This is a genomic window from Fischerella major NIES-592, assembly GCF_001904645.1.
GTDB lineage: Bacteria > Cyanobacteriota > Cyanobacteriia > Cyanobacteriales > Nostocaceae > Fischerella > Fischerella thermalis.
Map to the genome: position 1 here is coordinate 57,672 of NZ_MRCA01000010.1, position 57,671 is coordinate 115,342.

Here is a 57,671-nt window from a genome sequence, read left to right on the forward strand (position 1 = left end):
CTATCTGCACAGGCAGCAATTTCACTTCACAATGCCAAACTGTACAGCCAGTTGCGTGAAACTGAACAACAATTACGCGCCAGAGAGCATCGACTAAATCAGATTCTTGAGGCGATACCGATAGGAGTGACAGTACACAATACCACTGGTGAATTCATTTACAGCAATCTGAAGGCACAGCAGTTACTGGGGATCACCGCTCCACTAGAAGTCACAACAGAGCAACTATCACAGGTTTTTCAAGTTTATCAAGCTGGAAGTGATCAGCTCTACCCCACTGAACAACTGCCCATCGTGCGTGCTTTTGCAGGTGAATCTGTCAAAATTGATGATCTGGAGTTGCGTCAAACTGATAAAACTGTGCCTTTGGAGGTTTTGACAACTCCCATTTTTGATGAGACAGGCACAGTCATTTATGCGATCGCAGCTTTTACTGATATTACCGAACGCAAACAAGCACAGAAACTCTTAGCCAACTATCATCAAACTCTAGAAGCTCAAATTGCCGAACGCACAGAAAAACTACAGCATTTGTTTAACTTTGCCCCGGATGGATACCTAGTTACAGATGCACAAGGCAGAATCTTAGAAGCAAACCATGCGATCGCAACGCTACTTTCTGTAGAATCGGGATTTTTAACTGGCAAACTCTTAGTTAGTTTTATTCCAGCATCTGCTCGGCGAGCATTTCGTACGCAATTAAATCATTTATCCTCACTCCCAGATAAACAAACCTGGGAACTCAGCCTGCAACCCCGTCAGGGTGAGCCTTTTCCTGTTGAAATTACAGTTGCTCCTGTGCGTGATGCCCAAAAACTCATTGCTCTACGTTGGCTGATTCGAGATATTACTGAACGCAAACAAGCCGAAACAACCCTACGCGAAAGTGAAGAGCGATTTCGCGAAATAGCAGAAAATATCAATCAACTTTTCTTTGTCTGGTCTGCGGATTCTCAACAGTTTCTTTATATTAGTCCTGGGTATGAAAAGATTTACGGACTAACTTGTGAGAGCCTTTATCAAAATCCCAGATCCTGGCTAGAGGTGGTACATCCAGATGATCGCCCATCAGTATTGCAGTCTCTCGCTCAACAGTATCAAGGCAAACATGCTCAGCGAGAATATCGGATTATGAAATCGGATGGTACAATTCGCTGGATGTTTGCCGAAGTGTTTCCCATTTTTGATCAAGCAGGAAACCTCGTACGCTACATCGGATTAACAGAAGATATCACTGAGCGTAAACGTGCTGAAGAAGCTTTGCGTCAACGGAAACAAGAATTTCGGGCATTAGTGGAAAATGCCCCAGATGTGATTTCTCGAGTTGATCGAGAATATCGCTTCCGCTATATCAATTCTCGTGTTGAACTAGAAACAGGCATTCCGCCAGCACAGTGGATTGGTAAGACTGAGTTAGAAATGGGTTTCCCCCAAACCATTGTCAACCCATGGCACGCAGCCTTAGAGCATGTGTTTGAGACGGGACAGGAGCAGATTTATGAAACTGAGTTTCCCTGTCCTAAAGGAATAAGTTATTGGCTTTGTCGTCTGGTTCCAGAATTGGCTGAGGATGGTTCCGTTGCAACAGTTCTGAGCATTGGGCGAAATATTACTGACCGCAAACGGGTAGAGGAAGCGCTGCGAGAAAGTGAACAGTTTTTACGCAGTATCTATGAAGGCATTGCCGCTGGGGTGTTTATCGTTGATGTGCTAGAAGATGGCAGCTTTCGCTATGTTGGCATTAACCCCGCCTACGAGCGTATGTCTGGACTGTTATCAGAGGAAGTGGCAGGCAAAACCCCCGAACAAGTATTTTCACCAGAAGATGCACGGGCTGTTACTACTCGTTATCGTGCCTGCATCATAGCTAGAGAACGAATCACTTATGAAGAGCGTCTAGTATTTAAAGGCAAAGAAACCTGGTGGATTACGAACCTGAGTCCGTTGCAAAACAAGGATGGGCAAATTTATCGTTTGATTGGCAGTTGCTTCAACATTACCAGGCGGAAAAAACTGGAGCAGTCTTTGCAATTACAAGCAGAACAGGAACGCCTACTCACTACCATTACTCAGCACATTCGTCAATCACTCGACCTGGAACAAATTTTGAAAACTACAGTAGTCGAAGTCCAGCAAACTCTCCACACTGATCGCGTATTGATCTTCCGCTTAAATCAAGATGGTTCGGGACAGATAATCGAGGAAGCCGTGGTTCCAGAGTATCCCATGACATATCAAATGCGCTGGGTCGATGAATGTTTCCCTGATGACTGTTATGAGTACTATCGCCAAGGAAACCCTCGCATTTTACCAGATGTGGCCAAGGATGAGTGGGGGGCGTGTCTGGTTGAGTTTATGCAGCAAATTGGGGTGAAATCCAAAGTGGTTGCCCCCATTATCCAAACCTTGGAAGATTCTTCAACCAAAGTTTGGGGATTGCTCATAGTTCACACCTGCTCCCACTACCGCCAGTGGCAAGCATCTGAGGCAGAGTTTTTACAGCAAATCAGCAACCAGTTAGCGATCGCCATTCATCAAGCCAACCTGTATCAGCAGTTACAAATTGAACTAGCTGAACGCAAACAGATGCAATTAGTGTTGCAGGAACGCCAAGCAATATTGCAGGCGATCGGGGACAATTTGCCCAGAGGATTCATTTTCCAAATTGTTCATGTTCCAGATCAGGGAGTTTACTTCTCCTATATTAGTGCTGGAATTGAAGACCTGATTGGGCTGAAGCCAGAAGCAATTATCCAGGATGCTAATGTTCTCAGGAGCTTAATCTATGAAGAAGACAAACCTGTCCGCCAAAAGTTAGGCCTGAAATCTCTCAAAACGCTGTGTATTTTTGAGATGCAGATGCGGTTTCGCACCTTACAAGGAAACATTATCTGGTTAGATGTGCGCTCAACGCCCCGACGCTTGCGGGATGGTCGGACAATTTGGGATGGCGTAGGTATAGACATCACTGATATCAAACAGGCTGAAGATGCATTGCGCCAGAGCGAAGAGCAATTCCGTAGGGCGTTTGATGCTGCACCCATCGGCATGGCATTAGTTTCACCACAGGGACAATTTCTCAAGGTGAATCATTCCCTGTGTGAAATTGCTGGATACACTGAAGCAGAAATGCTTACTCTCACGTTGAAGGATGTCATCCATACCGATGATCTCGAGGCTAGTTTAGAAGCTATGCAACAGATGTTGGCGAATGACATTCGTGTCTATCAGGTGGAGAAACGATATCTGCACAAGCAAGGAGATGTGATCCATATTCTGTTGAATGTGTCGCTTGTCAAAGATCAACACAGACAACCGCTCTATTTTATTGTTCAAATTCAAGATATTAGCGATCGCTACAAAGTTGATCGCATGAAAAATGAATTTATTTCGATTGTGAGTCACGAACTCCGCACGCCATTAACTGCTATTCGCGGTTCTCTGGGAATTTTAGAAACGGGTATCTTTGATCATGAACCCGAACAAGCGAAAGAAATGCTGCAAATAGCTTTTAATAACAGCGATCGCCTTGTGCGTTTGGTGAACGACATCCTCGATCTCGAACGACTAGAGTCTGGCAAAACCCAACTTGTAATGGAAACATGCGAAATCGCTGATCTGGTACAGCAAGCAATTGAGACAGTGCAGGCGATCGCCAAAGAAGCCGGGGTGGAAATTTCCGTGATGATTGCAAATATGCAAATTTGGGCAGCACCCGATGCGATCATCCAAACATTGATCAATTTGTTAAGTAACGCTATCAAGTTCTCACCTGCGGGTGGTAGAGTTTGGATAAGTACAGAGTTGGTGAGTGAAGAAAGACACGGGGGACAAGCAGGACAAGAAAGTAATCTTTCTCCCCTGTCCCCCTTGGATCCCCAATCCCCCCAATCTCCCAGTATCCTATTTAAAGTCCGCGACCAAGGACGTGGCATTCCTCCAGAAAAGCTCGAAAGCATTTTTGGACGCTTTCAGCAAGTTGATGCATCTGATTCTCGTCAAAAAGGGGGAACTGGGCTAGGATTATCCATCTGCAAGAGCATTGTTGAGCAACACGGTGGACTTATTTGGGTAGAGAGTGTGCTGGGACAAGGAAGTACGTTTTATTTCACATTGCCCCTCAGGAGGAGAGAGGCATGATCAAACGCGTTCTAATTGTAGACGACGAAAAAGATATTCGTAGAGTCGTTCAAGTCTCCCTGGAAAAATTTGCAGGCTGGAAAGCCTTCCTGGCTGAGTCAGGTGAGGAAGGATTACTCAAAGCCAAAACTGAACAACCCCTCGACGCTATTCTCCTAGATGTGTCAATGCCAGATATGGATGGATTTCAGGTTTATGCTCGCCTTCGTTCGGATGTAGCGACGCAATCCATTCCAGTTATACTGCTTACAGCTAAGGTGTTACCCAGCGATCGCCAACGCTTTGCCAAGATGGGAGTTGCTGGTGTGATCACCAAACCGTTTGACCCCATGACAGTTTGGAATCAGGTAAATACTATTTTGGGCTGGTAAGTTGAGAAAGCAAAAGCAGATAATCATGCGATAATAATAATCAACTGGTTTTAGAAATTGCTTACAAGTGTCTTAGTTTTTGGCTTTATTCTTCTGTGTAAATTAATTCAACCCTAGAAAAGCCCAGTGACAGAGTTTAATTCATCTTCAAAATCCCCCCTTGGGTTTGCTATTGAGCGACCCAAGGTAAATTCAGTCATGTCTGGTAAGCTCATTTTACTCATCGATCACGAAGCTTCTGTCCGAGTGATTTTGCAAGTTTGTTTAAGTCGCCTTGGTGGCTGGGATGTGCTGTCAGTTTCCTCGCTCAGTCAAGGGCTGGAAGTTTTGATGCTTAAAGAAGCATTATTGATCAGAAGACCCGATGCTATTCTTCTAGATATGCCAATGCTCGCAACAGATGGTCTTGGGGTTATTCAAGAATTTAGAAACCATCCACTTATCCAACCAATTCCAATTGTTTTGATTACCGCAAAAGCCAGCTGGTTTTCACCTCAAGAGCTTAAACAGATGAGAATTGTCGGGGCGATCGCCAAGCCTTTCAACCCAATGAAACTGCCCAAACAAATTACTGACATACTTAATTGGGAATTATAACTAAGTTAAAGCCTACCTAAGGTAACTTGCTCTTACGAGCGTCTACACTACAAACCTATCAAAATTAGTGTGTTGAACTACTAATAATAAAAAACTTAAGTCAAACCTTAAAATGAAGATATTCACTAGTAAATATTGTGATAACAGGCAATAATTTCTTGAGAAGCAAAATGCTATTGCTTAGTAAACTCTGAACCTAAAATTACTGTGAAGTAGAATTTATTGGACAAAATGACAGATTGACGTTATGACAAATTGGCGCTAGGATTAATGCTTTCATAAGGAAAACCCCAGTGGCACTGGGGCTGGCTTGAACGTTTCCTATGTCACTATAGTCACATAGTGGCTATTCCGAAACAGTGAATCTCACCCATCAAATTGGGTAAAAGTTAACCCCGGTCGCATCGGGGTTAATTCTGGGCTGGCGCTGCAAATAGTTACGGCCAGAGGATATAGCAGTATCTAGCAGCAAAAACATGAGGTGTATCAGATGTTTTTTTGTCATTTTTACACAAATTCTCAACATGAAAAAATGACAAGTCATGGCATATGGTTCACCCTTACTACTATATTTCGTGGCAATAGGCAGTCCTGCAACAGGCAATAGAGCAACAGGCAATAGAAAAGAAAGCTCTTTAAGGTGTAGCTAGCTTCGCAACAATGAAATAGGAATCCAATATCTGTAGTAATCTCATCTGATTCCTCGACAAGGAGAGACAAGGAAGAAATTTTTCACAGAAAGTCGGCAGGCAAATTTGACTCCAATCAATTAGTGATATCAAATTTAAGAAAGATTGCGACAGATGTAAAATTCAAATTTTCTTCAATAGAGCTTTCGCAATCAAAAATCCACAATTCACAAGATTATCAAAATTTGATGCTAAACAATAGATGATAAAATCGAAGTCTGTTGATTTACAATCATGAGTTATTTGATTGTAGTAACCTTAAATTTGTTAGATATGTTTTATTATTTATCTCTTATATATTCCTTATAAATTGCTTATTTTTACAAGCTAAACTAACACAGACAATACACATAAATTATGAAACTTGTTCTCTCAGATCTGTTAATGAAGGAGTTTCATGGAATAAAAATTTAAATTTGATAAATAACAGGAATTTACAAAATGATTGCGAAAGATGTTTTACAAAAGCTATATCCGGAGATGCTGTCAACATATTTTGTGTTTTAGATTTTTAATTGTAGATTGTTTTCAATCCAAAATCTAAAATTGACAAACCCAGAATCCAAAATTCTATATCTTAATTATTGTCCTGATTAATTAGTAATTTTTCTTTTGTCATTTAGCTTATGTAGATAAGGATATTTCCTGAATTCTCAGGTTTTCATAAATATGAGGAATAGAATTAATAACTTGTCACGTACAATATTATTTCTGCTCATACTATTGCTTTATTTACCATTTGTTTGACTCGATAATTATAACCAAGCTTCAAATATACGCCTTTCATGAGATCAACATTTTGAAGTACCATGCCTTATCAACAAACAGTTGCCAGACCCCTGTTAAAGCATTTATCTATAAAAGCAAAGCATGATAAATCGCATATGCAATTTATCCATGCAAGCAAAGTAATTGTGGTGACGATCATTTTTGTTCCCGCTAGATTACATCATCAAACAAGCAAGCAACAATCACTTAAACAGTTGCATTACCACCTTCGACAACGACAGCACCCTTGGGGTATAGAAAGCATCGGTCTGAATATCTCTTTAAAGCAATTGCACTAGCCAGAAAACCAACGGAGTGCAGAGATGAACATTTTGAAAACACAGTCATACAATAGGACAGATCTTATGGAAAATCCTATTAGCCTAATCATTGCTTGTTTTAGAGACCAAAAAGAAGCTGCTGAAGTACTTGAGGAGCTAAAGCTACTTAAAAAAGAAAAAACTATCGGCCTTTGGAATGCAGCAGTTATTACTAAGAATCAAAACGGTAAGCTGTCTCTGAAAGAGATAGCCCAAACAGTAGGAATTAAAAGTGATGCGGGTATTTGTGGCATTTTAGGTGCCATTATCGGCATTGTTGCAGGTGGGCCAATTGCAGGCATTGTGTTAGATACCGCACCCCGTGCTTTTAGTGGAAAAGTGATCAATTTGGGGTTTGACAACCGAGAACTTAGAGAAATTGGGGACTCTATGGTTCCTGGTAGTTCTGCCATCGTAGCCATTATTGAAAATAAGTGGGTTGAAGAACTAGTTTACACCCTGACAAAAGTAGGAACCGAAATCATTCGTCAGCAGCCCAAGGATACAGTAGCCGACGCGATCGCTTTTGATGGTTGTTTTGAGGATACAAACAAAATAAGTACAAAAGTTGCTTTGTAAAAACTAGAACAACACCCAAATCTGTGTTGACCAGAGCGAGGTTCTTGGCAACTTTTGGTGATGATGAAAGGTTACGCGCCTTAAGGCAGAGGGCAGAGGGCAGAAGGCAGAAGGCAGAAGGCAGAAGAGAGAAAGGAATAAGTAGTAAGTTCAACTCAAACAGTTTTTGGGTGCTGTGGTTACCGTTATTCCAGCAACTGAGAAGGTAATCATGATTGATAAGGGTTGAGAAGGCTCAGACCTTGGTCGCTACGTTGGCGACGTTCGGTAAAAGTTGAGCTACGCAAGTAATTATATACGGTATTTTTAGCAACTCCCAGGGATTGAGCGATTGCTTGCACTGATAAGCCAATAGACCGTAAGCTCCAAACTTGCTCATGGATGTCCCTCCGTCTGGCCTGTGCCTTGGCGGATTGGACTTTTCTTTTTAAAGATGTGTTTTGGGGAAACCTTGGCACAACTGGGCAGGAATTAGCCTCAGCAATTAGGGAAAGGTTGTGTGCTGTTTCCACCTCTTTTAGCACTTTAGTATCAGTACTAAAGACTTGTTTTTCCATTTCTTTAAGTACTTCGGCGTGAATACTAAAGACTTGCTTAAGGGTTTGAGATAAGTTCTGCAATAAGTGAAAATGGTCTGCAACTTGAATGGCTTCTGGCGCTCCTTGGCGAATACCACTTTCATAAGTTTTTGACCGATCTCGTGAGACGATTTTGATACCAGGATGAGCTTTTAACCATTCTGCTAAGGTTTCAGCTTTTGCGTCTTTGAGTAGAGCGATTTAAAAAATATATCTTCGCCTTTGTCAATATCTATAACCTATTACACAAAATTAGTTGATCGCACCAGTAGTAAAAGTTAGTAGAAAATTGCTATGAGCTACACTAGGAGACTCAGGCGTTTGAGTCCGTTTTCACGGACTTGGGCTATGAGGGTTGAACTTGAGTTCAAGGCGCACTCAGGGCGAGGTGCAACTCAGGTGAGTAGAGGTTTAATCATGTATTATTTTTGTTATTATTTTTAATATTTCTTTAGATATGTTTATATTATGCCTACAGTAAGAGGCAAATAACACCAAAGTAAGAGCAAATATAAAATAAAAATCGTTTTCTTTTGGAAGAACCTAATTTTTGCAGTCTCTTCTTATAAAATGACACATTTAATAAATCTCTTGTTGTATGAGTTATTTGTTTCTGGAAGAAAATTTGAATAAAAAGCAAATTCTTGTTGTCGACGATGTCATCGATAATTCTTTGCTACTGGCAACAATCCTAGAGTCTGAAGGCTATCAAGTTGACATTGCTTCTAGTGGATATACAGCAATTGCTAAAATTGAAGCCAATCCACCAAGCTTAGTATTGTTGGATTTAATGATGCCTGAATTAGATGGTTACGAGGTCGCCAAATGGATTCGACAAAACCAGCCTTTTGTTGCAATTGTGATCGTGACTGCCTATGACGAATTACCAACATTCGATCAGCAGCAATTACAGATAGATGGATTTCTTCACAAACCCATCAATATTGATGAATTATTGATGCAAGTGCAGGCTATTCTAGAAAAATAATGAAGGGGAAAATTACAATAGAAACTATCTTACTAAAAATTAGTCAGATAGTTTCTGATTTAAGTTATTGGTAATGCATGAATACCACAGGGACAATCCGCAACTTTCTTCCTAACTCAGATAATTGAAACTTGCGCTGAAGTGATCGCGGTAAATCTTCAAAAGAAATAGGTACAAAACCAAACCGGTGATAAAATTCAGCCAGACGCTGACCTAGACACTCCAGGTATAGCGGTTGAGTAGCAGCATGGATTAAATGCTGAGTCAGAACACTGCCCAAATTGCGATCGCGCCAATTTGGTTTAACCACTAAACTACCAAGTTCTTGTGCGCCGGAAAATTTACGTAGTTGTCCACAAGCGACTATTTGTTGATCATATTCAATTACCCAGAATTGTTGCCACTTTAATTGTGTAGGGTCAAGTTTAGCTGACAGCACCAACCACCGAATTGACCAGATGTCAGCTGGTGTTGCTTTGCGGAGAATACAATCACTTGGCAAAGATAAATCATCTTTTTTCATCACAAAATTCGGCGCAAGTAAAAGCAAATTCGCGTTACACTTTTAATAATTAGTAGTAAATTTTTTATTGCTCATCTTGGCTATACCAATTTTAAAAAGGATTGTGACCGATGAAATGACATCAATCCAAAATCTTGTTAGAGTATTAGCTAGCAATTCAAAGAGTGAACAAGTATGTGAAAAAAATAAATATTTAGTAGAAGTTACTGTTTGAAATTTACAGACTTATAAAAGTTTATATTAACCATTCCGTTGAGCGTTCCCCTAAATCTAAAGGAATACTGACAGCTTTTCCAAGTCGTGGACGTTCCCGTGTTCCTTGAATAAATTCTTGTACCTGTGCTGTTCCACCTAAGTAATTCAAATAGTTTGCAATACTATCCAAATGCTCTTGGTACTCAGCCTCACTTAAGGGAAAAGAAGCTTGTTCTAAATATTTCCACATGACTTGCAAAAATATTTTACCTTGAGTGCGGCGCAGTTGAACATCATAAGAGCGCCCCCACTTTTCTAGCAGCAGTTGACGTAATTCTTGTCCTGTCATGACCGTTCTCAATTATATTTTACATTTAGTTATGATGTTAAGTTCAGTTACTCAAGTATGATAAGAATATAAAGAAATGTAATGCTACAAGAAAAGATGCTAGAAATATCTTAAAAAGAAAAACTGGCGTCTTTGTGGGCATGGTCATCAAAACATAGGCATGAGTCTCTCGATAATTAGAACTCAAGTCAAAATTGTTTACAAAATACACCAAGAACGCATAAATTATGGCTCAATTTTCCGAATCAATGGACGTACCCGATATGGGGCGACGCCAGTTCATGAATCTTCTGACTTTTGGAACCGTGACCGGAGTTGCCGCAGGGGTATTATTTCCCGTTGTCAAGTATTTTATACCGCCTGCTAGTGGTGGTGCTGGCGGTGGTACAACTGCCAAAGATGAATTAGGTAAAGATGTCAGTGTCAGCAAGTTTCTAGAAAGCCATAATGTGGGCGATCGCGTTCTAGTGCAGGGACTAAAAGGCGACCCTACTTATATTGTGGTAGAAAGCAAAGAAGCAATTGGTGATTACGGAATTAATGCGGTTTGCACCCACTTGGGTTGTGTTGTACCCTGGAACGCTGCTGAGAACAAATTCAAGTGTCCCTGTCATGGTTCTCAATATGATGCAACTGGTAAAGTTGTCCGGGGACCTGCACCGCTATCTTTGGCTTTGTCTCACGCCTCTACACAAGAAGACAAAATTGTCCTCACTCCTTGGACAGAAACTGACTTCCGGACAGGCGAAGAACCTTGGTGGGTCTAAATTTCAGTGAACAGTAAACAGTTAGTGAATAAGCAAACCTGATAACTAATAACTGACAACTGTTAACTGATAACAAATCTCCTGTATTATTTGACGTTGCTCCTAGAAACTAGTCCTTAAGAGATGAGAAAAGCCTTGACACCAGCGAGACTAACTCGTAGTGCTAGAGTAATTACCAAAACATTGCTCATTGCGATCGCTACTTTGACATTTTTCTTCACTAGCGATCTAGCCCTTCCTCAATCTGCCGCTGCTTATCCATTTTGGGCCCAGCAAACCTATCCCGAAACACCCCGCGAACCAACAGGACGGATCGTATGCGCTAACTGCCACCTAGCAGCTAAGCCAGCGGAAGTAGAAGTTCCCCAATCAGTTCTGCCTGACACAGTATTTAAAGCGGTAGTAAAAATTCCCTACGACACCAGCGTTCAACAAGTAGGTGCTGACGGTTCTAAAGTTGGTTTGAATGTCGGTGCTGTGTTAATGCTCCCAGAAGGCTTCAAGATTGCTCCCGAGGATCGCATTCCTGAAGAATTAAAACAAGAAGTAGGCGATGTTTACTTCCAGCCATATAAAGAGGGACAAGATAACGTCCTCCTTGTCGGACCCATCCCTGGCGAACAGTACCAAGAAATCGTTTTCCCAGTTCTTTCTCCTGATCCCGCCAGCGACAAGAACATTCACTTCGGTAAATATGCAGTTCACTTGGGTGCTAACCGGGGACGCGGACAACTTTATCCCACTGGCGAAAAGAGCAACAATACTGTTTACACAGCTTCCGCTACTGGCACAATTACCAAAATTACCAAAGAGGAAGATGAGTATGGTAGCGTTAAGTATCAAGTCAGCATTCAAACTGACTCTGGCGAAACAGTTGTCGACACAATTCCAGCTGGCCCTGAATTGATTGTCTCTGAAGGACAAGCAGTCAAAAATGGCGATGCTTTGACCAATAATCCTAACGTTGGTGGCTTTGGTCAAGATGACACAGAAATCGTACTGCAAGATCCCAACAGAGTTAAATGGATGATTGCATTTGTTTGCTTGGTAATGTTAGCTCAAATCATGCTGATTCTGAAGAAGAAGCAAGTTGAAAAAGTCCAAGCGGCTGAAATGAATTTCTAAATTTTGATTAGAATTATCAAGTTAGGACAGGCAATGTGCCTGTCTTTTTTTATGTTAAATTTGTTATATTATAATATTTGTTATAATAAAATAGGATTATACCAATTTAAAATATGATTGCAACAAATATATTTACAGAACCTATACCAGATAAAGTTTTCCAATCTAAAATCTAAAATCCAAAATCAAAAATGGAATTACTTACATGGCTGACAAAATTTATCCCATAGCTCATGCCAAGATAGGTACTCAAGACGGATTTCGTCTACCCCGCGCATTTTCTAGAGACTACCCTCATTTAGTTAATACTTCTGGTTATATTGAAGTATTATCTGACAATACATTCTTAATAAGATTAGATACGAAAGAAAAAGAGAATGCCGATGAAACGGAATCATTAATGTTGAGCTTATTTCTCGACTTTCTCATGAAAGATGCGATGAAAAATCCTGAAAAACTTGTTTCTTATACAAAAGAAATGAGTGATGAAATGGATGATTTATTAGCTGACGTAGAGTTGGATTAATGAGTTCATTCACTTGTCATGGATGGACAATCTTTTTTTACCCATTGTTTAATGAACAATGGGTAGAATTGTCTCATCGGGTTCGTATTTTAAAAACTAAGTTAACTAAAGAAGAATTTATTAAACATCCAGATGCCAAGCTATTAAAAGCATTAGATATTGGTATCAAAGAAAAAATACCCCAAGATCCTTTTGCTTCCTATTTTGTTTTACAAAAACCTTTACAAAAATATGGTCGTCTCAAAAAGATGGGACTACCTGAAAGATATAGATTGTTCTTTAGAGCATTTAAAGAACAAAAAATTATTGTGATTCTTTGGCTAGGATTTCCACGAAAGGAAGGGGATAAAAAGGATTGTTATCAAGTTTTTTCCAAAAAAGTAATGAATGGAGGTTTACCTGAAAGTATTCATGAGTTGCTAGCTGAGTGTCAGAAAGAAGATTTTCAAGCAGAACAAGAAGATATAACGAATGATTCATAAAGATACTGCTGAACATTACATATGGGGTAACAATTGTCATGGCGATCGCATTGTAGCCAGCTAGCCTATTCATTTACACATATCACAACTCGCTGCACAGGCTGCTTGAGTGTGGAATACCCTATCTTTTTTTCGGTATCCACACCATTAATTAATTTTCAAGCTTCTGTTACATTAATTTACATAGAGAAACAAAAATTAAACAAAGGAGCTAAATATTATGATGGCTATCTTGATTGGATTATTCGTTGTCGGTTGGGTAGCAGCTTCCTTACTGGGTTCTATGGCTTACTTCCTGGGAGAACAAAGAAAGCCTATCCACGAACGTAACTGGCGTTCTGAGTCTTTTGAAAAACTGGCTAAATCCATTACTGGTAAGGATATAGACTACAGCGATCGCACTCCTGCCTATGGGATGGATGCCTATGCCAGCAACGTACTTCCCAACTAAAGTGCAGACATTGGGTTTCTTTCACAAAAATGTGGTTTGTTTGAGAGTATGTAAATACCCCCAGTTGTTCAACTGGGGGTTTTGTTTTTGAGTTACTCAGTAATAACTTGAAACCTGATAACTGATAACTGATAACTGATAACTGATCACTGTTCCCTGCTTGCAGTCTCAACCGTTAATACCTGCGGTGGTGTTGCATCAGGTGGATAGAGGAAATCTACTTGTACTAATCTCTTGTCACCAGGCTTCATGTTCAACACTACTAAAGGTTCCCCAGCCTGACCGCGCTTTTGCACCAAATGCACAAACTGAGTTTGCTGTTTACCTTGATCATCTTTGTAGCCTAAGCGGACTGTTCCACGGAAAAACACTTGTTTTGCTGGTGTACTCAAAAAGCGTAACCCTGGTTTGACTAACTGGTCTTCTTTCAGGGGTGTCTGCATAGATATAGTTACTTTTTGTGGTGTCTGCGTGTTGTTAGACAACGGGAACTTCAGGCTGTATTGTATGCCGTAATTGCCATGAGCTAGATAGGCGGTGTCAGGATAGCGTACTAGCATGGGTGCGCTTTGAATTTGACCAGTCCCCAAAGTTCCACCAGGGACAGTACTCAATGCATAAGAATAAGCTTGACCAGGCTGAGGAATAGTTAGATATTTGGATTTAGGACTATCTGTAATAAAAGCCCGCCAAAAAGAACCGTTTGCTACACCTGCAACACGTCCATAGACTATAGGTTTGTCACTTTTTTCTAAAGGAGTAGGAGTTTTATCTCGCGGTCCGGCTAAATTAGCATTATTAAGTAAATTTTGCCATTCCTCTAAAGTCGGTGGGCGATCGCTACCATCAGGGTTGGTTTTTGCAAACATTGCTAAACTAGCTGCGTAGACAGTACCACTACTATGCAGTCGCACCAAAGCAGATCGACCATTTAAAGGTGGGGTGAGTCCCTTGACAGGAATTGGTGCATTCAACAGCATCTGACTTTGTCCTGGTGGAATCACAATTTGGGCAGGAAATATCTTTTGGCGACGTCCGCGTAAGACATCATTCATCACGCGATCGCCTGGTCCAGCAAAAACATTGCCCAAAAGATTTTTACTCAAGGATGGCAATTCTACAAAGGGTGCATCTGGCTGACTTAAATAAGTTGCCCCTTGAAACACATTAATCTTTACTGGTTGTTTACCTGGGTTATGTAGGATTATGCCTAGATACAGCGATCGCAAGTCATTTGGGGTGGGTGCTTCCGCAACATGATGGGCGAAAATATCAAATCTTCCTTTAAAAGGATAGTTGAGATGTGCTGTTGGAACTTTCTTGTCTTCACCAGGAAAGGTAGAAAGGAGAATTCCCTCAGTCAGAACTTTTTCTGGACTATTGCTATTAAAGGTTGGTATTCGATCCAGTTTTCCTGGCAAAGGACGTACTTGTTGAGTTTGTACTACTTCTTCTGGTGGTGATGGTGGCAGAGGAATTGTTTGAGCGATGGGAAGAATTAGTAAGATTGGCAACATATACCTAGAGAAATTTTTCCACAAACAGACGCAAAAAATATTATCAAAGTGCCACTCTGTGAATAATTAATAAAAAATCAGCAACTATTGAGGAAGATTTTTCTTTAGTCAAAATAGAAACGTGGATAAAGATGCAAACTCTTAATTGGAAATGTCAGGGGTAATCTAGTACTGAATAATATAGAGCTGCAACAGGCAAATTTGCCGTAGTTATGGCTAATATCAATATTCTCTGTCTTTACCACCAATTGATCTAAATTCAACGTTGTATGCAACACAGTTTCAGCAAAATTAGCATTGGATTCCACGCTTAATTGCCTCTGCTTTTCGGTCATGCTACAGCAGTTCATCCCATCCGGCCAGAGTTCTGCAATTTTTTCCAGTACTTGATTTCTGGCAAGTTGCACATCCACAGGTAACAATCGCCAAGAAAGTTAAATCATGAGAGAACTAATGAAGTTTAGCCAGTTCAATCAATAAATCATCAGAGGAATTTGACTGTTGATCAGGTAGCCCAGTTTCAAAATAAATTAATAGCAACCTTCTCTTCATAGGGAATATTATTTAAAATAGAAATACCCTCCATAATAAATTGACAGGGAGCAAGTTAATGGCGGTTATAGCAGTCGTGGACTACGACATGGGAAATTTACACTCAGTCTGTAAAGGTTTAGAAAAAGCTGGGGCAACTCCTAAAGTGACAGATTCTGCAAAGGAATTAGAAAAAGCAGATGCGATAGTATTACCGGGAGTAGGTGCATTTGACCCGGCAGTACAACATTTAAGATCGCGGAATTTAGAAGCACCCATCAAAGCAGCGATCGCATCTGGCAAACCCTTTTTAGGTATTTGTTTAGGGCTGCAAATTTTGTTTGATTCCAGTGAAGAAGGCTGTGAACCAGGACTAGGAATTATCAAAGGAAAAGTACGCCGCTTCCGTCCAGAACCAGGGATTACTATTCCCCATATGGGTTGGAATCAACTCGAATTGACTCAACCAAAATGTCTTTTATGGGAATATTTAGCGCCTCAACCTTGGGTATATTTTGTCCATTCTTATTATGTTGACCCCGCTGAACCTCAAGTCCGCGCTGCTAACGTCACTCACGGTAGTCAAACAGTGACAGCCGCTATTGCCCACGAAAACTTAATGGCTGTCCAGTTTCACCCCGAAAAATCTTCTAATATCGGATTGCAAATTCTGTCTAATTTTGTTGCCCAAGTCCGCGATCGCGAAGAAATTGCTGCTTAAAATCAAGTTAATTTTTGTAAACTTCTCTCATTATTTCACCTGTTTTACTCACTCCACCATCCACACCGAGAATGATGGAAAAATTCTGCTCAAAAGTGGTGGATAGTTATTTCATGCAACAGTAATTAGTTAATATTTTATGTGAACCACTTTTTGCGATGATAAAGTTAGAGCGAAAGTGAGTTTGTAATTTAAGTCTGCGTTAATTTCGACCCCAAGCTCATGGCTCTGAGAATTTACGGTAATCGCCCGTTAAAAACATTACCAGGTAAAGATACTAGACCTACAAGTGCGCGGGTGAGAGAAGCCATATTTAATATTTGGCAGGGAACAATAGAAGGATGTCGCTGGCTAGATTTGTGTGCCGGTACAGGTTCGATGGGTGCGGAAGCATTGTGTAGAGGAGCAAAAAGTGCGATCGCGATCGAACAATCCAGTCGTGCCTGTGCAATCATCCAACAAAACTGGCAACAAGTAGCCAAAGATGAACAGGAATGGAAAGTGCTGCGTGGTGATGTAGTGCAATGGTTACCAAAACTCGCTGGACAGCAGTTTGATCGAATTTACTTCGATCCGCCTTATGCTAGTCAAGTTTACCAGCCAGGATTAGAAGCGATCGCATCATACCAGTTATTAGATGCTGATGGGGAAATAGCAATAGAACACAGTCTTCAAAATCATACACCCCTCGTAATTCCCGGTTTAGAAATTTGTCGTCAAAAAATTTACGGAAACACGGCCATTACTTTCTACAGAACAACAGAAACAGAAGATTGATAAGAAGACGTGGGAGAACAAGGACACAGACAATTAAAAAATTTTAATTTTTTGTTTTTAATTGTGTCTCCCCATCACCCCAACATCCTATTTCCCCAATAATTAACAGTTATCAGTTTCACAAGTGGGTATCATATACCTGATAACTATTCACTGTTCACTGAATTTAACCTCCCAACTGATTGGGACGTTTATATTGCTGGTAGGCTTTATAAAATAGTCCAGCCAGAGTTACGAAGATGAGACCCAGAACAATGCCATCTAGTAGGGGTTCAACCACTTGAAATCTCCTTGTTGCAGTTGTTAAAGATTTATGTCCTTTTCCCAATCTTACCAAATTTGGCATCAGTCCCATGTCTGATGATGGTTTTAGGCAACAACAGAACACAGAAAATATAGATTTGTGCTTGCAAACACAATCAAAGAAATTTTAAGCTATGTGTATGAAATGAAAAACATTTGTACACCTAACTTTGACAGCAAAAAAATTTGGATAACCAAATTACCCAACCTAAAATCATGATTCAGCGCATCGCTTTGATGGCTCTGGCAATTTTGCTAGCGCTTGTCTTGGGGATTTTTGCTGTTCGCATAGTCAGAGCTTCCGACCCCTATGTCAAGACAGTTTTATCCCTGACTGGCGATCCGATACAAGGACATGCCATCTTTCAAATCAACTGTGCTGGTTGTCATGGTTGGGAAGCAGATGGTCGTGTCGGTCCCAGTTTACAAGGAGTCTCCAAGCGCAAATCACCCTATGGTCTAATTCATCAAGTGATCAGTGGCGACACTCCTCCTATGCCAAAATTCCAGCCTAGTGCCAAAGAAATGGCAGACCTGCTTAGTTATTTGGAAACGCTGTAGTTTAGTTGGTGGTTGATGGTTGGTTGTTGCTGGTTTATGATTCCAAACAACAAACAACTAACAACTAACAACCAAGATCAATGACCATTGAAGTAGACTACCGCTTTCCTGCGAGTGTAGATCCCCATAAACAAGCCAAAATAATCGCGGCGGAGCAAACAGTCGGAACTTGGGATGCACGTTTTGCCCATAGAGAAGCAGCTTTGCGATCGCACTTAGCAGAAGTAGTCTCAGTCCAAACCGAAACCGAAACAGGTCACAGCCTTGCCACTATTCACTTTCCCAAAGCTTTGCCCCAGAAAGTTTGCCACCAGGTTCACTGCATCGGTCTGTGAGAAAGTGGGGTTTTTCGGATGACCTCTAATGTGAATCAATCATAGACCACCACAACACCAACGCATCACCCATCCGTGTGTATCCGTGTGCATCTGTGTTCGATAATTCTAAAATATAGCCCTTGGCGATCAAATCCAGTGGAGAAAAAACGAACACCGATGAACACCGATGAACACCGATGAGAAGCACCATACCACCACATCCGTGTGCATCTGTGTGCATCTGTGTTCGATAATTCTAAAATATAGCCCTTGGCGGTCAAATCCAGTGGAGAAAAAACGAACACCGATGAACACCGATGAACACCGATGAGAAGCACCATACCACCACATCCGTGTGCATCTGTGTGCATCTGTGTTCGATAATTCTAAAATATAGCCCTTGGCGGTCAAATCCAGTGGAGAAAAAACGAATACCGATGAACACCGATGAAGCCATAACCTTTAATTACATCAGTGACTGTGCGATCGCCTTGGTTAATCACTACAGCCATTGTATAAATTACACCAGGAACTACCCAGTCTTAACCAAATTAAGTTAACTTTAATTTTTTGGTAGTCTTTTTCATTTCTTGCCATTTTTTTTGCAGTCTCTGCACATCATGAGTATGACCACCATAACGCCAACTAACATAGGCTTGGGAGATTTCCTCTATCACCTCAGCCGTTGCTGTCGCATGATGTTGGTATAAAATTGTCGCATACTCTAGCGGTGTTTGGGCTGGGTGTTTCACTAAACCTTGTTCACTTGTCCAGCGCAACATTTGCTGATATAGACGTTCCATTGGTGGTAATTTCCTCAAAGCGTAGTGGTAGCGCCACTCCCGCCATCTATCCCAGCCTAACCAACTTAAGAAAGCTACTGTTGTGGCAAAAATTAAGCCAGTGAAAACACCCAGCCATCCTTGGTAAAATAGCGACAAAAACCAAGAAAAAGCTTTGCTAGCCCAGGTGAATATAGCCCCAAATAAATAATTCAGCAAACCTGTTACGGGAGAGGGTAGCCAGCCTGCAACCCAATTCCAAAATTGACGCAAAGTGTTGAAAGTCTGCTCATCTTCTATTGAAGGAGGAATTAGGGGGTGGTTGGGAATCGGGTCAAACGCAAACCAGCCATATTTAGGAAAATACACCTCTGTCATTGCATAGGCGTCGGTGTTGCGGACGATGTACATCCCCGTAAAAGGATTAAACTCTCCCGGCGCAAACCCCGCTACCAAGCGTGCGGGAATGCCAATCGAACGTAGCATTACCGTCAAGACTGTAGAGAAATGGTCTGGATAGCCGCCTTTATGTTTGAATAAAAAAGCTTCTACTAAATCTTCGTTTTCACTCAAATAAGGTAAATCGAGGGGATTTTCCGGGACTTTATAGTTTTGTTTGAGATACTGAGCTAGATAAAGAGCTTTTTCGTAAGTAGAGTCTAGTGATTTATTTGACTGTGCGACTCTCTGTTGGTTGTAGTTAGCTAGAATATCTTCCGTAAGTTTACGTACTTTGGCGGCAGTTTCTGGCGGAACTTGCAGATAGTAATTTTTAATACTTTGTGGATATTTATTGGAAGTTTTGCCTAACAAAGTCCGATCGCGATAGGGTACTTGGGAAATAACTGTGTAGGTCATGCCTTCTGATAATCCTACAGGCGATCGCAATCCGTCTTCTTGATCCACAGCCAGCATCGGTGTCGGGAAGTAAATCTCTTTGGGAAATGCCATTGCTGGAATCAGGTTTGGCAAATCAGACACCACTGTGTAAGTCTGGATAATTTCTTTAATTTGAGCTGCACTGATTGGCGGGTCAAGAAAAATTTGGTAAGACCAAGGCGATCGCTGTAAGCGTTTGACTTGATCATTGCGGGAAACTTCCCAGCCTTTACCTGTGTAGCGGTCAAAAGCCAACACTCGCCAGAAACCTGCTGCTTGCGATCGCACCCGCATGACTATTTTGGGTGTCATCTCTCCCCGCAGGTTTTGGTTGATTTGGCTATTAAAACCATAATAAAAGCTATTATCTACTTTCCCCGGTTGACCGGTTTGGCTGCTGCTAGTACCACTGCTACCATTAGCTTGATTGTTAGGATTACCTTGGCGGACATAGCCAGGGTTAATAATGTTACGTCCTGTAAATTCGCCTTTGATTTCAATTGGGGAGCTGACCGGAAACATCCGCAATTGATATCCTGGTAAGCGGGGTAAAAGGGCAAATATTACCAGCCCTAGCCCCACTATCATCACAAAATTAAATATTAAAAATTTTAAATTAAAAACAGAGGAATTCCCCTGTGTAGGGGAATTCCTCAAAATTTGTTCATTTTGAGTATTTAATTGCTCCAATCCAAGTCGGGAACGGTAATCTACTACTAAAGTGGGCAGGGCGATCGCTAAAAATAACAGTAATATTGGCGCAAATGCTAGAGTTTGACTCAGTGTTGCTGCCACACCCAGCAGAATCAATCCAATGAGAATTGAGTAACTCAAGTCTTTCCGACGAGGGAGATCAAAGCAATGCAGTACCTGAAGTTGGATTAATAATTCTGCTAAAGCCAGTCGTGTATCGTTCAATTCTCCTAACAATCGCCCTAGGAAAGCACCTAGTGCTACTAACATTCCTATGGCAATACAGAATTTAACTGGGATATTGCGATCGCGGCGACGATAATAACTCCAAATTGCACCTAATATCGACAGTGGTACTGCCCAGAAACTAGACCAAGCTTCAGCAGCAATATCCGTCGCTACAATGCCCACAATTACCAACGCTAGCACTAGCACCCGCAAGGTAATTGAATCTTCCACTTCTGCTGTTACAGGGGACTGGAGCATATTTTGCCGCCAGTCATGGCCCAAAGGTAGACGCCAAAGCCAATTCATCCTGGAAAAGTTAAACATTTCGATCTAAAAAGCAGCGGATGGGTACAAAAGCAAAGCGATAATAGTAGACGCTACTGACGCAAAACGAGCGAGGTCAACTTTTACCTCTCTCGTATTCAAATCTCCTCACTGTAGCTGCCTGTAGACGCCCTAATAACCGCTTTTTAAAAAATGGGAACTCTTGCAAAACCAGGATGATATTCATTTCATAACAAAGGCTATTATCAAGTTTCAGTGCTAGCGATCGCTAACTATTGAGTTATTTTGTGGGAATAATTACAAACAACAAAGGCTGCTGGTCTATTTCTTTCAACTCAACCATTAAGGTATAAGCCTCATCTAGTTGAGTACAGCATGATTCCACACTCAAACAACCTGGGCTAGAAGACTCTGCCCTTGCTTGGGAACCACTACCTTGAAGTTTGACAACCCCTTTCGAGGGTAAATCTCCTCGAATCAGCAATTTCGGCACTGGGCCTTGAGATTGGTATTCTACTCTCAAATTGAGAACACCCACACTAGTTAGCCATTGCCTTTCTAACACTGGGTTTGTACTAGAAATTGGCAATGTCAAGCTTTCTAACAGTTGTTGAGCTGCTAGCAACGACACCAGCATCTGTTGCTGTGGTTGTAAATCTGAATAATCGCTATCCAGATTCGGCATAGGATTTAGGGTATCTCCATACCGGAGGTTGGCTCTTAGCTGGATTGTCCCTGCTAAGTCGTTTAAGAGTTGAGATTCATTAGGGAAAAAGCTTTCCACTGCTTGGACTAATTTTGCCCCTAATGGTAAAGAAGATGTTATCAGTGCTTGACATCTGTCAAGCAATTGCCGGAAAATATTCTCCGGCAGAAGTGTCGGTAAATTCAGTTTGGACTGGTGGGCCACCCACGCCCAGCTAGGAACTAGCTCCATCACTGGTTCATCCACATACTCGGGATAATCTAGTATTTGTGTTTCCCAAGGAAATAGCGGAGGCTGGTCTTCAACTTCGACTTTTAACCGACGTTTAAGTACGGCTTGGAAACGTTCTTGCACAGTTGGAATTTCTCCCAATAAAGATGTTTGGGGCTTCCATCCCTCTTGTTCGCCACTGGTAAATTCTGTGGTTGTTAGCAAAGGTTTGTCTGCCCCGTTGATGTCCTTACATTTAACTTGCCTATACTTTCTGGAACTGACAGGATCTGTCAATAACCAAGAGAGTAAATTTTTTTGTAAGGTTTCTGAGTCACTATTCATGAGTAGAAGCACTTGATCCGGACACTAGGGAGTTACGAATCTCCCAGGCTTGTTCAAGAATTTTAAACCAACGCTTCTGAAGTTGTGCCATTGATAAACCCAAAGTTTTAGCTATTTTTTCATCGGTTTGTCCCTGCTGCTTCAGTTCTAATAAAGAGCGTTGCTTTTCGTCAAGCTTTTCGGTATAAGCTTGCCATTGTTGAGGAGTTAAACCTAAGTTAGTTTGCAAATCCGCTTCTAACCACTCGTGAACTAACTCCCAACGATGCAACAAAGCAAACCGAATTAAATGATACTTGAATCGTTGCTGCAAGTAATCCCTCTGACGGGGGGTTAAGCCCAAAATTGACTCGATTTCTTGAGCGGATAAATCTTGGAGGCGCAAAGCAAAGTAATCAGCACAATCAGTTTGTTGGCGTTCTTCTAAATAATTCATTAATTCCGTAACGACGACTGATCGCAGGGTATCTTCTTGGGGCTCTGGCTCAGTCTGTGTAGCCATTGCGCTTCGCAATTGTTGTACTGCTGGATCTTCCCAAGAACCTTCGGCTTCACCACTACCTTCCGCTGCTTGTTCTATATCTACACAAGTTTCTGGAGGTTGCTGTTGCGAGAAAGTTTGCGCCCGTAGGATGATCAATTGTTGCTGACGTCCTGGAAGGGGAATGCGTCGCTTGCCGTAGCGTTCCGTAAATGCCATGTACTCTGCTAATTCCAGCAGTGTACGTGGACGGTAAGTTGGTTCTAACTGATTTTCTCGCCGGAAAGCGTTTAAAGCCTCCAAGTAAAAACTTTGGAGAAAATCTTCAATAACAGTTAGTCGTCCTTGATAACTCAATTGCCTTTGTGGCGGATTGATGTAGCGGTAGATGATCGCACTCAAGGTACTATGTAATTCAACCCTGCCGCGATTTGAACCCAATTGGTAGTATCTCAGGCACTGTTGCAGGCGATGCTTGGCTAGGGTCATTGCCGAATTTTCTACAGAACCGGAAGCCTGAATACGTTTACTTTCATTGCAAATCCGGTAGACCTCGGCAGCAATTCGCATTGCTACGTCACGGCAATTCTGGTCGCAAGCTTTAGTTGACTGCTGAAGTTCTTGGAAAAGGAATGGAAATATCGCCTCCACGCCGATAGAAAATTCTCCCTGAATAGTTGTGGTTGCGGCTAATTTCATAAGTTTCGTGTCTAAACTGACCCTAACAAACTTGTTGACAACCTGTATGACTGCGGGTATTGGGAGGGGTTTTACGTATAAGCTAAACCCAAGGCAGTTTTGCCTTGAGAATGCGGCTGATTTTATGATTCCCGATTTTTGTTTGATTGTTTGCACAGCCCTTGAAGTTATAGCCAATACTCGATAAGCCGTTTACAGGTAATTATGGACTTAAAAGCACAAATCCAATCGCTGATTGATAATGCACCCCAAGATGGTATAACACCGACACTGGTTGCAGCAATTGCCCCCGCCCTTAGTGCGATCGCTCATAAGTTAAGCCATTCCCAATACTATATTCTCCAAAACTTGGATGAGGAATGGGTCTTAACTACATTAAGCAAACGTGGAAATCCACAAGAAGAAAAGCAGGTAATTTATGCTTTTCCTACCTTACAGGATATTCCTAGATCTTATAGTGCTGGGCTTGACCCTCAAGTAATAGCTGCCCCCATACCTGTCACCCATATATTGTTCCAGCTACTGGCACTAGAACCCGTAGATAGTATAGTCTTTTTTGACACGGCTAGCACCAACACAAATGGAATTGAAGTCAAACGAACTGATTTGCAGCATTTAGTCCAACAGCAGCTGCAACAAAACCAACCAAAGAATCAAGTTCCACCAGATATTGCTTGAGGGGACTAGAAATTTCAGATTTTGGATTTTAGATTGAAATCCAAAATCTAAAATCCAAAATACTTTCTAATCCCCGATCCCTAATAAAGCCGACTCAATACATAGTCAGCTATTTGAATCAATGCTTGACGCGATTCTGAGGGCACAAGCACCCCAAGTTGTTCAACTGCCAACTTCGCATGGTGAGCAGCTAAATCTCTTGCCCGTTGGATACCTTGGCTATCATGAATCAGCGCTAATGCTTGCTCTAAATCACCTTCTTGAGCAAATTCTCTTTCAATCAGTACTTCCAAGTAAGGTTTTTCTTCCAAAGCAAATAATACTGGCGCAGTCAAATTACCACTTTTGAGATCCGAACCAGCTGGTTTACCGAGAGTATCTGTTGAACTAGTGAAATCTAAAATGTCATCGACAATCTGAAATGCTAAACCCAGATTTCGACCATAGTGATAAAAATGTTCGGCAGTTTCTTTTGATACTTCACTAATAACTCCGGCGGCTTTGGAACTGTTAGCGATCAGAGATGCTGTTTTGTAGTAGCTTTTTTTGAGATAGGTTTCTAGAGAAATATTGGTATCAAAGCGATTCAACCCTTGCTGAATCTCTCCAGCGGCCAAATCCATGATCACCTCTGATAGCAGCTTTACTACTTCTAAATTGTCTAAGTTTGCTAGATACCAAGAAGACTGAGCAAAGAGAAAATCCCCTGCTAGGACGGCTATACGATTGCCAAACAGACTATGAACTGTGGGTACACCACGCCGCATTTCTGATTCGTCAACAACATCGTCATGTACCAAGCTCGCTGTGTGAATCATTTCCGTGATTTCAGCTAAGCGGCGATGACGTGGTGTAATGTCTGTATCGAGCATGACTGCTCGCGATATCAGTAGAACAATGGCTGGTCTGATGCGTTTTCCCCCAGCTCCGAATAGATGTTCGGCTGCTGCATAAAGGATGGGATGACGATTCCCAACTAGCTGTTTGAGGTTATCTGCTAGTATTTGCAGGTCTGCTTCCACAGGGGAAAATAGGGAGGTAGCTGGGGTCATGGATTGGCGGACTTTGGCTTAGGTTACGAAAGTTTACATATCCTATACTCATTTTAAGATAACCCAGAATTAGCGCAAAGGTTTTCTCAGGAAGTTCCTAATTTTGGGGACAATAAAATAAAATATACTTGTACTAGTTTCAGAAAAATCAACATTTTATTGATAAATTTAATACAGTTACAGTTGCGTATATATTCACTAAATACGGTAAACACGTAACTTCTTAACAAAAAATTTATCTCTACTCTATAAAATCTTTAAGTAAATGCGAAAAAAACTACAAAACACTACTGAGAAATCGCCTATAAACTATTACACATAAATTATTTCTCATATAAAGAAAAAATTCTGAAATCTTTTGTGCAATAGTTTAGAAAATTTTTGAATAAGCGTAAAACTTACCTGAAAAAGTCAGGGCTATTGTGTTACGCTAAAATCTAGGGATTTTAAAATTTTCAGATGTTCACCACAGCAAGGTAAATAGCCTTTAGGTAAATTTGCTTAATATGTTGTGAATGAACACGAAATAATCGCAGGTCAAGCCAAAAAATTCATTTTTGTGCTTACACCTGTGATAGGCGAACCTCTGGGTTAGGAGCTGTGGATTTCCTTTAGAGGAAGCAGAGTGGTTTACACATCTTCGACGCTGTTTTTGTGTCGGCGTCGCTCCTAGCAATTTAAGGTACGCATTCAATACAGCAGACTGGGTAGACTGCTGAAACAGTAGTTAAATTTCTCTTAGATTATTTAACTGCTGTGGTAAGTATGGTCTGCGAAAAAATCGTAAGAAACACAATCTATTAATTCGGAAGGACAAAAGTTCTCCCGCTAGTCCCGTATGTAATATCTAAGCCGCCAGTAATTTGTGTGGCTCAATTCTTGCTAATTTTACTCAATTTATATTTCTTTGGCAAAGGCACTGGTAGGAAAAATGATTTATGGGAAGATGCCTATGATGATCTTCATATTAGCTTCTGGATACTTGTTCACCATCTACTTGCTATTGGCACTAGCAAAGCGAACAGGCAATAAAACAACATCTAACAATACTGCTTTAACTCATACAGGAAATTATACACAGGAGGTATCGGTAACACCAAATGTCACTGAAGCCAGTAGTGTACGTTAGTTAATGGTCAATTGTCAATTGTCATTGGTCATTTGTTCTTTGTAATGAGTACTAATTATTAATCTATGCCCAATGACTAATGACCAATGGCTAATTACTAGAAACTACTGTATTAGATAAGCATACGACCTCGGCCATAGGAGTAAAACCTAACCATTGCGCGGATGACTCAGCGAATTGTCGCGGACAACCACTAACAATAAAGCGGGTTGGCAAAGCTGGATAGGTATTTTTAAGACCTAGTAAGTCTAACTCTTTTGCACAGGTAGCTACTACATGTACAGCCGGATCAATCAGTTTCACAGAAGTTGAAAGAAGCGATCGCAATACTGGTGCTAGGTGGGGATAATGGGTACAGCCATAAACAAGAGTATCTATTTGCTGTTGTACTAAAGGCTCTAAATAGGAACGTGCCACTTCAACTGTGTAGGGATCATGAATGCGATTTTGCTCGATTAGCGGTACAAATTCCGGGCAACTAACCTGCCAAACCTGGACATCGGGATTTATTTCAATAATAGCACGCTTGTAAGCATTGCTCTTAGCAGTTGCGGGAGTAGCAATTACACCTATGCGCTTTCCTTGCTGCACTGCTGCCCTTGCCCCTGGTAGAATTAGCCCTAGAATTGGCATAGGAAATTCCTCGCGTACGATCTCTAGTGCCAAGGCAGAACTCGTGTTGCAAGCCATAATCACCATTTTCACCTGTTGCTGTTGCATCCAGGTGAGTATTTCTCGGACAAACTGGAGAATTTCTGCTTGAGAACGAATCCCATAGGGAAGTCTAGCTGTATCGCCAAAATAAATAATTGATTCATTTGGGAGTTGGCGATAGAGTTGTCGCAGTACCGTCAGTCCACCCACACCACTATCAAAAATACCAATTGGCGCACGCTGGGGTTCTTGGGAGAAATCGTATAGATTGCCTTCAAACTGAGAAGATGAAATCACAGGCAGAATTTGATGTCAGTATTGCGATATTTTAAGATACAGGATTTTGTAACGATTTGTTCATGGTTGATTGTTGGTAGTGGTTAGCTACAACACCCAAACAACAATTAACAAACAACAAACAACAATTAACTACACTTCTATCTTTGTTGTAAGTATTGGAGTATACCACTAGCAATTCCTTCTGCCATCCGATTTTGATATTCAGGGTTTCCTAGTCTGGGGTTGTCTTCGCGACCAGTCATATAACCTGTTTCCACTAAAATTGAGGGCATGGAGCTTTTTCTCAGGACGTAAAATCTGGCCTTTCTGACACCCCGGTTTTTGAGAGTACTAATCTTGCTAAGAATAGAATTGTGAACTACTTGGGCCAAGCGGTAGCCACTGTCGTAATAGTAAGTTTCTAGACCATTTACATCCGGGCGCTGATCCACGGAATTGGCGTGAATGCTAACAAATAAAGTAGCATTAGCCCGCTCTGCGATATCTACTCTTCCCTGTAATTCGACAAAATAGTCAGAATCACGTGTTAAAACTGCTTGATAGCCATTTTGTTCCAAAATAGCAGCTACTCTTCTCCCAATAGGCAGAACTACATCTTTTTCTAACAGCCCGCCTAATCCTGGCGCACCGGAATCTTTACCACCGTGTCCAGGATCAACGACTATTACTACTCGTCCTCTAGGTGCTGGACGTGGTGGTTGTGTCTTTGGTAGACCGTCGGAATTATTGGCGTTTGGTACTGGTAATGGTTGTGGATCTGCTTGTGGTAGGGGAGGTAACACAACAGAAGCACGATTGCGTTGTAGTTCTACAGAGACAAATTGATCACCAATTTGGTTAACAGGCCCAATTTGCACTCCAGAAGCGGGTTGGACGTAAACAACAACTGTATTAGAGTCTTGTTGTTGCAAGCGCACCCGGAGGATGGGACTGTTTGCATCCATGACTGGGCCCTTGACAGGTGTAGACAACTTGGCATTGGGAATAGTGATGCGGAACAAACCAGAGGATCTATCCCAACCACCACTTGCGGTTAAATTGCGATCGCCTTTGATAATTAATTGTCTGCCAGTAGCACTCAGTTCCACAGCTTGAATTGTGGCCGCATCATTGGTAACGATGGGCGAAGGGCTGGGATTATTAGCTAAATTTCCTCCTGGTAATCTCGTTACACCACTATTAGGTAAAACCACCAAACCACCAATCGCACTGGTACTTGCCCGCCAATCAGGACTGCTCTTATTTACTCGCATTGTCATCCGGACTGTGGGTGGTGTAGTTGCCAGTTGCGTGAATTGGATACTGCCAACACCGTAGCGATTCACATTTACATTCTGCTGTACCAAATTTGGTGATAAAGTAGCGCCAGTAATATCAATATCAACTGTGCTTTTGTCTTGACTACGATTTACCTTTACTTGGGGACGACTACCACTAGTGCGAACAAAAAATCCATCTCCTGTGATTCTCAAACTTTCTATTTGTGTGGTACTAGTATTGGCACTAACTAGTGTTCCTTTATTTGCAGGAGGAGTATTAGAATTTTCTGGAGTTACCACACTATAGATATTTCTAGGAGTGGTAGCAACTTCCTGTCGTTTGGGCTGTGGTAATTGCACCTGCCAGCGATTAGCCGTCACTCCTTCAAATTTTACTTGTTGGGGGTCGAGAGTATAACCGGGATTCAGTTCGACTACTACCCTTGTGGTTTGGGGGTCAAACTGACCGATACGAATGGCACGAATTGCACCACCAACCGACTGGACAAGCTGTGGACGCCCAAATTTAATCCCGGGTAAATCAATTACTAAGCGTGTGGGATTAAAAACAAGTTGGGCTGTGGGTTGGACAGCACCATCAGTATTAAGTTCTAATCGATTTTGATTGGCATCAAAACGCCAAGATTGTAAATTCGCTGCATTCGCAGGCGACGATAACAGGCAGATACTTAAAAAAGTAGTAGGTATCAACCAGTGGTGTAGTTTCACAATTTTTCTCCTGATTGGCTTTTTAGGGGAGATGTAATTTATCAAGTGTTGGCTAAGCCTCAAATCCTCACACCGTTATCACCCAAGTCTTAGCTTATACATTTGATGTATCGGTTTGTACTATATAGACAAAGATACTTTATAAATTTACAGCTAATGGCGTCAAAATCTAGTCAAATCCTCTGTGTTTTCGCTGCTGTGAACACAGTAAAAACTGTCTATGAATAGCAGCAAATTACACTAATATATAGATAACCCAAATTAACTACTGTTGTTAGTTTTGGTCAACAATATGGTTGGCAGCAAAAAATTTTTGTATTGTGTAGTTTCTGGTAACTTATACATTCAGCCTGAGAGTAAAACTGGAAAATACCATAGTTTAATTGCTGAAAAAATCTTGCCGCTTCAGCATAAATACGGTAATAGCTACGGTAATCATTTAAAGTATATTGTGATCTGATTATCTGCGCTGAAGATACTGGAGAATACCACGCGCGATCGCCTCTGCCATTTGATTGCGATAAGATGCACTTTTTAACTTAGCCATATCTTCCCGACCAGTCATATAACCTGTTTCTACTAATATTGAGGGCATAGAACTTTTCCGGAGAACATAAAATCTAGCTTTTCGCACTCCTCTGTCTCTAACGTTCACACTTTGCAGAATACTCCTATGCACTATACGCGCCAGACTTAAACCAGTATCGTAATAATACGTCTCCAAACCACTGACATCCGGACGACCTGCACCTGCTGAATTTGCGTGAATGCTGACAAATACATCCGCATTCACACGTTCAGCCATTTGTACTCTCGCTGGAAGGGTGACAAAGTAGTCAGAACTCCTTGTTAATACAACTTGTACGCCATTTTTTTGTAAAACCTCTGCTATTTTTTTACTGATAGGTAGAATAATATCCTTTTCTCTAGCTCCTCCAATACCAACAGCCCCTGGGTCTCTACCACCATGTCCTGGATCTATAAGAACTACCACTTTTCCCTTGACGGGACGTAAGGGTGGGGGTTGATTTGGATTGGGAATTTCTGACAAAGGTTGCGGGTTCGGTCTTGGTAAAGGAGGTAAAACCACAGACGGTGGTGTTACTCCATTTGATAATCGATTTGATGATCGGCGTAACTCTAGGGCTAAAAGCCGACCGCCTGGTTTGTTAAGTTCGCCAATTTGTACCCCTGCTGCGGGTTGGACAAAGACAACGACTGTACGGGGGTCTTGCTGTTGTAGGCGTACCCGTAAAATTGGGCTAGTAGCATTTAATTCTGGCCCTTTGACATCGGAAGCTAGGCGTGCATTGGGAATAGTGATGCGGAACAATGTAGAGGCTCTATCCCAACCAGCATTACCAGATAAAGATTGATCACTTTTAATGAGTAATTGAGTGCCATTACCAGCCAATTCTATAGATTCAATTGTGGCTAGTGAATCATTATCATTGTCAGAGTTACGGAGTATTGATGGTTGTTGGTTATCGCCAAAAGAAATACTAGAATTATTACCCCTGGGCAATTTACTCAGCACAGCATTGGGTAAAATTACCAAACCATTCCCACCACTAACTGTTGCTCGCCAGTCGGGACTATTTCTGTTCACCTGCATTGTCAACCGGACTGTGGGTGGTGTGGTTTCTAGTTGGGAGAGTTGGATATTGTTGACACCATAGCGATTAATTGGTAAGTTCCGCTGTTGGAGATTTGCTGAGACAGTAGCGTTGGAGATATCCATGTAAATGTTTGTGCGATCGCTACTGCGTCTTACCTTCACCTCTGGTTTTCTACCACTGGTGCGCACAAAAAAGCCATCTCCTGTGACGCGTAAACTTTCAATTTGAGTTGCACCTACTGCGGTTTGAACTACCGTCTCCCTATTATTGGATGAGTTACGAGATTCCGTTTTGACCACACTGTAAAGATTTCTGTTGAGTGAGTTAGTTTCCTCACGTTTTGGTTTGGGTAATTGCACCCGCCAACGATTGGCACTTATCCCCTCAAATTTCACCTTCTGGGGGTCAAGGGTATAACCAGGAGTCATTTCAACTACTACCCTGGTCGTTTGGGGGTCAAACTGACCGATACGGATAGCACGAATCGCACCACCAACTGACTGGACAAGTTGTGGACGCCCAAATTTAATCCCGGGTAAATCAATTACTAAGCGTGTGGGATTAAAAACAAGTTGGGCTGTGGGTTGGACAGCACCATCAGTGTTGATTTCTAACCGATTTTGATTGCTATCAAAACGCCAAGATTCTAGATTCGCTGCATCAGCAGGCGACGATAAAAGAGAGGAGATACTTAAGACAGTACTAGGTATCAACCAGTGTAGTTTCACAGTGCTTTCTCCTGAGTCGCATTTTATGAGAGCGGTTAATCTGTAGAGGTGTTAGTCAATCCAACAGATGGTTACTGCCAATATTTGGCTTGGATGAGTAATTTCAATAGCAAGCAGCTACTAGCTATACGATTAAAGAAGTTGCTAGAAAAGAGAAATTTCTTTTTGCATAAGGTTTGAATCATTGGAGTTTTATGTATAATTTTGCTCACCTACTTGTTTCATTTGTATAGTTGGTGTCACTACTAAAAAACGTGATTTTGAACTTAGATAAACTGGCAAATAATGGCGTAAGATTTTAGCATGTTACTTACTCTTACCGTGCGTTGGTGACAGTAATATTTCATCTGCAAAGCTCAAATTAAATCAACAAAATAAATGGATAAAATTAACAATAGCAGTCAATCACAACGATATACACTTGCGTTGCACAAAGATTTTTTGAATTTTTCGGTTTTTGGCAGTTGATGCACCTTCCCTATAAGGAAGCCGAACTAACAGAAATAATTGCTAGGGACTGTATAAAAGTCAAAAGCCTTCTTTTGTGAGAGTTCCTTATCTTGTCATTTGGTAGGTTGATTTCTCCTATCAGTACTGGCTACAAAAAATCAGCCTTTCTTAATTGATGACTCAAGACTAGTAGGTGATACTTTTGTCCTTTGTACAACACCAAATGCCTCAAATGACTTAATGATAAATGATCATCTCACAATTTAATATGCAATTTAAATGCATGGCTATTTAGTAATTAAGAAAAGCTCCTCAAAAGCATAACTAGGAGTGACGGGTAGTGCAACATAGAAGTTTCCTCTCTTCATGAAATCTTCTCAATAACACGGCACGTCGCCCGGTAATAAGTAATGGGTAATAGGAAAGAACTTGTTCTAAATTTTCCAATTACCAATTACCGGACAATCTCCGCTACCCGTGCATTGGGCGAATCCCCGTATATTTATGTCGGGGAGTGTCCCTCAATTAGCTTCTTGAGAATTTGGATTGGCTTCTAGGCTTTCACTATTAGAGGAATTTATTGCTAATGAAGTTCCAGAAGAACCATCTAGAAGTAATTCATTGGACTCTGGTGAAACCAATGTTGGTTCTGGAAAAACGAACCTTAACAAAGGAGGGGCTAAAAAGGTTGTGATAATCACCATCATGATAATTGCTGCCTCCAGTGGTTTCGAGAGAATATTAATACTCGAACCAATACCCAGAAACACCAATCCGACTTCGCCCCGAGGAATCATTCCCACACCAATTGCCAAGCGATTGATTTGAGGTTGACCAAACACACTAAAACCTGTGACAAGTTTACCGAGAATGGCAATTAAGATCAGGAAACAAGCCATAACTAGACCTTCTCGGTTGGTAGGAACTGCTGGGTTTAGCACACTCAAGTCAGTTTTTGCTCCTACAGTTACAAAGAAAATCGGCACTAGCATATCAGCAATAGGAACGATTTGCTTTTGGAGTTCTTTACGTTTATCTGTCTCTTCCAAAACCAAACCGGCTGCAAAAGCCCCCAGAATTGCTTCTAGCTGGATGACGGCGGCAATATATGCCATCACAAAAGCAAAAATGAATGCTGGTATGACCAGTTCGCCGCGTGTTTTGAGCTTATCAACGATCGCCACAAAAGTTTTGTTAAAAAGGTTACCAAGAGCGATCGCACCCAAAAGAAAACCACTAGCACTGATAATTAAATAAACGACTTTGCCGACATCAACAGCACCGTCTTTGGCAAGGCTGGCCACCACAGCCAGAACAATAATTCCCAGTACGTCATCTATGACAGCCGCACCCAGAATAATCTGCCCCTCTTTAGAATTGAGACGCCCTAACTCTGACAAAACTTTGGAAGTAATACCAATACTAGTGGCAGTTAGTGCCGCCCCAGCAAAAATTGCTGGAACAGCAGGGATACCAAACAAAATCATCAAACCCGCCGTACCAGCAGCAAAGGGTACAGCCACCCCTACTATTGCCACAATAGTAGCTTGAATACCCACTGCCATTAAGTCTTTGAGGTTTGACTCCAGACCAATTTCAAACAGTAGGATAATTACACCCAGTTCTGCTAAAACAGAAATTACCTCTGATTGAGCAACAAACACACTCTCTGCGGCATCAGGATTCAAGCCAGCAGTGGTTTTCAGAAAGGAGATAATTAAAGAACTAGAACTATCTGCGCCTGTTTCTGGGAATACCAAAAAATGCAGAACAGATATACCTACTACTACACCACCTACAAGTTCGCCTAATACCGGTGGTAAACCGAAGCGATTGGATAATTCTCCACCAAGTTTACTAGCAAAGTAGACTACTACCAAACTCAGCAGCACTGCTGCCACTACTAGGGAACTATCAGCGGTTTCACCCGTAGTTGCGAGTAAGGGTAACGATGAGTTGATTGCACTTAGAAACTGCATTGATTCTGTGGAAATCATTCTTTACTAATGTATATGTTGTTAGTTGTTAGTTGCTCGTTATTTGGAGAATCGACCATCAACTATCAACCTGCAACGCCGGAAATTTTAGGTTTGAAACGTACGATCGCACCTTTTATCTGAAATCCCCAATTAAGTCTTGGTAGTTGATTTTTAGTGTTTCACACACCAAACAACAAACAACTATCAACTAACAACACACATAATAAATATGCGACGAATAGGAGAGCATATGCGAGATATCATGGTCGCAATGGCTCAAAATCCAGAAGTTCTTAAAGATCACTTTGGTCTAGCGTAAGTCCTGGCAATAACTTGTTACAATCATTAAGGCAATTTTTGCCAAAGTTTTGATACACTTGGGAGAATTTACCTGCGGGAAGGCACTCTTAGGGTGTCTAAATATCCTTGTGCAGTTCGATAATTCTCAACATGTCTTTTCAACATAAAATTGCGAGTATATATACTGATGGTGCTTGCATCGGTAATCCTGGCCCTGGTGGTTGGGGTGTTGTCGTCTACTTTGATGATGGTTCGGTGCATGAAATGGGTGGTGCTGCTGCTGAAACCACGAATAACAAAATGGAAATGCAAGCGGCGATCGCAGCTTTATCTTTGCTCAAAGCATCAGGACAAACTCAACCTATCACTCTCTATAGTGACAGTGAGTACCTGATTAACTGTGTAACTAAATGGATCAAAACCTGGAAAAGAAAAGGCTGGAAAAAGGCGGATGGTAGTCCTGTTCTAAACAGAGACTTGCTAGAACAACTTGAGCAACTCAACAGCCGTCAGGTAAAATGGCAACACGTCCGTGGTCATGCTGGTAACGAAGGCAACGAACGCTGTGATGCGATCGCTCGTGCTTTTGCTAGTGGCAAAACTCCGGTGTTACGACAAATTTCTGAGATCAGTTTATTTGATGATTTTTTACTGACATCAACTGATTTTGTGGTAGCAAGTGTATCTGATTCTGATCCCGAATCGATGATAATTAACAAAAACACACGAGAGATCAGTACCCTTGCATCAGAAATAACCATGACGGACACATCGAATCATTCAACGACCCTTTCCCATGAAGAATTACCTCGCGAAATGAGGGTAGTACAACTCCGCAACTTAGTTGAAACTCTACGGATTGCTGAAGAAATAGCCGAAAAAGGTTACTTAATCACTAGTTCGGAATTAGCAGATTTAATGGATGTCCACGCCAGTGCTGTCACTAGTCGCGGTGATCAATGGCGTTGGCGTAATTGGATTGTTTCGCGAGTCCGACGAGAAGGTAATCAAATTCTTTGGGAATTGGAGCGTGGTGATCATCTGAGTGATGAAAATGATACTTGATAGTGTTATTTTTTGCTTGTTATTAGAACCAGCAACTACCAACCCTCAACCACGAACAATTAGTTATAATTTCTTCCTCGCCACTGTCGTGGAGTGCGAAATGCTGATATGAAAATCCGCATGACGGCTAAGGGGTCAGCCAATGGGGAAAGCCAAAATAACCAACCGCCTCTGGTCTGAGTGCGGTCATAACAAGGTGCGATCGCAAACAGCATACCAAAGCGAACTATCAACAGAAATAGGTTTAGTCCCAGTAATAGGAGATGGGGTGATGGGGTGATGGGGAGATGGGGGGAAAGCAATAAGTAACTGAGGATGATCAAAACAGGTAAAGCTTGAGTTGAAGTTAGTACCCATAAATCAGTCCATAGCTGAGTGCGGGAAGAAGCATCTTTTAAATCGAGACTCCGACCCCATTCTTTCCAAGTCTCTATTGCCCCTTCGTACATCCGCACTTTCAAGACTTTCGACCCATCTAAAAAGCCTACCTTAAAGCCGCAGGCGGCGATGTGTCGAGCCAAGGTAACATCATCGCAAAAAGAACTTTTGGCACTAGTATAACCATTGACAGCAGCTAAAACAGAACGACGGCATAAAAAGCATTGCCCATTAGCCATAACTCGTTCTGGTTGTTGCGTATTTACACCCGCAGGATCGAATCTATAAAGCAACGTCATTAACAACGCTGGTTGTAGCCAACACTCTCCTGGATACTTAAGGATAAATTTTGGCGAGAGAGAAACTAAATCATATCCTCCAGTTATTGCCGTTTTTACCAAACCCGCAACTAAGCCTGGTGATGGTTGAGTATCAGCATCCATACCCAAAAACCACTCGCTGGCTTCGCAAGAGTGTAAAAAGCCGTTATGTAAAGCCCAAGGACGTCCTACCCAAGCGGGGGGTAAAGGATCATCGGTAATTAAACGAAAGCGGGGGTCTTGTTTTTGTGCAGCTTTAACTAAATCAGGAGTGTGATCTTGGGAATTACTATCTACAACAATTACTTCCCGGACTTCATAACTTTGACGACTTAAACCAGCCAATAGAGGACTGATACGAAGGGCTTCATTCAGGGTAGGAACTACTACACTCACACTACCTAAAAGGTCTGGTGTTGGGTTTTGTGGCGTAACAGGAGGATGACGTAAAGGCCCTTTCAACAGACGTGACAACAGAATTGCTACTGCTGGTACTTGTATAAGTAGTAGAAAAAACGAAAAAGAACTTACTATAGTTAACGAGTCTATCACTGTAAAAATACTGAGTTAATATAACGTGAGTTCGATTAATATTATCAGACTAAACAATTGAATCACCCACAAGTAAACTGCGTTCGTTCCTTTCATCTCCCTACATCGCAAACTCCTTGTCTCCCTTGGTGTTGTATAAACTGTAATCAGCAGACTTTATTCTCCCGCCATACCGCGACTTCTTCGGCTGGCGGTGGGTAGTTTACTTAAGAGCAACTTTTACCGGAGCTATTTGTACTTTATTGCTAGCAGGTTCTACAGCAGCATCTGTAGAAGTACTTTGAGTCTTCCACCACAAGACTACGGCTGGAACTGCACCTAAGAACAAACCTAGTAAGACGGGGATGGAAAAACCAGCCGCCAAACTCATGACTGTTGCAAAGCCAAAGTTGCTTAAATAAACAATCAAAGGTAAATTAAGTTGCGATCGCTCTAATTTGATCGGTGTATTCCGCCATAATAATGCAGCTACTGTCATAAACACTGAGCCAGTACCAATCCATCCAGCAAAGTTTTGATAAGGCATCCCAAAGAAAGCTCCTGGTTGCTGCCAATACCAAAAAGGTAGAGATGTTTGGCTCATTGCTGGATCAAGCACAAAGTCCCAAGAAGTCAGCAATAAAGCACCTAAAGCGATCGCGCCTAGATGACGCCACAAACTAGGTTTTTTATCAACTTCTAAACCAGCACGTGCTAGTAGGTAAGCTACACATCCTACGTAAAACCAAGATAAAGGAATAGTAAAAGGTACTAAACCCGCAATTTTATAACCCAAGCCACTTAAGTAGCTGTAATGACCGAAAGGAAAGCCAGTACTTGTTCCTAGTAATTCACTGCTTAAAGAAATCAACACCGATGGCAGCAGAAATGAGAGCCACAAACCTAATCCTAATGTTCTATAAGCATATAAGGAAACTGCTGCTGCTCCCAAAATCATATAAACGACGCCGCCTCCAGCCAAACTCCATTGCATGGCGGTTTGTCCAATCTCTGCTAAATTCAAAATTATTTCAGCGTGAGGAACGACCAGTAATATTCCTACCAGTCCAAACACCATTGATACAATATGACCAATTAGGCACACGCGCTCAGCGATAACAAGTTGTTTCATAATATTTCCTGAATCAAGATGTGACACATGGCTATATAACTGCTAACAGTTTACAAATGTTTAAGAATATATATAACTTAATTTTGCTGAAATTCTTCTGTTAAATTGCTCAATTGTTTTTTAGCAGAGCATTATCGCCTATTGATTACAGACAAGACAAGTCAGAAAATTTTACTTATTGTTGCAGCTATTTAGCTTAAAAACGGGATTATTAAGTAGCAAGCCTGTAAAAATAAAGTTCTTGAAATCAAGGTTTTTTAATCCACGTAGGTGGGTTTTATATGTGTAGCAGCGACGTCTAGTCGCCAGGTGTAAGATCCCCACGGGCAATTGCCCACAACAAAGGAGTGAAAATTTGACTCCTCCTACACCCCTACACCCATTTTGAAGACAGATATCAAAGATGAAGTATGAAAATTTTTTGATCTTTCTGCCTTCCTAAAAGTATAAATCCCTGTGGCAATCACAACTCATCCTATGGCTTTTTTGCAAAGACTTCCTTGGTTTTCTTTAATACTGCTGTTGCTTACGTACACTACCTTTGGCTGGGTACTATCAAGATCCAGAACTCAGCCAATATTATGGCTAGCGGTTGCGATCGCTATTGTAATTTTTATTGCTATCTTGACTATTCCTTTATCAAAAATGGCTGACTATTCTGTAAGCTTATTTCGATCAAATCTAAGGTCATTTGGTATTGCTGTCTTGGGAGCTTTTTTGTTCTTTCTGATTATGGCCCGTTTTCGTCTATTTCTTGATACCTTGGTGATTATTGCTGTGACTATGTTGGTAAAAATAGACTTTCAAGCAGCAGGATTTAGCCAAATACTAGCTTTTTGGCTCACAGTGGCCTTTTCCTTTGCAGGTTTAGCCTTGGGTGTACTAGCAGAAAAGTTGATGTTTAACTATGGTCTAATTTTTTAAAATTAGGGCAGGTATTACTACCCGCCCCAAAATTACTGAATATTTAAGATGCAGCAACAGTTTCAGTAGCAGCAGGATAAACGCTGACTTTTTTACGGGTTTTCCCCTTGCGTTCAAATTTTACAACACCATCCACGAGGGCAAATAGAGTGTCATCGCTACCAATTCCGACATTATTACCGGGGTGAAATTTAGTTCCACGCTGACGCACTAGAATATTACCTGCGCGAACAACTTGGCCACCATAGCGTTTGACACCCAGTCGTTGAGCATTTGAGTCACGACCGTTACGTGTACTACCTGTTCCTTTCTTATGAGCCATGATTTTCTCCAATAGATGTTGGTTAGTGGTTAATAGATAGTAGATAGTGGTTAACAACTAACTACTAACTATTAACTAATAACAAATTATTCCGCAGATTCTTGTGCAACCTCGGTTGTTGCTTCTGTTGCTTCACTACTTACAGAAGTTTCTGCTTCTGAAGCAAGGACAGAACCATTGAGACTAATAGAATTGATCATCAGCCTGGTGATTTCTTGGCGATGTCCGCGTTTTTTGCGGGTTTTCTTTTTGGGCTTCATTTTATAAACTAGGACTTTACGACCCCGCAGTTGTCGCATCACTGTCCCTTCTACTTTTGCTCCTGTTACTAACGGCTGCCCAATTGTTACTTCGCCGTTGTGTTGCACTAGCAATACTGATTCTATGCTAACTTTTTCATCGGGTTGGGCAGAAAGCAGTTCAATGTCATAAAAGCGGCCTGGTTCAACTCGTAATTGCTTACCGCCAGTTTCAATAATTGCGTAAGTCATTTAATTGTCCTTAATGAGGTTGCCGTACAGGTAGCTGGCTGTGGTCTCAGAATAAACGCGATCGCTTGCGTTTTGGAACTCTTTTGCCAGCTTTTGCAATGCGTCTACCTGATCCGAGCAGGAATTAGACAGACAACCCACCATTGTACTTTGAAAATTATATATTCGTCAAGCAATTACCACATTTGAGGTACTCCACAAAGGGCGGTGTTTTAAAGCGTGTGGTATTCAACAGAGGACTTAAAGTTCTCAGGGGTTGCAAAGGCGAGATACCAGACTTTTTTTTCAAAAAGTTGGGATCTCGCAGCCGATCAAAATCAATGTGGTTGAGTAGTAGTACTTTGTCTCATTAATTACGTGGGGTAAACTCCTTTTTGATTTCTCTTCCTTCGTTTACTTCGCGTCTTTGCGGTTCCTTTTTTTAACCCTTAAAACTAATGGGACAGACCAGTGGTTCACTAGAGGAACTGTATCTTAAATGAATGTTCATCTTGGTAGTGAAAATTTTTCATTGGGACTGTCCTCTGACTTTATTTTATTAAACCCTACAGCACATATTCATACAGTAAATTAATTGTTAACAAACAGTTGATATTTGGAGGCAAGTTATTCTTATACACCAACAACAAATGATAAGTAACAATTACAAATGATGATTGTAATTGTATTGATTAGTTAGTGTTTTGAGTTAAAGCTGTGAATGGTATCTATGCTTTCCCAAGAGGGAGCAAAAGATGGAATTGATAAAGGGCAAGCTTTCCATCCAGACTTTACTGCTACATTTAATAGATTACACGTACCCCCACGCTGCCCTACGGGCGTATAATGCCGACAGTAGCGACAAGCAGAAACACAAGATTTTAAAGTTGTCATAACCAATTGTTTGTGATTAAATAAGCATTCTCACCGGGAAAAAATTTCCCCATCAAGTATGGCAATTATTTCCTCAAAAACACACAATAATTGTATGTTTCACTATAAAAACTTTGCATTACTAAACATAAGTTTATGTAGTAATTATTACAAGGTTTTTGCTTACGTATATTTGGTAAATTTTGTGTAAAGATACGAGAAATTACGGTTATCAATAATTAAATATCAATACTTATAATTAGTAATTACCGATAGCATTTATTAACTACCTAAACAAAATTATTAATTACAAATTTTCGTTGTGGGAACACTAAACAGCCAAACTCTACTCCTGTTTCCTTCTCTAACAGATAAATTAAACCTGCCTTAAAAATGGGTGTAGGGGTATAAGGGTGTAAGGGTGCAAGCGGATGAAATTTTCATACCCTCGTTGTGAATTATATTCATGGAGTTTCTTGCAAAATTTATAGATGTTGAATACTAGGAAATATATATGAAAAGAATTGAAGTTGAAAAAAGAACTATTTATTTTAATCGGTTTAGCAGGTAGTCATGGATATGGCTTAAATCGTCCAGAATCAGACTATGATTATCGAGGAGTTTTTATTGCCTCCAAAAGATATTACTTAGGCTTTGACCAGATTGAACAAAAAGATAGTGATTGGGATGAATTAGGAATATTTTCATTTTTAGATGGAAATTATTCTTATGAACAAGTAATGAAAATGGCTACAGATTTGATGACTGAGATCCAAAAAGTTGATGAAGAATCAATATTACCTGAAAAACCTGATTTAGAGAAAGTTAATGAATTATGTATAAAATTAGTAGAAATGCAGGGGTGGGATGATTAAGGGGAAAGGGGAAGGGTTAAAGGGATTAAAAAATCCTTTTCCCTAAAAGATACATTACCAACTTTAATGATTGAAAAAATACTCAGAATATAAATGAGGTTAACTTTATTAAACAAGCGCTGCAATATTCTTATTCTTAATCTTCATCAAGTTATGAATCAAATTATTAAGTTTGTAATAACACTTGTGTCAGCTTGTAGGCTAATGCCGGAACTTTGAATCTAAATTGTGTATCCTGAAGACAACTGACATTACAACAAAATGGAGGTCTGATGACTCCCAAAATTATGCGTCAGCTTTGGTCTGTAATTGAGACTACCCAAACAAAGACGCTACTGCAATTAGATGATGCTAGCTTAGTACAGTGGTTGGTTAAGCAAACCAAAACGCAAGCTTTGCTAGATTGCCAAGAAACAGATTTTCTCTGTGACTACATTCAATCTCGCTTACCCCTCATCCGCGACCTTGCTAATGAACGTCAATATTCATGAAAATAAGTCATTGGTTATCAGTCATTAATCATTGGTCATGGTTAACAACTACTAAACATTAACTCTTAACAAATGACAAACGACAAATGACAAATGACTACAGATTAATGACTTTTTGAGGTAAATATCCTTCTATTAAACAATCTGCTCCCACCACACGCACCTCTACACGTTCCAAAGACAATGCTTCAGTCATAGTGGTTAAACCCAAGTCACCGACGGGTGTAGGAGCATTGCTTCCACCAATTATTTTTGGAGCGATGAATGCTAGGATTTTCTGTACTGCTCCTTGAGCGATCGCATTAGCTGCTAGAGTTCCACCACATTCCCACAGCACGCTACAAAAACCGCGATCATACAAGTAAGCCATTACTTTTTCTGGTGTCAGTGGCGATAATTCGATTACTTCTACTCCCTGTTTGAGCAGCATTTTTCGAGAAACAGGGTTGGCTCCTACATCTGTCAACACCAAAGTAGGAGCCTGTTCAGTTTTCCATAGATTAGCTTGTGCTGGTAAATTCAGACTGCGACTCATGACTATCCGCAGGGGATTATGCGCTCCCTGTTGACGACTGGTTAAATGTGGATTGTCCAGTCTCACCGTATTTCCACCGACAATGACAGCATCACAGGCTGCGCGCACTTGATGCACTACGCTACGAGCCTCCTGGTTAGTCACCCAAGCGCTATGACCAGTAGTCGTAGCTATTTTGCCATCTAAGGTCATGGCGTATTTTAATATGCCCAAGGGTCTTTTGTAGAGAATGCGATGGATAAAGCCTTCATTCAACTTTCGACAAGCTTCTTCTTCTACTCCAACTATTACTTCTATGCCCGCCGCACGTAATTTAGCAATACCACCACCAGCTACTAGGGGGTTAGGATCAACCATACCGACTACTACCTTGGCCACTCCAGCAGCAATTAATGCTTCTGAACAAGGAGGAGTGCGTCCGTAGTGATTGCAAGGTTCCAGACTAACATAGACAGTTGCCCCACGAGCATTTGCACCTGCTGCTTTAAGTGCAAAAACTTCAGCGTGCGGTTCACCTGCACGGGGATGAAAGCCTTCTCCAATAATTTCACCATCTTTAACAATCACTGCCCCTACCATCGGATTTGGGGAAGTGCATCCCAAAGCGCGCCGAGCAAGTTCCAAACAGCGCCGCATCATTGCCCGGTCAAACTCAGTTCCTACTTTTTGTTGCGGATGTGAATCTGATTTAATCACTGAATTTACTATAAGTACATTTTCTTAACTGTGATCAACTAGGGGCTGGAAATCAATTAAAAACAGAAAATGATAAATTTTTAATTTTCCTAGCCCTGTTCCAACTCTAGCTTTAATCCATCTTGCCAGAGATTGCCAAAATTCCAGAAAAAATTAAGGGTGAGGATAATTTGGGATTGTAGTCTCAAATTATCTCCACCCTTGACTTTTTGCCTGGTGGTTCATCGCAAGAGCGCTAGTTAGAATCCAGGTTATCCACACTCCGCCCACAAAGATTTTAAAACTAACTTTTAAACTTGTTTTAGGATTGTTGCTCGGCTAATTTCAGTTGTTGCCACCAACGATTCAGAGGAAAATAAACCACTGGTGCCCAGAGGCTACTAACGATAGCAGAGGCTAGGGCTACCTTTTGGTAATAACCCCAGATGTCTGCCGTATTGCGATCGCCCATGAAAATTAGTTGGAAAGCAAAGATTGTTTCCACCAAAACCGCCATACCAAAGACAATTAAGGCGATGGAAATAAAATCTTCTTGAATAAAACGCTGTTTTTGCAGCAAAGCTGTTAGACAGCCTACCACTGCTAAACTGAGGGCGTGAGTGGGATCTGGTGATGTCATTGCATCCTGAAGTAATCCCAAAACTATACCCGCTAATGCACCTTGGAAAGGTGTACGCTTGACACTCCAAGCCACTACCCAAATTAATAACCAATTAGGGCCAATGCCCAATAGTTCCATACCAGGAAGACGGGTAAGCAGCATCAGCAGGCAGAGGATGACAGAACCAAAAATCACGGCCCAATTTACCATTAGTCGGAGGCGTGGATGCCAACGTGAAATGGGGTTGATTTTTATTATGGATTTTCGCGATCGCGATTTTGGCTTATTTTGCCTGCCACCCCGAAATGCAGGAAGTTTCATTTTTTTATTAAACACTCATGTGTAAAGTACACAAAAATATAGATATTAATCTTTACCCTTCATCCTTATTTTTGTGATTAGGGATTCTCCTGTTGTTGATTTTCTGGCTTGGGATATACTGTCACCCAATCCAAAGATCGAATAGATGGAAACAGTTCTACTTTCGCTACTGAGGCTGGCAGTTTCTTTAAATCTAGGGACTTAATTCTTCCTATAGGCCAACCAGAGGGAAACTTTTGGCTATAGGTCGATGTGACAACTACATCCCCAGGTTTGACATTGGGAATTTTTTCATAAAACTCCAGTACTGCTTCTGCGGAAGCATCGCCCCGTAGAACTCCTTTGGCTCCGGTACGGCTGATATTTACACCCACCTTACTTTTCAGGTCACTAATTAATAACACACGGCTAGTATTAGGAGTTACACTCTCTACCAAACCGACTAATCCGCCTTCAGCCTTGACTACAAATCCTTCTTGAATTCCTGCTAGACTACCCCGGTTGAGAATCACTTGTTGCCACCAGTTGTCTGCACTGCGCCCTACGACCCGTGCTGGGATTGGACGTAATGAAATAGGCTCTTTTTCGACGTAACCCAACAGCTGTTGCAGCTTTTTATTCTGGTTTTCTAATTCTGTTATTTGAGCTTCTAATTCTAATACACGAGCATCTTTCAACCGTTCCTCTGGATTTGTCCCTGGCTGCAAAATCTGGAACTGACTGGTAACACCCTGATAAATCTCCAGTAACAGCGCTCCTTGAGTTTGCCTCAGTATCCAGGCTCCACCAACTATTAGAGACAGTATTCCAATGTGTAATCCTTTATGCTCCCACCAGCGACGTGCTGTAAACATATATACCTTTTTTAGCCGTGTAAATACTAACACATTTGGATTATTTACAAACCCAATCTCAGGGATTGCTTGTTCTTACTACATATTTCGGGAACGACCGCTGAACACTCGTTCTAGCTGTTTGAAATTTTCTAACACGCGACCTGTACCTAATACAACACAGCAGAGAGGATCAGCAGCAACGTGGGTGACAATCCCGGTTTCATGGCTTATTAGAGTATCTAGTCCTTTGAGCAAAGCGCCGCCGCCTGCTAGCATAATGCCCCTGTCAATGATGTCTGCTGCTAGTTCTGGCGGTGTGCGTTCTAGAGTCCGCTTCACTGCTTCAATAATCACTGATAGCGGTTCCGACATACTTTCACGAATTTCTGGCCCTTTGATGGTTACAGTGCGCGGTAGGCCAGATAGTAGGTGCAAACCCCGGACTTCCATCATGGCGTCATCATCATCGTGAGTCGGGTAGGCAGAACCAATACGAATCTTAATATCTTCAGCAGTACGTTCCCCGATCACCAGGTTATGAACTTTCTTCATATACTGCATGATTGATTCTGTTAGTTCATCTCCAGCTATACGTACTGATTCACTTAGTACTGTACCCTGAAGACTCAGTACAGCTACTTCTGTAGTACCACCACCAATATCAATGATCATGTTGCCAGTCGGTTCGGCTACGGGTAATCCCGCCCCAATTGCTGCTGCCACAGGCTCATCAATGAGGTAAACTTCTCTGGCTCCCGCTTGCGTTGCTGCATCCATCACAGCTCGTCTTTCTACCCCTGTGACACCACTGGGTATACCAATGACAATCCGGGGTAATACTAGTGATTTACCTTCATTGACGCGCTGTATAAAGCTTTTTAACATGATTTCGGCTGTATCGAAATCAGCAATTACACCATCGCGCAAGGGGCGCAGGGCAATCACATTTCCCGGTGTTCGACCGAGCATTTTTTTGGCGTCTTCTCCTACTGCCAGTGCTACCTTTTCGTTTTGGTCGATGGCAACTACTGATGGTTCTTGAAGAACAATACCTTTACCAGATACATACACTAGGGTATTGGCGGTACCGAGGTCGATACCCATATCTCGCGATAAGGAAAACTTACTGAAAAGGCCCACGGGTTTTGTCGCCCCCTATTTCGATACTTTTGACTACTACCGTAAGAGAGAATCGTGCAGGATTTTATTACTTTTTTTGACCTGAGTCTAGTAAAGCAGGCTATATTTTGTATAAGTTTTAGGAATCTTTGCCTTTTTGTTGCTGCTACTGTTTTATATTCTCTGACTGTAAAGACATATCCGTACACTTTTGTAGTTATAACAGAGTAATTTTTATCATTATAGTCAGTAAATATAATTGTTAATTATTTAACACAGTTTTTTCAGTTTGAGAATTCGCTATGATGAAAATCATTATGTATGAGTACGTCTGTACTGAAAGGTAACGCCCATGAGCATTAACATCGTCACCTTAGTTGGTCGTGTAGGCGGCGACCCTGATATGAAGTATTTTGAGGATAGTGGTAGTGTCAAATGTAAACTAACACTAGCAGTAAGGCGGCGATCGCGTAGTAGTGATGAACCTGATTGGTTCAATTTAGAACTATGGGGAAATACTGCGGAGATCGCCGGTCGGTTTGTACGTAAAGGAAGCCTAATCGGAGTTAAAGGTTCCTTAAAATTTGATACTTGGAATGATCGCACCACCGGGGCGCTGCGTTCTTCCCCAGTCATCAGAGTAGATCAACTAGACTTGCTTGGTTCCAAGCGGGACGAAGCAGAGATGATCGATAATAATCCCGATAATTTTTGATGAGTTGGTAGTTAGTAGTTAGTAGTTAGTGGTCAAGAACAAAAACTACTAACCACTAACTACTATCCATTAACCACTAAACTAATAACTAATTTCCAACGTTACCGATGCTTCTACTTGCTGTTCACCACCTTCTACGGGAGTGGAAGCATTTGCTGTTTGAACCGCATCCGCACGAAACATGGGGCGTGGCGGTGGAGGTGGCGCGCTGGCGCCGTTGATTTGAATGCTTACTACTTCTTTACGCTGGAAACCCAAAACACTAAAAACGGCTTCAGCTTGCTGTTGAGCTTCTTGGGTAGCTTCTTTTAATGCTTGCTTTTGGGCTTGAGCGATCGCTTCATCAGTAGCCACAAAACTAATACCGCTAATCTGCGTTGCTCCAGCCTTGACAGCTTCATCTAACAACTGGCCAGCTTTATCAGTAGCAATGCGGAAACTTACAGTATTACTAGCACTATAACCAGTTAGACGTTGAATGTTATCTTTATAACTATATACTGGATTAAGAGTAATGCCAGTAGTTTGTAGTTTCTCCACATTACGGGTCTTGAGCAGTGTTACCACAGCTGATGATCTCCGAGCAGCCTCTTGTTGTGCTTCTTGGGCTGTTTTAGCCTGCACTTCTACACCTAATACAACTTCAGCCAGAGTAGCAGGAATTGATTCTACCCCGCGACCAGTAACTGTAAGAGTGCGTAACATCCTCTGTTTCTCTTGTGCTAAGACAGGCTGGCTAAAAGTAATACATACCAGCATGGCAAATGCTAAACTCTTCCACAAGTTCCCAGTTAATAACTGAGAACCCAACAAGGTGGGTTTATTCATAAAATTTCACTCCTCGAAATTATTTTTTTAGTGGTTGTTAGTTTTTAGTTGTTTGTTATTAGTTGTTTGTTGTTTGGAAGTACTTCTATACAGACGCAACGCTTTGCGTCCCTACTAACCAATGTACAGACGTGCCATAGCACGTCTGGTACAACCACTAACAACTAACTAATTATGTGTCTCTACTTTGACACGTGATTATTACTATATCTAGGATGGTTACATTTTTAGAAACTTGAAAACTTCACGACAACTTTTGGAGATGCTTTCATGGCATATTGGTTGCTGAAAACCGAGCCGGAAGAATATTCCTACTCAGATTTAGAACACAATGGCAGTACGGTTTGGAATGGAGTGAGCAATGCTTTAGCCCTAAAGCATCTACGGACAATGACCATTGGTGATTTAGCGTTAATTTATCACACTGGCAAGGAACGGCGAATTATAGGTGTGGCAGAAGTAACCAGTCAACCTTACCCCGATCCAAAATTAGATGATGTTAAACGAGTAGTTGTAGATTTGCGGCCTGTGCAAAGACTACCTCTACCAGTTTCCCTAGCGCAAATAAAAAAAGATAGCAGCTTTGCAGACTTTGATTTGCTGCGTCTTCCCAGGCTATCTGTAGTCCCAGTGTCAGAGTTGCACTGGGAGCGCCTCCTACAGTTATCAAAGCAGTAATTATTAGACTTTTTGTAAAAGTCGAAATTAATCCCCCTCTGGTCCTTGAAAGGCGTCCCCACCAGATCATCTGTAGTCAAATTAAAGCGAATTGTTATTAGTTGCGATCCCAAATCGCCCTATGATGATTAGCGCGGTGAAACAATCAACAAGAGTAGTTATGGAATTGTTGCCAGAAAACTTACAAACTTTACAAGGAAAAGTAGCAATTGTTACAGGCGCTTCACGGGGAATTGGAAGAGCGATCGCACGGGAATTAGCAAAATTTGGTGCTAGCGTAGTTGTCAACTATGCTAGTTCTAGTCAAGCGGCTGATGAATTAGTGTCAGAAATTACGCAAGCAGGGGGAAGTGCGATCGCGCTTGCGGCTGATGTCAGCAAAGAAGAACAAGTCGATGCTTTAATCAACGCTGCGATCGAAAAGTTCAATCGCCTTGACATCTTGGTCAATAATGCTGGTATAACCCGCGACACACTTTTACTCAGAATGAAGCCAGAAGATTGGCAAGCAGTAATTGATCTCAATTTAACTGGTGTATTTTTATGCACACGTGCCGCCAGTAAAATCATGCTCAAACAGCGTTCAGGACGGATCATCAACATTACCTCCGTTGCTGGACTCATGGGTAATCCCGGACAAGCCAACTACAGCGCTGCTAAAGCAGGTGTGATTGGTTTTACTAAAACTGTTGCGAAAGAACTAGCTTCTCGTGGCATTACTGTTAACGCCGTTGCCCCTGGTTTTATCGCCACTGATATGACCAGCAATCTCGATGCCGAAGGTATTCTCAAGTATATTCCCCTTGGTCGCTATGGTCAGCCAGAAGACATTGCTGGCATGGTGCGTTTCCTGGCTGCCGACCCCGCAGCAGGCTACATCACCGGACAAGTCTTTAACGTAGATGGCGGTATGGTGATGGCATAGAAAAAATTATGAATTTATGAATTATGAAACTGGGCTTTCGTCTTTTTCATAATTCATCATTCATAATTTATGTTGCCTTTACCCTCTGCCAAACGGTGAAGCCTAACAAAGTAATAATACTGAGGGTAGTAGCAATTATAACTACCAAACTCATGCCTCGGATTGTCATCGCCAGCCAGTTGCAAACTAAAGCAATTGACCAAAGAGTCAAGGCTGCATGGCGCTGAGATAAACCCCAAGCTAGCAAGCGATGATGTAAATGGTCTTTTCCGGGAGTACTTAGGGGGTTTTTCCCTGCCATAAGTCGCCGCACAAATACTTGGGTAGTATCTAGCACTGGCAAAAGTAAAAACAAAACAGGTGGTACTAAAGAAAAAATTGTAGTGGCTTGTAGTTCACCGACAATGGCAGTTGCAGCTAGTACGTAGCCAAAAAAATATGCTCCGGCATCACCCATAATAATGTGTGACGGATGAAAGTTGTGGCGTAAAAAACCTAATGCTGCTCCTGCTAAGGCTGCCAAAACTAGTGTTGCTGCTGCCCAGTTGGGAAACTGCGCCGAAACAGCTAATAAACTCATAGCAGTGATAAAACTAACTCCTCCTGCCAAACCATCCATACCGTCCATCAAATTGATGGCATTAGTAATTGCTACCACCCAAAACACCGTTAGCGATGTGGAGAGTAGCGAGTCGAGGGGAGTACCAAAAGTAACTTTAATGCTAATGCCATTGCCAACCAACAGCAGGGCCGTCAGAATTTGTACTAACAGACGAACTGAGGGAGGTAAACCGAATTGATCATCAATAAAGCCAACTAGCACCAGTATCGAACCCCCCAAAAGAATAGTTAAAACCTGAGCTAGTACACCTTGAAGTTCAATTGGTCTTAACAAACTTGCCAAGATCAAAGCCGCTAGCACTCCTGCGTAGATAGCCAGACCGCCTGCATTTGGCAAAGGTTCTCGGTTTAAACGCCGTGCATTTGGTTGATCAGCCCAACCAACTCGTAAGGCAAATTTACGTACCTCTGGAATCAAACGCCACGTTACAACCCACGCCAATAGAAATGTAAACACTACTGCTAACCAGCCGGAACCGCTGGGTTCAGCAATACCAAGCGCCTCAAGGGAGCTGTATATATTCATCTCCCGTTTCCACCATTAATGCCAGTATCCAATATCAGCATCAAGTGTATAACAATCATTTTTTTTTCTCACTACAAATATGAGAGTATATGGACTGCCTTATTTGGGTTCTCGTAGCTTGAATTAAGGGAATAGGAAGAAATTTAGATTTTTTTGGGTGGATTCCCCTACATCCCTAAACCTATATCCTCCTATAGCCTAGTAAAGATTAATAAACTCAACAGCTTATGGCTTGTTGACTTAGCACTCTTGGCTTGTGAGTGCTAAATTGTCTAATGGAAGAACTCACAAATTAAACCAAACTAAAAAGTATGGCCAAAATTATTGCATTTGATGAAGATTCCCGACGTGCCTTAGAAAGGGGCATCAATACTCTTGCTGATGCAGTGAAAATTACCCTGGGGCCAAAGGGCCGCAACGTCCTTTTAGAAAAAAAGTTTGGTACACCCCAAATCGTGAATGACGGGATCACCGTTGCTAAAGAAATTGAACTAGAAGATCCCCTAGAAAATACAGGGGCAAAACTCATCCAAGAAGTTGCTTCTAAAACAAAAGAAGTAGCTGGCGATGGCACAACTACAGCAACTGTACTGGCTCAAAGCATGATCCGCGAAGGTTTGAAAAATGTAGCAGCTGGAGCAAATCCAGTCGCAACAAGACATGGGATCGAAAAAACCGTAGAAAGGCTAGTGCAGGAGATTGCAGCAGTCGCCAAGCCAGTAGAAGGAAGCGCGATCGCTCAAGTCGCGACTGTTTCGGCTGGAAACGATGAAGAAATCGGTGCCATGATTGCCGAAGCAATGGAAAAAGTCACTAAAGATGGTGTAATCACCGTAGAAGAATCTAAATCCCTAACTACGGAATTAGAAGTAGTTGAGGGGATGCAGATTGACCGGGGTTACATTTCCCCCTACTTTATCACTGACAACGAACGGATGACGGTGGAATTTGAAAATGCCCGCATTCTGATCACCGATAAAAAAATCAGCAGTATTCAGGACTTAGTCCCTGTTTTAGAAAAAGTTGCCCGTTTGGGTCAACCTCTATTGATTATCGCTGAAGATGTAGAAGGGGAAGCTTTAGCAACTTTGGTAGTCAACAAAGCGCGGGGTGTGCTGTCAGTTGCTGCGATTAAAGCACCTGGATTTGGCGATCGCCGCAAAGCGATGCTGCAAGACATTGCTATTCTGACAGGCGGACAATTAATTTCCGAAGAAATCGGTTTAAGTTTAGATATGGTTTCTTTGGAAATGCTGGGAGTTGCGCGTAGAATTTCCATTGACAAAGAAAACACAACCATCGTTGCTGATGGCGAACACAAAGACGACGTACAAAAGCGCATCGCTCAAATTCGTAAGCAGTTAGAAGAAACTGATTCCGAATATGACAAAGAAAAACTGCAAGAACGCATCGCCAAGCTAGCTGGTGGTGTAGCTGTAATTAAAGTTGGTGCAGCCACAGAAACCGAACTCAAAGACCGTAAATTGCGGATTGAAGATGCTCTCAACGCCACCAAAGCAGCCGTAGAGGAGGGTATAGTTCCTGGTGGTGGTACGATGCTGATTCACCTATCTACAAAAGTCGCTGAAATTAAAAACAGCCTCAACGAAGAAGAACAAATTGGCGCTGATATTGTTGGGCGATCGCTAGATGCACCCCTGCGCCAAATAGCAGATAACGCTGGTGTTGAAGGTTCTGTCATCGTTGAAAAAGTCCGTACTACAGAATTCAACGTCGGCTACAATGCTGCGACTGGTGAATTTCAAGACATGATCGCCGCAGGTATTCTTGATCCTGCCAAAGTCGTACGTTCTGCCTTGCAAAACGCAGCTTCTATTGCTTCTATGGTCTTAACTACCGAAGCTGTGGTTGCCGAAAAACCTGAGAAAAAACCCGCCGGTGGCGCTCCCGATATGGGTGGTATGGGCGGTATGGGCGGTATGGGCGGTATGGGCGGTATGGGCGGTATGGGTATGATGTAGCCTCATACTGTCTGTATCTAATATATTTGTCAGCAGTTTGTCTTGCTAAGGCAAACTGTTTTTTTATACAATTTCTCACCCAGTATTATTTATATAACAAACTTAGCTATAATGCTGACCAATTCATTATTTTAGGACTTAAGCATTCTCTATGCATCCTTGGCGTTCTTGGCATCTTGGCGGTTTAATAAATTAAGCTTTTCGGCACTTTTCGCATAAGTCCTGCATTTTCTAAATTATGCATTTTTAATTGTTTAATTAATCTTTTAATCATTACTAACTCTGAATAAACTATCTAATGTTAAGATTTTTATTGTTCAGCCATTAGTAGCAATAACACTTTATTATTGACTATTTAGGAAAAATAAAATGGCTAAAAAAAAGCATCACTTAAATTCAATAGTAACTGAACCAGAGAATGAAGATTTCTATCATCTACCAGGAAGCATACCAGGAACCATTATTGTTGATGCAAACGCACCACCACCAAAGATAGTATTAATTGACTATAGCCCAATCGAAGCGATTAGCAAAGAAGTGGAAACACCAGAAGATTGTATTCCTTACCTAGATACTGAATCAGTAAGTTGGGTAGATGTACGTGGTTTAGGTAGTGAAGATATTTTACAAAGATTAGGGCAGGTTTTTGAGTTACATCCTTTAGTTTTAGAAGATATTGTGAATGTGCCAGAACGCCCAAAAGTAGAAGATTACGAAGATCAATTAGTGATTATTGCACGTATGGTCATGCCTAAGAAAAAATCTCATGGGTTTCATAGTGAACAAGTCAGCTTTGTATTAGGAAAACATTACTTGCTGACAGTTCAAGAAGAACCAAAACGAGATTGTTTTGAAGCAGTGCGATCGCGCATTTTTAAAAATAAAGGTATTATTTGCAAAAAAGGCCCAGATTATCTAGCCTATGCTCTTATGGATGCAATTATTGATGGCTTTTTTCCTGTCTTGGAAAAGTATGGCGAACGCATTGAAGATTTAGAGGATGAAGTCATCTCTCAACCTACACCTAAAACCTTAAAGAAAATCTATAAAGTTAAGCGAGAATTACTACAACTACGTCGTGCGATTTGGCCACAACGCAACTTACTTCATACTTTGATTCAGGACGAAAATAAAATGATTAGTCATGAAGTACGAGTTTATTTGCGAGACTGTTATGACCATGCAGTACAAGTTATAGATATGGTAGAAACCTATCGAGAACTTGCATCAGGTTTAATGGACGTTTATCTTTCGGCGGTCAGTAATAGAATGAATGAAATTATGAAATTGCTAACTGTGATTTCAGCAATTTTTATTCCTCTAACTTTTATTGCTGGCGTCTATGGGATGAACTTTAATACAGAAAAATCACCATATAATATGCCTGAGTTGAACTGGTATTGGGGATACCCAGCTTGTTTAGCAGTGATGGCAGTCATCGCAGGTGTTTTACTATATATTTTTTGGCGCAAGGGATGGCTAGAAAATAGTTCGAGATTAAACCGTTAAATCAGTGAACAGTAAACTACTAACTGATAACTGTTCACTGCACATGAAAATGTTTACAGGAGTTTATATACATGGTAGCCAGAAATGAGGGGAATTTAATTTTTTTGACGCTGTATATTATCGGCGTCACATATACCTTTACAAAAATGATTGAGTCCATCGACGACAAAATCAAGTTTACTTTTGACAAGCAAGTCGTCGATGAGCAACTCAAAGATAAAGACCTGCAAAATGATATCGGAATCTCTTTTAGGCTCAGCCCCTCATATTTTATTGATGAATTGAAAGAATTATCTGTAAGTATTGAAAATAAATCTCAAAATCTTGCCTTATATGTAGACTGGGATAATTGCTCTTTAGTAGTTGAATACAACAAGCAATCACGACGAGTCATTCGCAAATCACCAGATGTCACACGTGACCTTGGTGTACCGCAAAGTCCTAGCTTAATCGCCCCTAGCAAAACTCTCTCAGCAGCAGTGACTGCTGAAGATGTTTTTAAATTGGATGAGTTAACAAAAACATACCAAGTCAATACTCCTTTGATTAATATTAGTGCGCTGGAAAAAAGCCCTGTGAAAGCGCAAAGGTTATTATTTCAAGATTTTATAGATGGCAAAAAAGAATTAAAATTTTCTTTGCAGCTAGTATTGAGAATCTCTGAATTGCGGGTTGGTCTAGCTCCAGGTGAGAATAAACCTCCTATGTGTATTATCGATTGTCCTTTCACAATCAAAAAACTGCCTTGGTATTACGCTATGCCTTGGAATAGAAAACGTTAAAAGGTCATTCAGGACTACACTAGTATTGGTAGAGAGTAGGCGTAGGCGGTTGCAGACTAGCCAATTTGTGCCTAGTTTGAGGAAAGTCCGGGCTCCCGAAAGACCAAACTTGCTGGGTAACGCCCAGTGCGAGCGATCGCGAGGATAGTGCCACAGAAAGATACCGCCAAGAGTAGGTAATGGGTAATGGGTAATGGGTAATGGGAAAAAACCTATTACCAATTACCTTTTCCCCAATTACCAATCTTTGGTAAGGGTGCAAAGGTGCGGTAAGAGCGCACCAGCAACATCGAGAGGTGTTGGCTCGGTAAACCCCGGTTGGGAGCAAGGCGAATGGAACTACGGTTGGTCTTTTACCAGTTCCGCGATCAGAGCCGCTAGAGACGTCTGGTAACAGCCGTCCCAGATAGATAACCGCCCTCTTGAATTAAGAGAACAGAACCCGGCTTACTACCGACTCTCTACTCAGATGGAATGATAGCAAGCACAAGCTACATTCCATTCTTTGCTTTGAAGTTCCCTCCGGGACGCGGCACGTAGACGCTGAACGCGTCTACAAAATTTTCGCAAAATCTAAAATCCAAAATCTAAATCGGATGACCCTTGCTTATCCACGCCGACAACGACAACTTGAAAGTCTAGTCAGAAAATTAGGTTTGGCAATAGAAGCACCAATTAAATGGCAACTGCTAGACTTAGCACTAACTCATCCAACCGTATCTGAGTCAGCAAATTATGAACATCTGGAATTTGTTGGTGATGCTGTGGTGCGGTTGGTAGCAGCAATTGTGTTGTGGGAGAATTATCCAAATTGTCCGGTGGGAGATTTTGCGGCAATTCGTTCGGTATTAGTGAGCGATCGCATTTTAGCTCAACTAGCACGCTCTTACGGTTTTGAACTATATTTACTTGTGGCTGGCAGTGCTACTGCTGACAAAGCTGGTCAACAGTCAAGATTAGCAGATGCTTTTGAAGCGGTTCTGGGAGCGCTTTACCTCAGCACTAACAACCTAGATTTAATTCGTCCTTGGCTAGATCCTCACTTCAAAGAACTGGCAGCAGAAATTCGCCTCGATCCAGCCAGACTAAATTACAAAGCTGCTCTCCAAGAATGGACTCAAGCCCAGTTTAAGGTTTTACCAGAATATCGAGTTGTAGAAATTAGTCAGCCTCATAATAATCAAGAGCGTTTCATTGCCCAAGTGTGGTTGCACGGACAAAAATTTGGTGAAGGAAAGGGCCGTTCCATTAAAGCTGCCGAACAAGCAGCAGCAAAAGTTGCTTTTTTAACTCTAAGTACACAGGAAAATCACTAATTACTTCCAAGCAAAAAGTTAAAATTCCAGGGTTTTTCCCAATTGACGATAGTTATATAGACTACACACGATTGAGTAGAGGCGTGATCTTTCTCGTTCACATCTTGCACTAAGCCGTGAACTAAAGTTCACAACTCAAAGCTTAAACCTGTTAAAACAAGCTGAAATTTTGATTTAGTCTGCTTCTAGTTCTCGTTACCAAGTTCTTCAACTTAGTAACGAGGTTTTGGAGGTTCAGCCTTCCAATAGACCTCTTGCACAAATATTTTGACCCCACCTTAACCCTCCCGGCGGTTCACGGGGGATTGAGGGGGTTTTCAGGATTCATGCAACAGGTCTAATGACTGCAACTAGTGCAAGACACGAGTTCACGTCTTTATTCTTGACTCTTGACACTTGACTAATGACTAATCAAATTAAAATTGCTGTCGTTGGAGTAGGACGTTGGGGTGTGCATTTGTTGCGAAATTTTCTAGAAAATCCCCAGGTTGCAGTTGCAGCAGTGGTAGACCCCAATTCAGAGCGTTTGGCAACAGTACAACGTCAATATTTTTTTAGTAAAACTACGGAAAAAAGCATATTATTAACAACCGAATGGCAAAAAATTAAACAAATAAAAGATTTAGATGCAGTCGTAATAGCCACTCCTGCTAGCACACATTACTCCCTAATTACTGATGCTTTAGATTGGGGATACCATGTTTTAGCAGAGAAACCTTTAACTTTAAACCTAAAGGAATGTCATGAACTCTGTCAGCTAGCCCAAAAACGGCAACGGCAACTCATGGTAGATCACACCTATCTGTTTCATCCAGCAGTGGAACGAGGGCAAGTTGTTGTTCAGGAAGGAGAATTAGGGGATTTGCGCTACGGCTATGCTTGTCGTACCCATCTCGGACCAGTCCGCCAAGATGTTGATGCCCTATGGGACTTAGCAATTCACGATATTGCTATATTTAATACTTGGTTAGGTCAACAACCAGTGAGCGTACAAGCATCGGGTAGGGTGTGGCTACAAGAGAAGGTAGGGAAGTTGGGAGAACCGGAGGTGGGGAGAACCATCACTCCATCTCCCCATCTACCCATCTCCCCATCAGGTTTAGCTGACTTAGTGTGGGTGACACTAACCTATCCTAATGGTTTTCAAGCTTACATTCATTTGTGTTGGCTCAATCCTGATAAGCAGAGACGTTTAGTAGTTGTAGGTAGTCGGGGCAGTTTAATTTTTGATGAAATGTCAGCTGCATCACCTTTAACGCTACTGCATGGCGAACTAGAAATGCAAGCCAATCATTTTATTCCTGTCAATCAAAGCCAACAAGTGCTGCAAATCGAAAAAAATGAACCATTAAAACGAGTATGCGATCGCTTTGTTCATTGCATCCAAAACAATACTCCTTGCATGGTTTCATCTGGTTGGATAGGCACGCAGTTAGTAAATATTCTTGCTGCCCTGACAGAATCACTTAACCAGAATGGCAAACTTGTTGCACTGAGTACAAATCAGTACTAAGTTCTGGTTGTTCACTAAGAGAGTTTAATTCTCCCACTCTCCTCATACCAAGTTGCGGTCAAGCGTAACACTTTTGGCAATGGGGAGATGGGGTGAAATTCTCTCCCCATCAGGAAACTCCCCATCTTCCGATACCTCAGTTACTATTTTTGAATGCAACTGAGTACCATCTTCTGTGTTCTCCTGATGGGTATCTATCAAAGGTAAAATAATTTTCACTGTTGTACCTTGATTGATACCTTTACTTTCAAGGGTGATCTTACCTCCCATCAGTTCAATTAAGTTGCGTGAAATAGCCAATCCCAGTCCTGTACCACCAAATTTGCGCGTAGTACCATCATCCACCATGACAAACGGGCGAAATAACTTTTGTTGCTGGGCGGGATCAATGCCCACACCTGTATCTTGAACAGTAACAATCACCTGG

The 57,671-nt window shown here is 41.5% G+C and carries 49 protein-coding genes, 1 other RNA gene and 4 pseudogenes (2 of these 54 cut by a window edge); 29 read left to right on the forward strand and 25 right to left on the reverse strand.

Going from position 1 to position 57,671, the window contains the following annotated elements; genetic code table 11:
• The 4 genes from NIES592_RS17165 to NIES592_RS17190 all read left to right on the forward strand — a co-directional run.
• A protein-coding gene (locus NIES592_RS17165; protein WP_073556395.1) for a PAS domain S-box protein crosses the window boundary here: on the forward strand, positions 1-4,140 show its 3' portion. 795 nt of this gene lie to the left of the window's left edge; only the last 4,140 of its 4,935 coding nucleotides appear in the window; the start codon falls outside the window, past its left edge; the stop codon is at positions 4,138-4,140.
• On the forward strand, positions 4,137-4,511 hold the full coding sequence (locus NIES592_RS17170) for a response regulator (RefSeq protein WP_073556396.1): 375 nt from the start codon (positions 4,137-4,139) through the stop codon (positions 4,509-4,511). The genes NIES592_RS17165 and NIES592_RS17170 overlap by 4 nt, the downstream gene beginning before the upstream one ends.
• A gap of 198 nt (positions 4,512-4,709) precedes the next feature.
• Complete coding sequence (locus NIES592_RS17175) at positions 4,710-5,108, forward strand: response regulator (protein ID WP_073556397.1); 399 nt, start codon at positions 4,710-4,712, stop codon at positions 5,106-5,108.
• Positions 5,109-6,930: 1,822 nt separating this feature from the next.
• Positions 6,931-7,464 carry a DUF1269 domain-containing protein gene (locus NIES592_RS17190; RefSeq protein WP_062250467.1) on the forward strand — a complete coding sequence of 178 codons (534 nt, stop codon included), beginning with the start codon at positions 6,931-6,933 and terminating at the stop codon, positions 7,462-7,464.
• A gap of 574 nt (positions 7,465-8,038) precedes the next feature.
• Here NIES592_RS17190 and NIES592_RS26385 read toward each other — a convergent pair.
• Positions 8,039-8,243 (reverse strand): annotated as a pseudogene (locus NIES592_RS26385) (transposase); the annotation flags it as partial.
• Positions 8,244-8,640: 397 nt separating this feature from the next.
• Here NIES592_RS26385 and NIES592_RS17200 point away from each other — a divergent pair.
• A complete protein-coding gene (locus NIES592_RS17200; protein WP_062245427.1) occupies positions 8,641-9,030 on the forward strand; it encodes a response regulator transcription factor in 390 nt (129 codons plus the stop codon).
• Positions 9,031-9,094: 64 nt separating this feature from the next.
• Here NIES592_RS17200 and NIES592_RS17205 read toward each other — a convergent pair whose 3' ends face one another.
• The gene (locus NIES592_RS17205) at positions 9,095-9,553 is read right to left on the reverse strand and encodes a GNAT family N-acetyltransferase (protein ID WP_073556399.1); all 459 of its coding nucleotides are present in this window, start codon (positions 9,551-9,553) and stop codon (positions 9,095-9,097) included.
• Positions 9,554-9,788: 235 nt separating this feature from the next.
• On the reverse strand, positions 9,789-10,097 hold the full coding sequence (locus tag NIES592_RS17210) for a DUF3067 family protein (RefSeq protein ID WP_009458069.1): 309 nt from the start codon (positions 10,095-10,097) through the stop codon (positions 9,789-9,791).
• A gap of 227 nt (positions 10,098-10,324) precedes the next feature.
• On the opposite strand from NIES592_RS17210, the gene petC reads away from it, so the two are divergent.
• The 5 genes from petC to NIES592_RS17235 all read left to right on the forward strand — a co-directional run bounded on the left by petC (position 10,325) and on the right by NIES592_RS17235 (position 13,448).
• Positions 10,325-10,864 (forward strand): cytochrome b6-f complex iron-sulfur subunit, encoded by a 540-nt coding sequence (petC, locus tag NIES592_RS17215; protein ID WP_073556400.1) that lies wholly within the window; start codon positions 10,325-10,327, stop codon positions 10,862-10,864.
• A 123-nt stretch (positions 10,865-10,987) separates the two neighbouring features.
• Complete coding sequence (gene petA / locus NIES592_RS17220) at positions 10,988-11,989, forward strand: cytochrome f (protein ID WP_073556401.1); 1,002 nt, start codon at positions 10,988-10,990, stop codon at positions 11,987-11,989.
• A 205-nt stretch (positions 11,990-12,194) separates the two neighbouring features.
• On the forward strand, positions 12,195-12,515 hold the full coding sequence (locus tag NIES592_RS17225; RefSeq protein WP_073556402.1) for a hypothetical protein: 321 nt from the start codon (positions 12,195-12,197) through the stop codon (positions 12,513-12,515).
• Positions 12,515-12,997, forward strand: a complete 483-nt coding sequence (locus NIES592_RS17230; protein WP_073556403.1) for a type II toxin-antitoxin system YhaV family toxin — start codon at positions 12,515-12,517, stop codon at positions 12,995-12,997. The genes NIES592_RS17225 and NIES592_RS17230 overlap by 1 nt, the downstream gene beginning before the upstream one ends.
• Before the next feature lie 220 nt (positions 12,998-13,217).
• Positions 13,218-13,448: a photosystem II protein, Psb35-related gene (locus NIES592_RS17235; RefSeq protein WP_073556404.1), complete on the forward strand. Its 231-nt coding sequence runs from the start codon at positions 13,218-13,220 to the stop codon at positions 13,446-13,448.
• Between the two features lie 146 nt (positions 13,449-13,594).
• Here NIES592_RS17235 and NIES592_RS17240 read toward each other — a convergent pair whose 3' ends face one another.
• A complete protein-coding gene (locus NIES592_RS17240) occupies positions 13,595-14,965 on the reverse strand; it encodes a DUF3370 domain-containing protein (protein ID WP_073556405.1) in 1,371 nt (456 codons plus the stop codon).
• Between the two features lie 610 nt (positions 14,966-15,575).
• Between NIES592_RS17240 and hisH the strand changes: the two genes are divergently transcribed.
• Together hisH and rsmD are read left to right on the forward strand one after the other, a co-directional pair.
• On the forward strand, positions 15,576-16,217 hold the full coding sequence (hisH, locus tag NIES592_RS17250; RefSeq protein ID WP_062245405.1) for an imidazole glycerol phosphate synthase subunit HisH: 642 nt from the start codon (positions 15,576-15,578) through the stop codon (positions 16,215-16,217).
• Between the two features lie 222 nt (positions 16,218-16,439).
• A complete protein-coding gene (gene rsmD, locus NIES592_RS17255; protein ID WP_062245402.1) occupies positions 16,440-16,994 on the forward strand; it encodes a 16S rRNA (guanine(966)-N(2))-methyltransferase RsmD in 555 nt (184 codons plus the stop codon).
• Between the two features lie 166 nt (positions 16,995-17,160).
• On the opposite strand, the gene petG is transcribed toward rsmD, so the two are convergent.
• Entirely contained in the window at positions 17,161-17,274 is a 114-nt protein-coding gene (gene petG / locus NIES592_RS17260; protein WP_062250465.1) for a cytochrome b6-f complex subunit V, read from the reverse strand.
• Between the two features lie 209 nt (positions 17,275-17,483).
• Here petG and NIES592_RS17265 point away from each other — a divergent pair, with 209 nt between their 5' ends.
• Together NIES592_RS17265 and NIES592_RS17270 are read left to right on the forward strand one after the other, a co-directional pair.
• The gene (locus tag NIES592_RS17265) at positions 17,484-17,858 is read left to right on the forward strand and encodes a c-type cytochrome (RefSeq protein WP_062245400.1); all 375 of its coding nucleotides are present in this window, start codon (positions 17,484-17,486) and stop codon (positions 17,856-17,858) included.
• 80 nt (positions 17,859-17,938) lie between these two features.
• Positions 17,939-18,148, forward strand: a pseudogene (locus NIES592_RS17270) (ribulose 1,5-bisphosphate carboxylase); the annotation flags it as partial.
• A gap of 473 nt (positions 18,149-18,621) precedes the next feature.
• On the opposite strand, the pseudogene NIES592_RS24645 reads toward NIES592_RS17270, so the two are convergent.
• The 4 genes and pseudogenes from NIES592_RS24645 to hetZ form a co-directional block, all read right to left on the reverse strand.
• Positions 18,622-18,711, reverse strand: a pseudogene (locus tag NIES592_RS24645) (EndoU domain-containing protein); the annotation flags it as partial.
• A gap of 15 nt (positions 18,712-18,726) precedes the next feature.
• Entirely contained in the window at positions 18,727-21,063 is a 2,337-nt protein-coding gene (locus NIES592_RS17275; protein WP_073556407.1) for a transglutaminase TgpA family protein, read from the reverse strand.
• A 259-nt stretch (positions 21,064-21,322) separates the two neighbouring features.
• Positions 21,323-22,303 (reverse strand): PatU, encoded by a 981-nt coding sequence (locus tag NIES592_RS17280; protein ID WP_073556408.1) that lies wholly within the window; start codon positions 22,301-22,303, stop codon positions 21,323-21,325.
• Positions 22,296-23,483, reverse strand: a complete 1,188-nt coding sequence (gene hetZ / locus NIES592_RS17285) for a heterocyst differentiation protein HetZ (protein ID WP_009458042.1) — start codon at positions 23,481-23,483, stop codon at positions 22,296-22,298. Before hetZ ends, NIES592_RS17280 begins: the two co-directional genes overlap by 8 nt.
• A gap of 204 nt (positions 23,484-23,687) precedes the next feature.
• On the opposite strand from hetZ, the gene NIES592_RS17290 reads away from it, so the two are divergent.
• Positions 23,688-24,161, forward strand: a complete 474-nt coding sequence (locus NIES592_RS17290; RefSeq protein ID WP_062245388.1) for a hypothetical protein — start codon at positions 23,688-23,690, stop codon at positions 24,159-24,161.
• Between the two features lie 80 nt (positions 24,162-24,241).
• On the opposite strand, the gene sds is transcribed toward NIES592_RS17290, so the two are convergent.
• Positions 24,242-25,213 carry a solanesyl diphosphate synthase gene (gene sds / locus NIES592_RS17295; protein ID WP_009458040.1) on the reverse strand — a complete coding sequence of 324 codons (972 nt, stop codon included), beginning with the start codon at positions 25,211-25,213 and terminating at the stop codon, positions 24,242-24,244.
• 952 nt (positions 25,214-26,165) lie between these two features.
• On the opposite strand from sds, the gene NIES592_RS25305 reads away from it, so the two are divergent.
• On the forward strand, positions 26,166-26,342 hold the full coding sequence (locus NIES592_RS25305) for a hypothetical protein (RefSeq protein WP_009458039.1): 177 nt from the start codon (positions 26,166-26,168) through the stop codon (positions 26,340-26,342).
• 90 nt (positions 26,343-26,432) lie between these two features.
• On the opposite strand, the gene murI is transcribed toward NIES592_RS25305, so the two are convergent.
• The 4 genes from murI to NIES592_RS17320 form a co-directional block, all read right to left on the reverse strand.
• Complete coding sequence (murI, locus tag NIES592_RS17305) at positions 26,433-27,293, reverse strand: glutamate racemase (RefSeq protein ID WP_073556409.1); 861 nt, start codon at positions 27,291-27,293, stop codon at positions 26,433-26,435.
• A 140-nt stretch (positions 27,294-27,433) separates the two neighbouring features.
• Complete coding sequence (locus NIES592_RS17310) at positions 27,434-29,284, reverse strand: N-acetylmuramoyl-L-alanine amidase (protein WP_073556410.1); 1,851 nt, start codon at positions 29,282-29,284, stop codon at positions 27,434-27,436.
• Positions 29,285-29,744: 460 nt separating this feature from the next.
• On the reverse strand, positions 29,745-31,631 hold the full coding sequence (locus NIES592_RS17315; RefSeq protein WP_073556411.1) for an N-acetylmuramoyl-L-alanine amidase: 1,887 nt from the start codon (positions 31,629-31,631) through the stop codon (positions 29,745-29,747).
• Between the two features lie 971 nt (positions 31,632-32,602).
• A complete protein-coding gene (locus NIES592_RS17320; protein WP_073556412.1) occupies positions 32,603-34,078 on the reverse strand; it encodes a cation:proton antiporter in 1,476 nt (491 codons plus the stop codon).
• 432 nt (positions 34,079-34,510) lie between these two features.
• On the opposite strand from NIES592_RS17320, the gene rnhA reads away from it, so the two are divergent.
• Positions 34,511-35,425 carry a ribonuclease HI gene (rnhA, locus tag NIES592_RS17325; protein WP_073556413.1) on the forward strand — a complete coding sequence of 305 codons (915 nt, stop codon included), beginning with the start codon at positions 34,511-34,513 and terminating at the stop codon, positions 35,423-35,425.
• Positions 35,426-35,484: 59 nt separating this feature from the next.
• Here the strand turns inward: rnhA and cruG are convergent, their stop codons facing one another.
• Complete coding sequence (gene cruG / locus NIES592_RS17330; protein WP_073556414.1) at positions 35,485-36,675, reverse strand: 2'-O-glycosyltransferase CruG; 1,191 nt, start codon at positions 36,673-36,675, stop codon at positions 35,485-35,487.
• A 202-nt stretch (positions 36,676-36,877) separates the two neighbouring features.
• Positions 36,878-37,786: a gamma-carotene 1'-hydroxylase CruF gene (cruF, locus tag NIES592_RS17335; RefSeq protein ID WP_009458030.1), complete on the reverse strand. Its 909-nt coding sequence runs from the start codon at positions 37,784-37,786 to the stop codon at positions 36,878-36,880.
• A 477-nt stretch (positions 37,787-38,263) separates the two neighbouring features.
• Between cruF and NIES592_RS17340 the strand changes: the two genes are divergently transcribed.
• Positions 38,264-38,710 (forward strand): hypothetical protein, encoded by a 447-nt coding sequence (locus NIES592_RS17340; protein WP_009458029.1) that lies wholly within the window; start codon positions 38,264-38,266, stop codon positions 38,708-38,710.
• A 43-nt stretch (positions 38,711-38,753) separates the two neighbouring features.
• On the opposite strand, the gene rpmA is transcribed toward NIES592_RS17340, so the two are convergent.
• Both rpmA and rplU read right to left on the reverse strand, forming a co-directional pair.
• Complete coding sequence (rpmA, locus tag NIES592_RS17345) at positions 38,754-39,032, reverse strand: 50S ribosomal protein L27 (protein WP_009458028.1); 279 nt, start codon at positions 39,030-39,032, stop codon at positions 38,754-38,756.
• Between the two features lie 86 nt (positions 39,033-39,118).
• On the reverse strand, positions 39,119-39,523 hold the full coding sequence (gene rplU, locus NIES592_RS17350) for a 50S ribosomal protein L21 (RefSeq protein WP_062245358.1): 405 nt from the start codon (positions 39,521-39,523) through the stop codon (positions 39,119-39,121).
• Between the two features lie 1,366 nt (positions 39,524-40,889).
• On the opposite strand from rplU, the pseudogene NIES592_RS25975 reads away from it, so the two are divergent.
• Positions 40,890-41,097: pseudogene (locus tag NIES592_RS25975) on the forward strand (DNA polymerase beta superfamily protein); the annotation flags it as partial.
• A gap of 425 nt (positions 41,098-41,522) precedes the next feature.
• Positions 41,523-41,741, forward strand: coding sequence for a hypothetical protein (locus tag NIES592_RS17365; protein WP_009458025.1), 219 nt, complete (start codon positions 41,523-41,525; stop codon positions 41,739-41,741).
• Positions 41,742-41,838: 97 nt separating this feature from the next.
• Here the strand turns inward: NIES592_RS17365 and ribD are convergent, their stop codons facing one another.
• From ribD to NIES592_RS17385, 4 genes are all read right to left on the reverse strand, one after another.
• A complete protein-coding gene (gene ribD, locus NIES592_RS17370; protein ID WP_073556415.1) occupies positions 41,839-42,972 on the reverse strand; it encodes a bifunctional diaminohydroxyphosphoribosylaminopyrimidine deaminase/5-amino-6-(5-phosphoribosylamino)uracil reductase RibD in 1,134 nt (377 codons plus the stop codon).
• A 301-nt stretch (positions 42,973-43,273) separates the two neighbouring features.
• Entirely contained in the window at positions 43,274-43,894 is a 621-nt protein-coding gene (mreD, locus tag NIES592_RS17375) for a rod shape-determining protein MreD (protein ID WP_062245348.1), read from the reverse strand.
• A gap of 77 nt (positions 43,895-43,971) precedes the next feature.
• Complete coding sequence (mreC, locus tag NIES592_RS17380) at positions 43,972-44,748, reverse strand: rod shape-determining protein MreC (RefSeq protein ID WP_073556416.1); 777 nt, start codon at positions 44,746-44,748, stop codon at positions 43,972-43,974.
• 78 nt (positions 44,749-44,826) lie between these two features.
• On the reverse strand, positions 44,827-45,834 hold the full coding sequence (locus tag NIES592_RS17385) for a rod shape-determining protein (RefSeq protein WP_009458021.1): 1,008 nt from the start codon (positions 45,832-45,834) through the stop codon (positions 44,827-44,829).
• 367 nt (positions 45,835-46,201) lie between these two features.
• Between NIES592_RS17385 and NIES592_RS17390 the strand changes: the two genes are divergently transcribed.
• Positions 46,202-46,564: a single-stranded DNA-binding protein gene (locus tag NIES592_RS17390; RefSeq protein ID WP_062245342.1), complete on the forward strand. Its 363-nt coding sequence runs from the start codon at positions 46,202-46,204 to the stop codon at positions 46,562-46,564.
• Between the two features lie 81 nt (positions 46,565-46,645).
• On the opposite strand, the gene NIES592_RS17395 is transcribed toward NIES592_RS17390, so the two are convergent.
• Positions 46,646-47,392 (reverse strand): SIMPL domain-containing protein, encoded by a 747-nt coding sequence (locus tag NIES592_RS17395; RefSeq protein ID WP_062245339.1) that lies wholly within the window; start codon positions 47,390-47,392, stop codon positions 46,646-46,648.
• Positions 47,393-47,662: 270 nt separating this feature from the next.
• Here NIES592_RS17395 and NIES592_RS17400 point away from each other — a divergent pair, with 270 nt between their 5' ends.
• Positions 47,663-48,070, forward strand: a complete 408-nt coding sequence (locus NIES592_RS17400) for an EVE domain-containing protein (RefSeq protein WP_009458016.1) — start codon at positions 47,663-47,665, stop codon at positions 48,068-48,070.
• 160 nt (positions 48,071-48,230) lie between these two features.
• Positions 48,231-48,995: a 3-oxoacyl-[acyl-carrier-protein] reductase gene (gene fabG / locus NIES592_RS17405; protein ID WP_016871049.1), complete on the forward strand. Its 765-nt coding sequence runs from the start codon at positions 48,231-48,233 to the stop codon at positions 48,993-48,995.
• 67 nt (positions 48,996-49,062) lie between these two features.
• On the opposite strand, the gene NIES592_RS17410 is transcribed toward fabG, so the two are convergent.
• Positions 49,063-50,142: an MraY family glycosyltransferase gene (locus tag NIES592_RS17410; RefSeq protein ID WP_009458012.1), complete on the reverse strand. Its 1,080-nt coding sequence runs from the start codon at positions 50,140-50,142 to the stop codon at positions 49,063-49,065.
• Positions 50,143-50,453: 311 nt separating this feature from the next.
• Here NIES592_RS17410 and groL point away from each other — a divergent pair, with 311 nt between their 5' ends.
• From groL to NIES592_RS17440, 6 genes are all read left to right on the forward strand, one after another.
• Positions 50,454-52,124 (forward strand): chaperonin GroEL, encoded by a 1,671-nt coding sequence (gene groL / locus NIES592_RS17415; protein ID WP_073556417.1) that lies wholly within the window; start codon positions 50,454-50,456, stop codon positions 52,122-52,124.
• 369 nt (positions 52,125-52,493) lie between these two features.
• Positions 52,494-53,633 (forward strand): magnesium/cobalt transporter CorA, encoded by a 1,140-nt coding sequence (gene corA / locus NIES592_RS17420; protein WP_073556418.1) that lies wholly within the window; start codon positions 52,494-52,496, stop codon positions 53,631-53,633.
• Positions 53,634-53,704: 71 nt separating this feature from the next.
• Complete coding sequence (locus NIES592_RS17425) at positions 53,705-54,415, forward strand: hypothetical protein (RefSeq protein ID WP_073556419.1); 711 nt, start codon at positions 53,705-53,707, stop codon at positions 54,413-54,415.
• Positions 54,416-54,446: 31 nt separating this feature from the next.
• An RNA gene (gene rnpB, locus NIES592_RS17430) (RNase P RNA component class A) lies at positions 54,447-54,881 on the forward strand.
• A 130-nt stretch (positions 54,882-55,011) separates the two neighbouring features.
• Entirely contained in the window at positions 55,012-55,731 is a 720-nt protein-coding gene (gene rnc / locus NIES592_RS17435) for a ribonuclease III (RefSeq protein ID WP_062245326.1), read from the forward strand.
• Between the two features lie 403 nt (positions 55,732-56,134).
• Positions 56,135-57,244 (forward strand): Gfo/Idh/MocA family protein, encoded by a 1,110-nt coding sequence (locus tag NIES592_RS17440; RefSeq protein WP_062245323.1) that lies wholly within the window; start codon positions 56,135-56,137, stop codon positions 57,242-57,244.
• Positions 57,245-57,286: 42 nt separating this feature from the next.
• On the opposite strand, the gene NIES592_RS17445 is transcribed toward NIES592_RS17440, so the two are convergent.
• Positions 57,287-57,671 carry the end of a sensor histidine kinase gene (locus NIES592_RS17445; RefSeq protein WP_073556420.1) on the reverse strand. It continues 1,610 nt past the right edge of the window, so the window shows 385 of its 1,995 coding nt (coding positions 1,611-1,995); its start codon lies off the right edge, out of view; its stop codon occupies positions 57,287-57,289.

Excerpts from the sequence above, each read along its gene's own strand:
- hetZ (WP_009458042.1), bottom strand. The coding sequence starts at position 23,483 with ATGAAATTAGCCGCAACCACAACTATTCAGGGAGAATTTTCTATCGGC.
- groL (WP_073556417.1), top strand. The coding sequence starts at position 50,454 with ATGGCCAAAATTATTGCATTTGATGAAGATTCCCGACGTGCCTTAGAA.
- rpmA (WP_009458028.1), bottom strand. The coding sequence starts at position 39,032 with ATGGCTCATAAGAAAGGAACAGGTAGTACACGTAACGGTCGTGACTCA.
- NIES592_RS17225 (WP_073556402.1), top strand. The coding sequence starts at position 12,195 with ATGGCTGACAAAATTTATCCCATAGCTCATGCCAAGATAGGTACTCAA.
- petC (WP_073556400.1), top strand. The coding sequence starts at position 10,325 with ATGGCTCAATTTTCCGAATCAATGGACGTACCCGATATGGGGCGACGC.
- NIES592_RS17240 (WP_073556405.1), bottom strand. The coding sequence starts at position 14,965 with ATGTTGCCAATCTTACTAATTCTTCCCATCGCTCAAACAATTCCTCTG.
- NIES592_RS17235 (WP_073556404.1), top strand. The coding sequence starts at position 13,218 with ATGATGGCTATCTTGATTGGATTATTCGTTGTCGGTTGGGTAGCAGCT.
- NIES592_RS17210 (WP_009458069.1), bottom strand. The coding sequence starts at position 10,097 with ATGACAGGACAAGAATTACGTCAACTGCTGCTAGAAAAGTGGGGGCGC.
- NIES592_RS17440 (WP_062245323.1), top strand. The coding sequence starts at position 56,135 with ATGACTAATCAAATTAAAATTGCTGTCGTTGGAGTAGGACGTTGGGGT.
- NIES592_RS17320 (WP_073556412.1), bottom strand. The coding sequence starts at position 34,078 with ATGATTTCCACAGAATCAATGCAGTTTCTAAGTGCAATCAACTCATCG.
- NIES592_RS17200 (WP_062245427.1), top strand. The coding sequence starts at position 8,641 with ATGAGTTATTTGTTTCTGGAAGAAAATTTGAATAAAAAGCAAATTCTT.
- NIES592_RS25305 (WP_009458039.1), top strand. The coding sequence starts at position 26,166 with ATGATGATCTTCATATTAGCTTCTGGATACTTGTTCACCATCTACTTG.
- mreC (WP_073556416.1), bottom strand. The coding sequence starts at position 44,748 with ATGTTTACAGCACGTCGCTGGTGGGAGCATAAAGGATTACACATTGGA.
- NIES592_RS17425 (WP_073556419.1), top strand. The coding sequence starts at position 53,705 with ATGGTAGCCAGAAATGAGGGGAATTTAATTTTTTTGACGCTGTATATT.
- fabG (WP_016871049.1), top strand. The coding sequence starts at position 48,231 with ATGGAATTGTTGCCAGAAAACTTACAAACTTTACAAGGAAAAGTAGCA.
- NIES592_RS17190 (WP_062250467.1), top strand. The coding sequence starts at position 6,931 with ATGGAAAATCCTATTAGCCTAATCATTGCTTGTTTTAGAGACCAAAAA.
- NIES592_RS17395 (WP_062245339.1), bottom strand. The coding sequence starts at position 47,392 with ATGAATAAACCCACCTTGTTGGGTTCTCAGTTATTAACTGGGAACTTG.
- rplU (WP_062245358.1), bottom strand. The coding sequence starts at position 39,523 with ATGACTTACGCAATTATTGAAACTGGCGGTAAGCAATTACGAGTTGAA.
- corA (WP_073556418.1), top strand. The coding sequence starts at position 52,494 with ATGGCTAAAAAAAAGCATCACTTAAATTCAATAGTAACTGAACCAGAG.
- NIES592_RS17385 (WP_009458021.1), bottom strand. The coding sequence starts at position 45,834 with ATGGGTATCGACCTCGGTACCGCCAATACCCTAGTGTATGTATCTGGT.
- NIES592_RS17230 (WP_073556403.1), top strand. The coding sequence starts at position 12,515 with ATGAGTTCATTCACTTGTCATGGATGGACAATCTTTTTTTACCCATTG.
- NIES592_RS17170 (WP_073556396.1), top strand. The coding sequence starts at position 4,137 with ATGATCAAACGCGTTCTAATTGTAGACGACGAAAAAGATATTCGTAGA.
- NIES592_RS17205 (WP_073556399.1), bottom strand. The coding sequence starts at position 9,553 with ATGAAAAAAGATGATTTATCTTTGCCAAGTGATTGTATTCTCCGCAAA.
- hisH (WP_062245405.1), top strand. The coding sequence starts at position 15,576 with ATGGCGGTTATAGCAGTCGTGGACTACGACATGGGAAATTTACACTCA.
- NIES592_RS17290 (WP_062245388.1), top strand. The coding sequence starts at position 23,688 with ATGGACTTAAAAGCACAAATCCAATCGCTGATTGATAATGCACCCCAA.
- rnc (WP_062245326.1), top strand. The coding sequence starts at position 55,012 with ATGACCCTTGCTTATCCACGCCGACAACGACAACTTGAAAGTCTAGTC.
- NIES592_RS17340 (WP_009458029.1), top strand. The coding sequence starts at position 38,264 with ATGGCTTTTTTGCAAAGACTTCCTTGGTTTTCTTTAATACTGCTGTTG.
- NIES592_RS17275 (WP_073556407.1), bottom strand. The coding sequence starts at position 21,063 with ATGAATTGGCTTTGGCGTCTACCTTTGGGCCATGACTGGCGGCAAAAT.
- petA (WP_073556401.1), top strand. The coding sequence starts at position 10,988 with ATGAGAAAAGCCTTGACACCAGCGAGACTAACTCGTAGTGCTAGAGTA.
- sds (WP_009458040.1), bottom strand. The coding sequence starts at position 25,213 with ATGACCCCAGCTACCTCCCTATTTTCCCCTGTGGAAGCAGACCTGCAA.
- NIES592_RS17365 (WP_009458025.1), top strand. The coding sequence starts at position 41,523 with ATGACTCCCAAAATTATGCGTCAGCTTTGGTCTGTAATTGAGACTACC.
- NIES592_RS17390 (WP_062245342.1), top strand. The coding sequence starts at position 46,202 with ATGAGCATTAACATCGTCACCTTAGTTGGTCGTGTAGGCGGCGACCCT.
- rsmD (WP_062245402.1), top strand. The coding sequence starts at position 16,440 with ATGGCTCTGAGAATTTACGGTAATCGCCCGTTAAAAACATTACCAGGT.
- NIES592_RS17280 (WP_073556408.1), bottom strand. The coding sequence starts at position 22,303 with ATGAATAGTGACTCAGAAACCTTACAAAAAAATTTACTCTCTTGGTTA.
- cruF (WP_009458030.1), bottom strand. The coding sequence starts at position 37,786 with ATGAAACAACTTGTTATCGCTGAGCGCGTGTGCCTAATTGGTCATATT.
- NIES592_RS17175 (WP_073556397.1), top strand. The coding sequence starts at position 4,710 with ATGTCTGGTAAGCTCATTTTACTCATCGATCACGAAGCTTCTGTCCGA.
- rnhA (WP_073556413.1), top strand. The coding sequence starts at position 34,511 with ATGTCTTTTCAACATAAAATTGCGAGTATATATACTGATGGTGCTTGC.
- NIES592_RS17410 (WP_009458012.1), bottom strand. The coding sequence starts at position 50,142 with ATGAATATATACAGCTCCCTTGAGGCGCTTGGTATTGCTGAACCCAGC.
- NIES592_RS17400 (WP_009458016.1), top strand. The coding sequence starts at position 47,663 with ATGGCATATTGGTTGCTGAAAACCGAGCCGGAAGAATATTCCTACTCA.
- mreD (WP_062245348.1), bottom strand. The coding sequence starts at position 43,894 with ATGAAACTTCCTGCATTTCGGGGTGGCAGGCAAAATAAGCCAAAATCG.